This is a genomic window from Tepidamorphus sp. 3E244 (genome assembly GCF_046159835.1).
GTDB lineage: Bacteria > Pseudomonadota > Alphaproteobacteria > Rhizobiales > Tepidamorphaceae > JACKJK01.
Map to the genome: position 1 here is coordinate 1,763,873 of NZ_JBJXCY010000001.1, position 53,574 is coordinate 1,817,446.

General features: G+C 63.7%; 63 protein-coding genes and 1 tRNA gene (1 of these 64 running past the window's edge). 7 read left to right on the forward strand and 57 right to left on the reverse strand.

Translation table 11 applies throughout. From position 1 onward, the window contains the following. Window positions 1–27 precede the first annotated feature (27 nt). Window positions 28–153 carry a hypothetical protein gene (locus ACKTEK_RS08365; RefSeq protein ID WP_409164771.1) on the reverse strand — a complete coding sequence of 42 codons (126 nt, stop codon included), beginning with the start codon at window positions 151–153 and terminating at the stop codon, window positions 28–30. 159 nt (window positions 154–312) lie between these two features. Beyond that, window positions 313–1,107 (reverse strand): YdcF family protein, encoded by a 795-nt coding sequence (locus tag ACKTEK_RS08370; protein ID WP_409164772.1) that lies wholly within the window; start codon window positions 1,105–1,107, stop codon window positions 313–315. A 126-nt stretch (window positions 1,108–1,233) separates the two neighbouring features. On the opposite strand from ACKTEK_RS08370, the gene ACKTEK_RS08375 reads away from it, so the two are divergent. Beyond that, a complete protein-coding gene (locus tag ACKTEK_RS08375; protein ID WP_409164773.1) occupies window positions 1,234–2,136 on the forward strand; it encodes a DMT family transporter in 903 nt (300 codons plus the stop codon). Between the two features lie 89 nt (window positions 2,137–2,225). Here the strand turns inward: ACKTEK_RS08375 and ACKTEK_RS08380 are convergent, their stop codons facing one another. The 3 genes from ACKTEK_RS08380 to ACKTEK_RS08390 form a co-directional block, all read right to left on the reverse strand. Continuing rightward, a complete protein-coding gene (locus ACKTEK_RS08380) occupies window positions 2,226–2,402 on the reverse strand; it encodes a hypothetical protein (protein WP_409164774.1) in 177 nt (58 codons plus the stop codon). 126 nt (window positions 2,403–2,528) lie between these two features. Next, window positions 2,529–3,701, reverse strand: a complete 1,173-nt coding sequence (locus ACKTEK_RS08385; protein ID WP_409164775.1) for an isovaleryl-CoA dehydrogenase — start codon at window positions 3,699–3,701, stop codon at window positions 2,529–2,531. Window positions 3,702–3,738: 37 nt separating this feature from the next. Next, window positions 3,739–4,197: a GNAT family N-acetyltransferase gene (locus ACKTEK_RS08390; protein WP_409164776.1), complete on the reverse strand. Its 459-nt coding sequence runs from the start codon at window positions 4,195–4,197 to the stop codon at window positions 3,739–3,741. A gap of 134 nt (window positions 4,198–4,331) precedes the next feature. On the opposite strand from ACKTEK_RS08390, the gene ACKTEK_RS08395 reads away from it, so the two are divergent. Further along, window positions 4,332–5,084: a 2-keto-4-pentenoate hydratase gene (locus ACKTEK_RS08395; RefSeq protein WP_409164777.1), complete on the forward strand. Its 753-nt coding sequence runs from the start codon at window positions 4,332–4,334 to the stop codon at window positions 5,082–5,084. A 6-nt stretch (window positions 5,085–5,090) separates the two neighbouring features. Here ACKTEK_RS08395 and ACKTEK_RS08400 read toward each other — a convergent pair whose 3' ends face one another. From ACKTEK_RS08400 to ACKTEK_RS08420, 5 genes are all read right to left on the reverse strand, one after another. Further along, window positions 5,091–6,257 (reverse strand): DegT/DnrJ/EryC1/StrS family aminotransferase, encoded by a 1,167-nt coding sequence (locus ACKTEK_RS08400; protein WP_409164778.1) that lies wholly within the window; start codon window positions 6,255–6,257, stop codon window positions 5,091–5,093. After that, window positions 6,244–7,224: a Gfo/Idh/MocA family protein gene (locus tag ACKTEK_RS08405; RefSeq protein WP_409164779.1), complete on the reverse strand. Its 981-nt coding sequence runs from the start codon at window positions 7,222–7,224 to the stop codon at window positions 6,244–6,246. The genes ACKTEK_RS08400 and ACKTEK_RS08405 overlap by 14 nt, the downstream gene beginning before the upstream one ends. A 24-nt stretch (window positions 7,225–7,248) precedes the next feature. Further along, on the reverse strand, window positions 7,249–8,655 hold the full coding sequence (mgtE, locus tag ACKTEK_RS08410) for a magnesium transporter (protein WP_409164780.1): 1,407 nt from the start codon (window positions 8,653–8,655) through the stop codon (window positions 7,249–7,251). Window positions 8,656–8,771: 116 nt separating this feature from the next. Then, window positions 8,772–8,856: transfer RNA gene (locus ACKTEK_RS08415), tRNA-Leu, on the reverse strand. An 89-nt stretch (window positions 8,857–8,945) separates the two neighbouring features. Continuing rightward, the gene (locus ACKTEK_RS08420) at window positions 8,946–9,221 is read right to left on the reverse strand and encodes a FliM/FliN family flagellar motor switch protein (protein WP_409164781.1); all 276 of its coding nucleotides are present in this window, start codon (window positions 9,219–9,221) and stop codon (window positions 8,946–8,948) included. Window positions 9,222–9,279: 58 nt separating this feature from the next. On the opposite strand from ACKTEK_RS08420, the gene lipB reads away from it, so the two are divergent. Beyond that, entirely contained in the window at window positions 9,280–9,993 is a 714-nt protein-coding gene (gene lipB / locus ACKTEK_RS08425) for a lipoyl(octanoyl) transferase LipB (protein WP_409164782.1), read from the forward strand. 4 nt (window positions 9,994–9,997) lie between these two features. On the opposite strand, the gene ACKTEK_RS08430 is transcribed toward lipB, so the two are convergent. From ACKTEK_RS08430 to accC, 4 genes are all read right to left on the reverse strand, one after another. After that, window positions 9,998–10,282, reverse strand: a complete 285-nt coding sequence (locus tag ACKTEK_RS08430) for an acylphosphatase (RefSeq protein WP_409164783.1) — start codon at window positions 10,280–10,282, stop codon at window positions 9,998–10,000. Next, a complete protein-coding gene (locus tag ACKTEK_RS08435; protein ID WP_409164784.1) occupies window positions 10,279–10,758 on the reverse strand; it encodes a gamma-glutamylcyclotransferase family protein in 480 nt (159 codons plus the stop codon). The genes ACKTEK_RS08430 and ACKTEK_RS08435 overlap by 4 nt, the downstream gene beginning before the upstream one ends. A gap of 15 nt (window positions 10,759–10,773) precedes the next feature. After that, the gene (locus tag ACKTEK_RS08440; protein ID WP_409164785.1) at window positions 10,774–12,000 is read right to left on the reverse strand and encodes a class I SAM-dependent methyltransferase; all 1,227 of its coding nucleotides are present in this window, start codon (window positions 11,998–12,000) and stop codon (window positions 10,774–10,776) included. A gap of 121 nt (window positions 12,001–12,121) precedes the next feature. Beyond that, window positions 12,122–14,128, reverse strand: coding sequence for an acetyl-CoA carboxylase biotin carboxylase subunit (gene accC / locus ACKTEK_RS08445; protein ID WP_409164786.1), 2,007 nt, complete (start codon window positions 14,126–14,128; stop codon window positions 12,122–12,124). Window positions 14,129–14,396: 268 nt separating this feature from the next. On the opposite strand from accC, the gene folP reads away from it, so the two are divergent. From folP to ACKTEK_RS08465, 4 genes are read left to right on the forward strand one after another with little or no spacing between them, the layout of a single operon-like run. Then, window positions 14,397–15,221, forward strand: a complete 825-nt coding sequence (folP, locus tag ACKTEK_RS08450; RefSeq protein WP_409164787.1) for a dihydropteroate synthase — start codon at window positions 14,397–14,399, stop codon at window positions 15,219–15,221. A gap of 4 nt (window positions 15,222–15,225) precedes the next feature. Next, window positions 15,226–15,612, forward strand: a complete 387-nt coding sequence (gene folB, locus ACKTEK_RS08455) for a dihydroneopterin aldolase (protein WP_409164788.1) — start codon at window positions 15,226–15,228, stop codon at window positions 15,610–15,612. Window positions 15,613–15,614: 2 nt separating this feature from the next. Next, the gene (gene folK, locus ACKTEK_RS08460; protein WP_409164789.1) at window positions 15,615–16,103 is read left to right on the forward strand and encodes a 2-amino-4-hydroxy-6-hydroxymethyldihydropteridine diphosphokinase; all 489 of its coding nucleotides are present in this window, start codon (window positions 15,615–15,617) and stop codon (window positions 16,101–16,103) included. Then, window positions 16,096–16,866 carry a TSUP family transporter gene (locus ACKTEK_RS08465; RefSeq protein WP_409164790.1) on the forward strand — a complete coding sequence of 257 codons (771 nt, stop codon included), beginning with the start codon at window positions 16,096–16,098 and terminating at the stop codon, window positions 16,864–16,866. The genes folK and ACKTEK_RS08465 overlap by 8 nt, the downstream gene beginning before the upstream one ends. Window positions 16,867–16,907: 41 nt before the next feature. Here the strand turns inward: ACKTEK_RS08465 and ACKTEK_RS08470 are convergent, their stop codons facing one another. The 43 genes from ACKTEK_RS08470 to rpoB all read right to left on the reverse strand — a co-directional run. Beyond that, window positions 16,908–18,440 carry an acyl-CoA carboxylase subunit beta gene (locus ACKTEK_RS08470; protein ID WP_409164791.1) on the reverse strand — a complete coding sequence of 511 codons (1,533 nt, stop codon included), beginning with the start codon at window positions 18,438–18,440 and terminating at the stop codon, window positions 16,908–16,910. Window positions 18,441–18,525: 85 nt separating this feature from the next. Beyond that, window positions 18,526–19,563 (reverse strand): adenylate/guanylate cyclase domain-containing protein, encoded by a 1,038-nt coding sequence (locus ACKTEK_RS08475; RefSeq protein ID WP_409164792.1) that lies wholly within the window; start codon window positions 19,561–19,563, stop codon window positions 18,526–18,528. A 7-nt stretch (window positions 19,564–19,570) separates the two neighbouring features. Further along, the gene (locus tag ACKTEK_RS08480; protein WP_409164793.1) at window positions 19,571–20,332 is read right to left on the reverse strand and encodes an ATP12 family chaperone protein; all 762 of its coding nucleotides are present in this window, start codon (window positions 20,330–20,332) and stop codon (window positions 19,571–19,573) included. Further along, window positions 20,329–21,018, reverse strand: coding sequence for an HAD-IA family hydrolase (locus ACKTEK_RS08485; RefSeq protein WP_409164794.1), 690 nt, complete (start codon window positions 21,016–21,018; stop codon window positions 20,329–20,331). The genes ACKTEK_RS08480 and ACKTEK_RS08485 overlap by 4 nt, the downstream gene beginning before the upstream one ends. Then, window positions 21,015–21,284 (reverse strand): hypothetical protein, encoded by a 270-nt coding sequence (locus ACKTEK_RS08490; RefSeq protein ID WP_409164795.1) that lies wholly within the window; start codon window positions 21,282–21,284, stop codon window positions 21,015–21,017. The genes ACKTEK_RS08485 and ACKTEK_RS08490 overlap by 4 nt, the downstream gene beginning before the upstream one ends. Beyond that, window positions 21,281–22,273 (reverse strand): RluA family pseudouridine synthase, encoded by a 993-nt coding sequence (locus ACKTEK_RS08495; protein WP_409164796.1) that lies wholly within the window; start codon window positions 22,271–22,273, stop codon window positions 21,281–21,283. Before ACKTEK_RS08495 ends, ACKTEK_RS08490 begins: the two co-directional genes overlap by 4 nt. Then, window positions 22,270–22,656 carry a fluoride efflux transporter CrcB gene (gene crcB, locus ACKTEK_RS08500; RefSeq protein ID WP_409164797.1) on the reverse strand — a complete coding sequence of 129 codons (387 nt, stop codon included), beginning with the start codon at window positions 22,654–22,656 and terminating at the stop codon, window positions 22,270–22,272. Before crcB ends, ACKTEK_RS08495 begins: the two co-directional genes overlap by 4 nt. Further along, the gene (locus tag ACKTEK_RS08505) at window positions 22,653–23,423 is read right to left on the reverse strand and encodes a glycosyltransferase family 32 protein (RefSeq protein WP_409164798.1); all 771 of its coding nucleotides are present in this window, start codon (window positions 23,421–23,423) and stop codon (window positions 22,653–22,655) included. Before ACKTEK_RS08505 ends, crcB begins: the two co-directional genes overlap by 4 nt. A gap of 36 nt (window positions 23,424–23,459) precedes the next feature. Next, entirely contained in the window at window positions 23,460–24,755 is a 1,296-nt protein-coding gene (locus ACKTEK_RS08510; RefSeq protein WP_409164799.1) for a replication-associated recombination protein A, read from the reverse strand. 6 nt (window positions 24,756–24,761) lie between these two features. Continuing rightward, window positions 24,762–26,213 (reverse strand): DegQ family serine endoprotease, encoded by a 1,452-nt coding sequence (locus tag ACKTEK_RS08515; protein WP_409164800.1) that lies wholly within the window; start codon window positions 26,211–26,213, stop codon window positions 24,762–24,764. Between the two features lie 138 nt (window positions 26,214–26,351). After that, window positions 26,352–26,786 carry a 50S ribosomal protein L17 gene (gene rplQ, locus ACKTEK_RS08520; protein WP_409164801.1) on the reverse strand — a complete coding sequence of 145 codons (435 nt, stop codon included), beginning with the start codon at window positions 26,784–26,786 and terminating at the stop codon, window positions 26,352–26,354. Between the two features lie 39 nt (window positions 26,787–26,825). Next, window positions 26,826–27,842 (reverse strand): DNA-directed RNA polymerase subunit alpha, encoded by a 1,017-nt coding sequence (locus tag ACKTEK_RS08525; protein ID WP_409164802.1) that lies wholly within the window; start codon window positions 27,840–27,842, stop codon window positions 26,826–26,828. Between the two features lie 211 nt (window positions 27,843–28,053). Then, on the reverse strand, window positions 28,054–28,443 hold the full coding sequence (gene rpsK, locus ACKTEK_RS08530; protein WP_409164803.1) for a 30S ribosomal protein S11: 390 nt from the start codon (window positions 28,441–28,443) through the stop codon (window positions 28,054–28,056). A gap of 66 nt (window positions 28,444–28,509) precedes the next feature. After that, the gene (gene rpsM / locus ACKTEK_RS08535; RefSeq protein ID WP_409164804.1) at window positions 28,510–28,878 is read right to left on the reverse strand and encodes a 30S ribosomal protein S13; all 369 of its coding nucleotides are present in this window, start codon (window positions 28,876–28,878) and stop codon (window positions 28,510–28,512) included. A gap of 237 nt (window positions 28,879–29,115) precedes the next feature. Then, window positions 29,116–29,697 (reverse strand): adenylate kinase, encoded by a 582-nt coding sequence (locus ACKTEK_RS08540; protein WP_409164805.1) that lies wholly within the window; start codon window positions 29,695–29,697, stop codon window positions 29,116–29,118. Beyond that, window positions 29,694–31,028, reverse strand: coding sequence for a preprotein translocase subunit SecY (gene secY / locus ACKTEK_RS08545; RefSeq protein WP_409164806.1), 1,335 nt, complete (start codon window positions 31,026–31,028; stop codon window positions 29,694–29,696). The genes ACKTEK_RS08540 and secY overlap by 4 nt, the downstream gene beginning before the upstream one ends. A gap of 74 nt (window positions 31,029–31,102) precedes the next feature. Beyond that, the gene (rplO, locus tag ACKTEK_RS08550; RefSeq protein WP_409164807.1) at window positions 31,103–31,597 is read right to left on the reverse strand and encodes a 50S ribosomal protein L15; all 495 of its coding nucleotides are present in this window, start codon (window positions 31,595–31,597) and stop codon (window positions 31,103–31,105) included. A gap of 58 nt (window positions 31,598–31,655) precedes the next feature. Then, a complete protein-coding gene (gene rpmD / locus ACKTEK_RS08555) occupies window positions 31,656–31,844 on the reverse strand; it encodes a 50S ribosomal protein L30 (protein WP_409164808.1) in 189 nt (62 codons plus the stop codon). Window positions 31,845–31,871: 27 nt separating this feature from the next. Beyond that, window positions 31,872–32,417, reverse strand: coding sequence for a 30S ribosomal protein S5 (gene rpsE, locus ACKTEK_RS08560; protein ID WP_409164809.1), 546 nt, complete (start codon window positions 32,415–32,417; stop codon window positions 31,872–31,874). 45 nt (window positions 32,418–32,462) lie between these two features. Then, window positions 32,463–32,828, reverse strand: a complete 366-nt coding sequence (gene rplR / locus ACKTEK_RS08565) for a 50S ribosomal protein L18 (RefSeq protein WP_409164810.1) — start codon at window positions 32,826–32,828, stop codon at window positions 32,463–32,465. Window positions 32,829–32,835: 7 nt separating this feature from the next. Then, entirely contained in the window at window positions 32,836–33,369 is a 534-nt protein-coding gene (rplF, locus tag ACKTEK_RS08570; RefSeq protein ID WP_409164811.1) for a 50S ribosomal protein L6, read from the reverse strand. 41 nt (window positions 33,370–33,410) lie between these two features. Next, window positions 33,411–33,809 (reverse strand): 30S ribosomal protein S8, encoded by a 399-nt coding sequence (gene rpsH / locus ACKTEK_RS08575; RefSeq protein WP_409164812.1) that lies wholly within the window; start codon window positions 33,807–33,809, stop codon window positions 33,411–33,413. Between the two features lie 12 nt (window positions 33,810–33,821). After that, window positions 33,822–34,127: a 30S ribosomal protein S14 gene (gene rpsN / locus ACKTEK_RS08580; RefSeq protein WP_409164813.1), complete on the reverse strand. Its 306-nt coding sequence runs from the start codon at window positions 34,125–34,127 to the stop codon at window positions 33,822–33,824. A gap of 36 nt (window positions 34,128–34,163) precedes the next feature. Beyond that, complete coding sequence (gene rplE / locus ACKTEK_RS08585; RefSeq protein ID WP_409164814.1) at window positions 34,164–34,721, reverse strand: 50S ribosomal protein L5; 558 nt, start codon at window positions 34,719–34,721, stop codon at window positions 34,164–34,166. Further along, window positions 34,714–35,031, reverse strand: coding sequence for a 50S ribosomal protein L24 (rplX, locus tag ACKTEK_RS08590; RefSeq protein WP_409164815.1), 318 nt, complete (start codon window positions 35,029–35,031; stop codon window positions 34,714–34,716). The genes rplE and rplX overlap by 8 nt, the downstream gene beginning before the upstream one ends. Further along, on the reverse strand, window positions 35,031–35,399 hold the full coding sequence (gene rplN / locus ACKTEK_RS08595) for a 50S ribosomal protein L14 (protein ID WP_409164816.1): 369 nt from the start codon (window positions 35,397–35,399) through the stop codon (window positions 35,031–35,033). Before rplN ends, rplX begins: the two co-directional genes overlap by 1 nt. Window positions 35,400–35,456: 57 nt before the next feature. Further along, a complete protein-coding gene (gene rpsQ, locus ACKTEK_RS08600) occupies window positions 35,457–35,693 on the reverse strand; it encodes a 30S ribosomal protein S17 (protein ID WP_409164817.1) in 237 nt (78 codons plus the stop codon). A 10-nt stretch (window positions 35,694–35,703) separates the two neighbouring features. Next, window positions 35,704–35,907: a 50S ribosomal protein L29 gene (rpmC, locus tag ACKTEK_RS08605; protein ID WP_409164818.1), complete on the reverse strand. Its 204-nt coding sequence runs from the start codon at window positions 35,905–35,907 to the stop codon at window positions 35,704–35,706. A gap of 11 nt (window positions 35,908–35,918) precedes the next feature. Then, complete coding sequence (rplP, locus tag ACKTEK_RS08610; protein WP_409164819.1) at window positions 35,919–36,332, reverse strand: 50S ribosomal protein L16; 414 nt, start codon at window positions 36,330–36,332, stop codon at window positions 35,919–35,921. Window positions 36,333–36,365: 33 nt separating this feature from the next. Beyond that, on the reverse strand, window positions 36,366–37,073 hold the full coding sequence (gene rpsC, locus ACKTEK_RS08615; protein WP_409164820.1) for a 30S ribosomal protein S3: 708 nt from the start codon (window positions 37,071–37,073) through the stop codon (window positions 36,366–36,368). Next, the gene (gene rplV, locus ACKTEK_RS08620; protein ID WP_409164821.1) at window positions 37,073–37,453 is read right to left on the reverse strand and encodes a 50S ribosomal protein L22; all 381 of its coding nucleotides are present in this window, start codon (window positions 37,451–37,453) and stop codon (window positions 37,073–37,075) included. Before rplV ends, rpsC begins: the two co-directional genes overlap by 1 nt. A gap of 2 nt (window positions 37,454–37,455) precedes the next feature. Then, window positions 37,456–37,734 (reverse strand): 30S ribosomal protein S19, encoded by a 279-nt coding sequence (rpsS, locus tag ACKTEK_RS08625; RefSeq protein WP_409164822.1) that lies wholly within the window; start codon window positions 37,732–37,734, stop codon window positions 37,456–37,458. Window positions 37,735–37,739: 5 nt separating this feature from the next. Next, on the reverse strand, window positions 37,740–38,582 hold the full coding sequence (gene rplB, locus ACKTEK_RS08630) for a 50S ribosomal protein L2 (protein ID WP_409164823.1): 843 nt from the start codon (window positions 38,580–38,582) through the stop codon (window positions 37,740–37,742). A gap of 16 nt (window positions 38,583–38,598) precedes the next feature. After that, entirely contained in the window at window positions 38,599–38,895 is a 297-nt protein-coding gene (locus ACKTEK_RS08635) for a 50S ribosomal protein L23 (RefSeq protein WP_409164824.1), read from the reverse strand. After that, window positions 38,892–39,512: a 50S ribosomal protein L4 gene (gene rplD, locus ACKTEK_RS08640; RefSeq protein ID WP_409164825.1), complete on the reverse strand. Its 621-nt coding sequence runs from the start codon at window positions 39,510–39,512 to the stop codon at window positions 38,892–38,894. Before rplD ends, ACKTEK_RS08635 begins: the two co-directional genes overlap by 4 nt. Next, window positions 39,513–40,256: a 50S ribosomal protein L3 gene (gene rplC / locus ACKTEK_RS08645; protein ID WP_409164826.1), complete on the reverse strand. Its 744-nt coding sequence runs from the start codon at window positions 40,254–40,256 to the stop codon at window positions 39,513–39,515. A gap of 20 nt (window positions 40,257–40,276) precedes the next feature. Then, complete coding sequence (gene rpsJ, locus ACKTEK_RS08650) at window positions 40,277–40,585, reverse strand: 30S ribosomal protein S10 (RefSeq protein WP_409164827.1); 309 nt, start codon at window positions 40,583–40,585, stop codon at window positions 40,277–40,279. 86 nt (window positions 40,586–40,671) lie between these two features. Next, window positions 40,672–41,847, reverse strand: coding sequence for an elongation factor Tu (tuf, locus tag ACKTEK_RS08655; RefSeq protein ID WP_409164828.1), 1,176 nt, complete (start codon window positions 41,845–41,847; stop codon window positions 40,672–40,674). A gap of 53 nt (window positions 41,848–41,900) precedes the next feature. Continuing rightward, on the reverse strand, window positions 41,901–43,976 hold the full coding sequence (gene fusA, locus ACKTEK_RS08660) for an elongation factor G (protein ID WP_409164829.1): 2,076 nt from the start codon (window positions 43,974–43,976) through the stop codon (window positions 41,901–41,903). Window positions 43,977–44,000: 24 nt separating this feature from the next. Continuing rightward, window positions 44,001–44,471: a 30S ribosomal protein S7 gene (rpsG, locus tag ACKTEK_RS08665; RefSeq protein ID WP_409164830.1), complete on the reverse strand. Its 471-nt coding sequence runs from the start codon at window positions 44,469–44,471 to the stop codon at window positions 44,001–44,003. 45 nt (window positions 44,472–44,516) lie between these two features. Then, a complete protein-coding gene (gene rpsL / locus ACKTEK_RS08670; RefSeq protein WP_409164831.1) occupies window positions 44,517–44,888 on the reverse strand; it encodes a 30S ribosomal protein S12 in 372 nt (123 codons plus the stop codon). 439 nt (window positions 44,889–45,327) lie between these two features. Then, window positions 45,328–49,512, reverse strand: a complete 4,185-nt coding sequence (gene rpoC / locus ACKTEK_RS08675) for a DNA-directed RNA polymerase subunit beta' (RefSeq protein ID WP_409164832.1) — start codon at window positions 49,510–49,512, stop codon at window positions 45,328–45,330. A gap of 94 nt (window positions 49,513–49,606) precedes the next feature. Next, window positions 49,607–53,574, reverse strand: partial view of a DNA-directed RNA polymerase subunit beta gene (rpoB, locus tag ACKTEK_RS08680; protein ID WP_409164833.1) — the 3' portion only. It continues 169 nt past the right edge of the window; only the last 3,968 of its 4,137 coding nucleotides appear in the window; its start codon lies off the right edge, out of view; its stop codon occupies window positions 49,607–49,609.

Below are 53,574 nucleotides of genomic sequence, written 5' to 3' on the forward strand. Positions count from 1 at the left end.
AGAGCTTTGGAAAGTCAGGTGCGGCGCTTAGCGCGCCGCGACGGCCTGCGGCTCGAATCCGCCGAACAGCGTCACGACAAGAACGATCCCGCCGAGTACGGCCAGCGAGTACATCGCCGGCTTCAGATAGTGGCATTTGCCAGTGTCGCTCATCAAATCCTACCCCGAAATCAAAGACAGATTGGCGGCGCGAAATGCACTGCGTCTGAGAGCGCGACGGGCATACGTCTTCGCACTTGCGAAATCAATGGGGGTAATGAGGCTCACGCCACGTGACTTATACGAAAGTCGTAGACGGCGTTGATGAAAAATTCACGGATGTGGAAAAACGGAATCCGTCCGCCCGGTCATCGCGTAGACGAACAATCCAAGCCACTCGCGCGTCACGATATCAAGGCGCCGCATCCCGTCCGAGGCAGAGTAAAAGGGCCGCGTGCGGTCTTCCGGCCCGCGCGTCCTGTAGTCGGTCGGATAGGCCTGGACGTCGAACCCCGCCTTGCGGAAGCAGCCGACGGAGCGCGGCATGTGGAAAGCGCTGGTGACCAGCAGCCATGTCTCGTCAGGCTGCGGATCGGCGAGTTCCCGGCTGTTGACAGCGTTTTCGAAGGTGTCGCGTGACACCGACTCAAGTTCCAGCCGGTCGGGGTCGATTCCCAGCGACGCGAGCAGGTCTTCCGCAACGCCGGATTCATCGAGGTCACGGTAGACCAGCCCGCCGCTGCCGCCGGAAAGAATCAGCCGCGCCTGCGGGTAGCGTCGTGCGAGGGCTGCAAATGTCGTGAGCCGGTCGGCGGCCTCGTTGAGCGCGGGCACGCCGCGCGTCGTCGTGACGATGGTTTCGAGCCCGCCGCCGAGCAGCACGATGCCCGCCACCTCGCCACTCGCTGGTTCGACGCGGGCGAAGCGGTCTTCAAGCGGCTGCAAAAGCGCGTTGGCGAGCGGTGAAAACCCGGCAACAAGAAATCCGACCACTGCCAGGCCCACGAGAACCCGCCCGAAACGGCGCATTCCCGCCAGCATCAGCACAAACCCGATCACCAGCCCTATGACCAGCGCGTTCGACGGCTGGGCGACGAACCACCCGATTTTGGCGACATAGAAGAACATGGAGACGGGGTGACCGCTTCGCTGGATGCGCAGCACCGATGCGAATAATGCGTTTGGCGTTGCGTGGAATTGCCTCTAGTGAGGCTTCAAACAATAAGCCTCTCCGGGTGGAAAGACCAACAGACCATGGCCTCCGTTTCGCAGCCCGCCATCCGCGCGGCAACGCCCCTCGACCTGTCGCTGCTGGTGCTGCTGGCAGCGGTCTGGGGTTCCGCCTTCATGGCGATCAAGATCGGCGTCGTCGAATCAGGCGCTGTCTGGCTCGTCGCGCTGCGCGTGCTGATCGGGTTTCTCGTATTGCTGCCCTGGGCGCTCTATCGCGGCTGGATCTGGCCATCGACGCGGTCCGAATGGCGGCTGATCGTGGCGCTCGCCGCGCTGAACGTGCTGATCCCGTTCTTCCTGATCTCGTGGGCGCAATCGCAGATACCCTCCTCCACCACCGCGCTGCTAATGGGCGTCGGGCCGCTGCTGGCGATGGGCATCGCCCACTTTACGAGCAGCGACGACAAGTTCACGACCCGCAAGGCCGTTGCCGTGACGCTCGGGTTTGCAGGCGTGATGACGGTTCTGGGGTTTGAGGCCCTGCATGGGCTTGGTGGGGGCATCCTGCCGCCGGCAGCCGCGCTGATCGCGTCGTGCTGCTACATCTCGTCGGGTGTGCTGGTGCGGCGCATCCCGCACATTCCCCCTGTGCGGTTGTCCGCGCTCGTCCTCGGGCTGGCGTCGGCGGTGTTCCTGCCGTTTGCGCTCGTCACGCAGGGGCCGCCGCCCGCGCTCTCCGCGCAGGCATTGTCGGCCATTGTCTACCTGGGGCTGTTCCCGACCGGGCTTGCCTACATCCTGCGCTACCACCTTGTGCGCAAGATCGGGCTTTCGCTGTTTGCCCATGTGGGCAACCTGATCCCGTTGTTCGGGCTGGCGTTCGGGGTGTTGCTGCTGGGCGAGGCCCTGACCCCCTCGCTGGGTATCGCCGCCGCGCTGATCTTCGTCGCGCTGGCGGTGGCGCGCTCCGGCTCGTCGTCCTGAACACGCGGCGCCTGAGAACCCTTCGTGTCCTGAAATCGCGGCTCTGAAGCGCGTTATGGTCGCGCCGGCTGTGAGCCAGCGCGCTTGTCTTACATGCCGGCCTGGATCACCGGGGCGTCATGGGCGGTCGCCACGACGGAGGCATTCGGGGAAACAGGGCTATCGATCATCGAACGGCCCAGGCCCATCGCGACCGTTGCCATGAAGAAGGCAATCACGACCGTGGTAATGGCGGACTTCGGCTGCATCGGCTGATGCGGTTCCATCTGTTTGACTCCTGTCACGTCTTGTTCGTTCTCATGTGGGAACGCTGTGTTGTTGTGACAAGTAAACGCGCAACCGCCTGAAAGTTTCCTGAATGACGATGGTTATTTTTCGTTCAGGTTCATCACTCAACTTGTTTGCTCGAAAAGCTCGCGCCCGATCAGCCACCTGCGAATCTCGCTGGTGCCCGCGCCGATCTCGTACAATTTGGCGTCGCGGAGCAGCCGCCCGGTGCCGTAGTCGTTGATATATCCATTGCCGCCGAGGCACTGGATTGCCTCCAGCGCCATCCACGTTGCGGTCTCTGCCGCGTAGAGGATCGCACCGGCGGCATCCATCCGTGTGGTCATCCCCCGGTCGCAGGCCCGCGCAACAGCGTAGACATAGGCCCGCGCGGTGTTCATGCGGGTGTACATGTCGGCGACCTTGCCCTGCATCAACTGGAAGGTCCCGATCGGCTGGCCGAACTGCTTGCGCTCGTGCAGGTACGGCATGACGATGTCCATGCAGGCCTGCATGATGCCCACGGACCCGGCAGACAGCACGGCGCGCTCGTAGTCCAGCCCGCTCATCAGGATGTTCACCCCACTGCCGACCTGGCCCAGCACGTTCTCCTCGGGAACCTCGCAATCCTCGAAGACGAGTTCGCAGGTGTCGGAGCCGCGCATGCCGAGCTTGTCGAGCTTCTGGGCGGTGGAGAAGCCCTTCATGCCCTTCTCGATCAGGAAGGCCGTCATGCCGCGCGGCCCCGCGTCCGGGTCGGTCTTGGCGTAGACGACCAGCGTTTCGGCGACGGGACCGTTGGTGATCCACATCTTGTTGCCGTTCAACACGTAGCGGTCGCCTTTCTTGTCGGCGCGCGTGCGCATGGACACGACGTCCGATCCAGCGCCCGGCTCCGACATGGCCAGTGCGCCGACATGCTCACCCGAAATCAGCTTCGGCAGGTAGCGCGCCTTCTGGTCGGCATTGGCGTTGCGGCGGATCTGGTTGATGCAGAGGTTCGAGTGCGCCCCGTAGGACAGCCCCACCGAGGCTGAACCGCGGCTGATCTCCTCCATCGCGATGCAATGTTCGAGGTAGCCAAGCCCGGAGCCGCCATCTGCCTCCTCCACGGTGATGCCGTGCAGGCCAAGCTCGCCGAGCTTCGGCCAAAGGTGCATCGGGAACTCGTTGGTCCGGTCGATCTCTGCTGCAATCGGGGTGATGGCATCGGCGGTGAAGCCTGCCACCGTGTCGCGGATCATGTCGGCGGTGTCGCCAAGGCCGAAATCGAGGCCGGGTTGAGAATTGGGGATCATGGGTTTCCTGCCTGTCTGCCGCGCTTCACCGGCGCGGTCACGTCTTCGGGGGAGAATAACGGTACTGGACGAAGGGAGAAAGCGTCGCCACCTGGTCGTAGAGCTTGCGGGCGCGCGTGTTGAAATGCTGCGTGTTCCAGTAGACCCGGCTGGAACCGCGATCTGCCGCCGTGGCGTAGACCGCTTCGATCAGAAGCCGCCCAACGCCGCCGCCGCGCACGTTTGGGTCGACGAACAGGTCTTCAAGGTAGCAATAGCCGCTATCGCTCCATGTCGAGCGATGGAACAGGTAGTGGACAATGCCGATAAGCCGGCCGTCGCCATCGACCGCGCAGAACCCGTGCGGATCCTGGTTCTTGTCCAGCAGGCGCAGCCACGTGGTTTCCGTGATCTCGTCGGAAACGGCGGATTCGTAATAGGTCAGGTAGCCCTGCCACAGCGGGTCCCACCCGGCGCGGTCACGTGCTTCCAGTTTGCGGATCGTGATATCGGCCATTGGTTCTCCGCGCTGCGATTGTGCTTGACCGCCACTTGAGCGGCAAACGATCGCGCGTTCAACTGCCGTTCGCGTATTGGCCTCATGCCCTGCGATGGGTAACACTCGTTGAAAACGAGAAATCCGGAGGTTCCATGTCCAGTCCCGATACGCAGACCATCGCCAGCGCCGTCCTCACCGCCTTTGGCGACGTCGTGTCCATCCCCTCGTTCGACGGCCTCGACATGGATCAGGCCTACGCGGTGACCGAGGAAATCCGCAAGCGGCGGGTCGCCAATGGCGAGCAGGTCGTTGGCATGAAGATCGGCTTTACCAATCGCTCGATCTGGGACGAATACAATGTCCATGCGCCGATGTGGGGCTACATGTACGACACCACCGTCGCACCGCTGGAAGGTGACCTGGACCTCGCCACCTTCATCGAGCCGCGCATCGAGCCGGAAATCTGCTTCAGCATGGAGCGCACGCCCTCACCTGAGATGAGCGACGAGGAATTGCTGGCCTGTGCAGGCTGGGTGGCGCACGGGTTCGAGGTGGTGCAGTCGCCGTTCAGGGATTGGCGCTTCACCGCCCCCGACACGGTCGCCGCCTACGGGCTGCACGGCAAGCTGCTGCTCGGCCCGCGCCACCCCGCAAGCGACCTCGGCGATTTCGAAATTAGGCTGAAAGGCAGTGACGGCACGGTGGAACACGGCGGCACGTCACTGGTGCTCGGCGGCCCGGTGAAGGCCCTGCGCCATGCGCTGGAAATCGGCTGCCCCGTGGAGGCCGGTCACATGGTGACGACCGGCACGCTGACGCGCGCCGTGCCCATCGCACCCGGTCAAACGTGGGAGACCGAGACGCGCGGCACGAACATCGCAGGCATCGCCGCGACGTTTGCCTAGGAAGCGTCAGGCGATGGCTGCGAGAAACCGCTCGACCACGTACTCGAGTTCGTCGTCGGTCAGGTCCGCGTGGATCGGCAGGCTGAGGACATCTTCGGCCAGAGCTTCCGAAACCGGGTGACGCTCGCCCTCGCCAACCCACTGCGCGAACGCCGGGTGCCGGTGCAGCGGAATGCGGTAGAACAGGCCGGTGCCGATCCCGTCTTCCTGCAGCTTGGCGCGCACGCCGTCGCGGTTCTTCACACGCACGGTGTAGAGCGCATAGGCGCTGTCGTGGTCTTGTGGAATAAAGGGCAGCGAGGTCTTGCCGGTCAGGCGTTCGGTGTACATTGACGCGAGCCTGCGGCGCGCACCCAGTTCCTGCTCGAAGGCGGCAAGCTTAACCTGCAGCACGGCAGCCTGGATCGTGTCGAGACGGCCGGTCATGCCAAGGCGCAGCGCCTCGTCACCGTCGCCGGCGCGGCCGTGGTGACGGATCTGGCGAACGGCTTCGGCGAGATCATCGTCGGCTGCGAAGATCGCGCCGCCGTCGCCGTAACAGCCGAGCGGCTTGGTCGGGTAGAAGCTGGTCGCCGAAAGCGGTGCCATCGCGCCGACACGGGTGTTGCCCGCCTCGCCGCCATAGCTCTGGGCGGCATCGGCAATGACGCGCACGCCATAGGCTTCGGCGACCCTGTTGATCGCCTGGTAGTCAGCGGGCAGACCATAAAGGTCGACCGGCATGACGACCTTCGGCGTCAGCTTGCCTTCCTTCTTGATACGCTCCATGGCGCGGGCAAGGTCGTCCGCGTCCATGTTGAACGTGTCTTCGCGCACGTCGACGAAGACCGGCGTCGCGCCAACTGAGGCAACCGAACCGGCGGTCGCGGAGAACGTGAAGGCCGGCACGAAGACCGCATCGCCCGCGCCAACGTCCATTGCCATCAGAGCCATGATGAGCGCGTCACGGCCCGAGGAAACGCCGATCGCGTGCTTCACGCCGGCAAAGGCCGCGAGGTCTTCTTCCAGCGCCGAGACTTCCGGCCCGAGGATGAACTGCCCGTGGTCGAGCACGCGGTCGATGCGCGCCTCGATTTCCGCGCCAAGGCGCGCCTTCTGGCGCTGCAGGTCGAACAGGTTGACCTGGCGGCGGACGAGTTCCGGCTTGGCATGGGCGGAATTAGCTTGCGACACGCGACAACTCCTGAGCGGATGCGGACACGCTTTCACCCAGCGCGGCCTCGATTTGCTGGACGATGGCGAGCGCGTTTCGCCCGGTCTCGCCCGTGATGGTGGGTGTGCCGCGCTGGGCGCAGCAGGAAAGGAATTCGGCGATTTCCGCGCCAAGGTTGTCATGGCGCTCGACTTCGCCTTCCGACGCCCCGACAGCCCCCTCGCCCAGCGTTTCGGCAAGGCCGTTGACGCTGACCGCAGACAGCTTGCTGTTCTGGAGGTCGCAAAGCAGCGCGCGATCTTCTTCCATCACGCGAAGGGTGCGTTCGCCCGACGTACCGACGCGGCCCGCAGTCAGGATCGCCGCAGCGCGATTGGCAAAACCGATGCGCGCGGTCACGTGGTCGGCAGTGCGGTTGACGAGGCACAGCCCGTCCGCCGTGACGCTGACCGGCTCGGAGCCGACAAGGTCCAGCACAAGGTCGATATCGTGGATCATCAGGTCGGAGACGACGCTGACATCGTTGGCGCGCGGACGGAACGGCACCAGCCGACGCGCTTCCACCAGCATCGGCTTGGAAACCGCCTGCTTGAGCGCGCCGAACACGGTGGAGAACCGCTCGATATGACCGACCTGCAGCACCACCTTGCGCTGCCGCGCGGCGTCGATCAGCGCATTGGCCTGCTCGACGGTCTCGGCGATCGGCTTCTCGACGAAGACATCCAGTCCCGCCTCGATGCACTCGCGCGCAATGTCGTAGTGGAGAGACGTCGGCGCGGCGATGGAAACCGCGTCCACCTTGCCGAACAGGTCGCGGTGGGCAGCCATCGCCTCGCAGCCGAGTTCGCCGGCGCGCACACGGGCGCGCTCACCGTCGGCATCGACGACGGCGACAAGCTCAGCGTCTGGATTCAGGGCGTAGTGCCTTGCGTGGAAAGAACCGAAATACCCCAACCCGACGACCGCGGTACGGACACGACTCGTCATGGCTGCGGGTTTCGCACTGCGGGCCTATAGAAGCAAGGCTGCCGCCAGACCGAGAAACGCAAAAAACCCAACAACATCGGTAACAGTCGTGAGAAACACGCCCGACGCCACGGCGGGGTCCGCGCCGAACTTGTTCAGCGCCAGCGGAATGACGATCCCCGACAGCCCCGCAACGACCATGTTCAGCACCATCGAGAAGGCGATGACGCCGCCAAGTGGCGCGCTGCCAAACCACGCCCATGTCACCGCGCCGATGATGATGGCAAAGCCGGTTCCGTTGAGCAGACCCACCAGCATTTCACGCGAGACGATGCGCGCGGCGTTGTAGCCGCCCAATTCGCGGGTTGCGAGCGCGCGCACCGCCACCGTCATGGTTTGCGTGCCGGCATTGCCGCCCATGGACGCGACGATGGGCATGAGGATCGCCAGCGCCACCATCTGCTCGATGGTCGCGTCGAACAGCCCGATCACGAGCGACGCCAGCACCGCCGTCGCGAGGTTGATGAGAAGCCAGATGAAGCGGCTGCGCGCGGTGTACCAGACCGTATCGGTCATCTCTTCGTCGCCGACGCCCGAAAGGCGGCGGATATCCTCTTCCACCTCCTCGGTGATGACGTCGACGATGTCATCGACCGTGATGATGCCGACGAGGCGCTGGTCCTCGTCGATGACACCGACGGAGACAAGGTCGTAACGGTCGAACATGCGGCCGACCTCTTCCTGGTCCTCGTCGGCCTTCACGGTGATGGGGTCTGAGTCCATCAGCTCGGAAATCTGCACCGGCCGCTTGGCGCGCAGGATGTGGTTCAGCGTCACCGTGCCCTGCAGGTGGAAGGCCGGGTCGACCACGTATAGTTCGTAGAACTCTTCCGGCAGGTCGTCGGTCTCGCGCATGTAGTCGATGGTCTGGCCGACGGTCCAGAAGGGCGGCACTGCGATGAACTCCGTCGACATGCGACGGCCGGCGCTCTCTTCTGGGTATTCGAGGCTTCGCGAAAGCTGGAGCCGCTCGAACTCGGGGATCTTGTCGAGGATCTCCGCCTGGTCGGCCTCGTCGAGGTCCTCCAGGATGTAGACCGCATCGTCGCTTTCCAGCTCGCGCAGACCTTGCGCGACGAACTCGGACGGCAGGTCCTGCAGCAGGCGTTCGCGAATCGTGTCGTCGACTTCGGTAAGGACGGTGAAGTCGAACGCATCGCCGCTCAGCACCACGAAGGGGACGCGCTGGTCCGGGCTGAGCTGCTCGAGAAGGTCGGCGATATCGGCGGCGTAGAGGCTCTCAGTGCGCTGTTCCAGCGCCTCGCGGTCTCCCGCCTCGATCAGCGAGACGACTTCCTCAATGAAATCCTTGGAAAATGCGCCGGACGCGTCGAGTTCTGCCCCCGTGGAGGCGTCGCTCTCTTCAGTCGTGCTGGTTTCGGGTTCGGTCAACGCCAATTGGCCACCCACGGAACGGTTGGAATTCGACTTCAGCGGAAATAATCCGGTTTGCGTCGGATGCTAGCACGTCGGCATAAAAAAAGGCCCCTCGAAAGGGACCTTTTATCTGGTGCGGTCGAGAAGACTCGAACTTCCACGGGTTGCCCCACAGCGACCTCAACGCTGCGCGTCTACCAATTCCGCCACGACCGCTTGAACCAGACATTTCCGCCGCAAGGCGGGCCGCTTCCTAACAAATATGGATTCCGCCTTCAAGCGGTGTTTCGCGCCTTTTGCGAGCCTCACGGCCCCTTCAGCAGCATTTCGATGATCTGGAGCTTGATCCGGTCGCCGTCCACAATCACCTCGCCCTTCGCCACGGGCTTGTCATTGGCATAGAGCGTAAAGACTTCCGCCTCCTGGCTCGCCATCTCGATCACCGCACCACGGCCCATGCGCAGCAACTGGTGGACGGGCATGGTGGCCGACCCCAAATGCACGGCTAGATCGATCTGGACACTTCCGATGAGGCTCATGGTGTGACAATTCTGGTCGGCAGCCGGGCGCGGACGCGCCATCGGCCGCTCTGGCGGCGGAGAATCCTCTGCCCCAATCTGTGCGGGATTTGGTTATCAGATGGTTAACACGCCGCGTTCCGAATTGGCCCGGACCCGGGAAAATGTCGTCCCGGCTGGCGACGCGCAGCCCGTCGACTGGCGGATTCTCGCAGGCCTGAGCGACTACGAGCCGACGCTTGGCGACATGGAAGCGCGCGTTGCCGAAATTGCTTCGGGCGATGCCGCGGAGGCTGTGTGGCTGCTCGAACACCCCCCGCTCTACACCGCCGGCACCAGCGCCGCCGACGGCGACTTGCTGACACCGGGGCGATTCCCTGTCTTCCGGACCGGGCGCGGCGGCGAATACACCTATCACGGCCCCGGACAGCGCATTGCCTACGTGATGCTGAACCTCGCCGCGCGCGGCAACGACGTGCGCCGCTATGTGGCCGACCTCGAAGACTGGATCATCGCCACGCTGGCCGCCTTCAACGTCACCGGCGAACGGCGCGAGGACCGCGTCGGGGTGTGGGTGCGCCGACCCGACCGGGGCACCGAGGACAAGATCGCTGCCATCGGCATCCGCGTGCGGCGCGGCGTCGCCTTTCACGGCATTGCCATCAACGTGGACCCCGACCTCGACCACTTCTCCGGCATCGTGCCCTGCGGAATTCGCGGCCACGGCGTCACCAGCCTTGTCGATCTCGGCATCCCGGTCACGCTGCCGGAAGTCGACAGCATAATGCGGCGCACCTTTGAAGAGGTCTTCGGGCGTTCGACGCAAGGCGCCTGAGCCTTCAGGCCGTATCGCGAACCTCGAACCCTTTTGGCGCAGCTCCGCCTTCGGAAATGATCTCGATTGTGTCGACGCTCGCATCCGGCGGGCCAGCCTTCATGCGGCCCAGCATCTCGTCCACGTCTTCCGGCGTGCCGTCCAGAACTGCTTCCACGCTGCCATCGCGCCGGTTGCGAACCCAGCCGTCCAGCCCGATCTCGTCAGCCTGCTGCTTCGTCCACGCGCGGTAGTAGACACCCTGCACACGGCCTCGCACGACGAGTTGGAGACAACGATTGAAGATCATGGCTTCCAGCTTCTTCCCGGTGCGCGCGGCCGCGCCGGGCCAATGGGACGCGAGCGGAACCAGCCTGTAAGCTCACTCACATAGGGCTCCGGCAGGTCCCAGGCACGGGCTGCGGGGATGACGACGCCTTCGAGATAGGCCCGCACGGGCTTCCCCTCGCTCGTCTGCGTCCCGGCATAGGCAAAGGCCCGCAAGCGCCCCTGCCCGGTCTCCAGCGTCACGTCGCGCACCAGGTAGCGGCGCAGGCGCACGCCCTCGTAGTGGTCGAGCACGCCGCGATGCTGCGGCTGGATGCGCCACACCACGCCCCACACGGCATTGCCCAGCGACGGGCGAATGGAGGCCGTGCCGCGCTGGTTGATGAAGAACGCCCAGCCGTCGAGCCGGGCCGGCCCCAGCGGGCGCGCTCCGGGGCAGCGCGCCGCCATCTGCGCGCGCGACATGTTGGACCCGTAGGCAAAGTAGAGACGCGCCAAGTGAGAAAGCCCGGTTCAGTGGTTGGCCGCGCGCAGCGAGGATTCACGCTCGGTGATGTAGTCGCGGGTGAAGGCGACCGCATCCGCAGCATGGGACACGAGGATCTGAAACACCATGTGCCCGCCGGTATAGAAGGTCTGCTCCACCGCGTTGAGATAAACCTCCCACATGCGCGTGAAGCGCTCCCCCATCATTTCCACGACCTCGTCGCGCCGCGCCTCGAAGCGCTCGCGCCAGTGCCGGATCGTCCAGCCGTAGTGGTGGCGCAGCAACTCGCAGTCGGCGACCCACAGCCCTTCGCGCTGCGTCGCCTCGAAGACCTCCGACATGGATGGAATATAGCCGCCGGGAAAGATGTACTTGGTGATGAAGGAGGACGACGGCTCCGGCGAACCGGAATAGCCGATGGCGTGCACCAGCGCGTAGCCGTCCGGCGTCAGCCGTTCGCCGATGGTGCGGAAATACTCCCGGAAATAGGGCTGGCCGACATGCTCCATCATGCCGACGGAGACGATGCGGTCGAACTGGCCTTCCAGCTCGCGGTAGTCGGTCTGGACGAAGGTGACCCGGTCGCTGAGGCCGTGGTCGGCGGCACGCTGGCGCGCCCGCTCGATCTGGTGCGGCACGGGTGAGATACCGGTGACCTGCGCACCCGTTGCTTCCGCCAGATAAACAGCAAGCCCGCCCCACCCCGAGCCGATTTCCAGCACTTTCATGCCCGGCTCGATGTCCAGCTTGGCCGCGATATGGCGCATCTTGGCCAGTTGCGCGCCTTCCAGCGACATGTTGCGCTTGGGAAAATAGGCGCAGGAATAGTTCATCTCCCGGTCCAGCCACATGGCGTAGAATTCCGGCGGATGATCGTAGTGTTCCTTGGCATTCCTCGCCGCGCGGTGCACCGAGTTGGCCTGCGACAGGGACCGCGTCAGCCAGTTGAAGCCGTTCACCAGCGCCATCGGCGTTGAATGGTCGAAGGCATTGCGGTTGACGGAGTGCAGGCGGATCAGGTCGTGGATGGTCGAACCCGGCTCCAGCGTCAGCCGGCCGTCCATGTAGGCTTCCGCCGCACCGCTTTCGGGATTGAGGAGGATGGTGCGCGCGACGCTGCGGTCCTGAAAGCGAATGGCGACCCTCGGCCCGCCTTCGCCGTTACCGAAGACGTGGCACGACCCATCGTGGTCGAAGATCGTCAATTCACCGCGCACGAAGACGCGTCGAAGCACCGACGCGAGTATCCGCATGGCGTACACCCTCGCTACCAGATGCGGCAAACCGGCCCGGCAAAGGGGCGGAAATGCCCGCCATGAAAGTCAGGTTAGCGAGTTTTTGACCGAAGGTGAAGTTTCACGAGAGGATTCGCGATTATTCGAATTCCATCATCACCGCATCGACGGCGAGGCTGTCGCCCGGCTCCACGTGGATCGCGCTGACGGTGCCGTCGCGCTCGGCGCGCAGCACGTTCTCCATCTTCATGGCCTCGACCACGGCGAGCGTTTCACCCGCCTTGACCTCCTGCCCCTCTTCCACCGCGATGGAGACGACGAGACCCGGCATCGGGCACAGCAGCATCTTGGAGGTGTCGGGCGCGACCTTTTCCGGCATCAGCGCGGCAAGCTGCGCCTCGGTCTCGGTGTAGACGCGTGCCTGCACCTGTACGCCGCGATAGTCGAGCCGCCAGCCGTTGAGGATCGGGCGCATCTGCACGCTGAATGGCTCGCCGTCCACGGTGCCGTGGAACACCGACAGGCCCGGCACCCACTCGCTGGTGACGATCATCGCCTCGCCGCGCTCTTCCAGCGTGACGGTGTAGCTCGGCCGGCTACCGGCGATGGACACCGCAACCGACTGCTCGCCAAGCACCACCACGCGGTAGGCGGCAAAGTCGAATCGGTTGTGCTCCATCTGCTGGGTGATGGTGCGCCGGCGCGCGTTGTTGATGCCGTCGGCAATCGCGGCGACGGCGGCAAGCACCCCGACAGCGCCCTCGTCCGGCTCGTTGGGGAAGAACCCGTCCGGATATTCCTCGGCGATGAAGCCGGTCGACAGCTGGCCGGACACCCAGCGCGGGTGCTCCATGATGGCCGAGAGGAACGGGATGTTGTGCTGGATGCCCTCGATATAGAAGGCATCGAGCGCACGCCCCATGTGGCTGATGGCCTCCTCGCGTGTCTGCGCGTGGGTGCACAGCTTGGCGATCATCGGGTCGTAGAACATCGAGATCTCGCCACCTTCCACGACGCCGGTATCGACGCGCACGGTGCGGCCCGCGTCGTCGGTCGATTCCTGCGGCGGGTGGTAGTGTGTCAGACGCCCGATGGACGGCAGGAAATTGCGATACGGGTCCTCGGCATAGATGCGCGCCTCGATGGCCCAGCCATCCAGCGTCACGTCGTCCTGCGTGAAGGACAGCTTCTCGCCCGCCGCGACGCGGATCATCTGCTCGACGAGATCGACACCGGTGATGAGCTCCGTCACCGGGTGCTCCACCTGCAGGCGGGTGTTCATTTCGAGGAAATAGAAGTTCTTGTCCTGGTCGGCGACGAACTCGACCGTGCCGGCGCTGTGGTAGTTGACCGCATTCGCCAGCGCGACGGCCTGCTCGCCCATCGTCTTGCGGGTCTCTTCGTCCAGCAGCGGCGACGGCGCTTCTTCCAGCACCTTCTGGTTGCGGCGCTGGATGGAGCATTCGCGCTCGCCGAGATAGATCGCGTTGCCATGCTTGTCGGCGATGAGCTGGATCTCGATGTGGCGCGGATTGACGATGAACTTCTCGATGAAGACGCGGTCGTCGCCGAACGAGGATTTCGCCTCGGATTTCGCGCGCGAATAGCCTTCCGCCACCTCATCGGCCGAGTGCGCGATGCGCATGCCCTTGCCGCCGCCGCCCGCCGATGCCTTGATCATCACGGGATAGCCGATCTCGTCGGCGATCTTCACGGCTTCGTCCGGGTCCTCGATCACACCGAGATGGCCGGGGACGGTATTGACCTTGGCCTCGTTGGCGAAGCGCTTGGACTCGATCTTGTCGCCCATCGCCTCGATGGCGTTCACCGGCGGTCCGATGAAGGCGATGCCTTCCTTCTCGAGCGCCTGCGGGAAGGCTGCGTTCTCCGAAAGGAATCCGTAGCCCGGATGCACCGCTTCCGCGCCGCTCTGCTTGCAGGCGGCAACGATCTTGTCGATCACAAGGTAGGAGTCTGCCGCCGCCGGCGGCCCGATGTGAATCGCCTCGTCGGCCATGCGCACATGCAGCCCGTCACGGTCCGCATCCGAGTAGACCGCGACCGTGGCAATCCCCATGCGGCGGGCGGTCTTGATGACGCGGCAGGCAATCTCGCCGCGGTTGGCAATCAGGATTTTCTTGAACATGCGCGAGGCCGGCTGACTGGTTCTTGTTGTCGTTTCAGGGTCTGTGAACCTACCCTCGCCGCGCCGATACCGCAACGCGGCAGGTGCGCCGGGTTCCCCGACATTTGTCGCACACGCTTAAGGCCCCAAAGGCGTTAAAATACCTGTTCCGGGCGGCAATTTCACATGGCGTTCGCGCGCGCGGTGGTCTAACACCACGCGAATGTCAGACGATCGACCCACAACGGCAGAATTCCGCGCCCCTGCGCCGCGGCGAAAAGTCGGCGGCATGGCCCCGGCGCGCAGCGACCGTGCGCTGCTGATGGCGGCGCTGAACGTCACGCCCGATTCCTTTTCCGACGGTGGTCACTTCTTCGATCCCGACAAGGCGATCGCACGCGCCGCCGAGATGGTCGCGCAAGGCGCCGACATTCTCGATATCGGCGGGGAATCCACCCGCCCCGGTTCCGCCGAAGTCAGCGCCGAGGAAGAACTTGCCCGGCTCATCCCGGTGTTCGACGCGGTGCTGCCCAGCATCACCGTTCCCGTCTCCATCGATACCTACAAGGCCGACACCGCCGACGCCGCGCTGAAGGCCGGCGCAACCATCGTCAACGACGTTTGGGGCTTCACGCGCGATCCCGAGATTGCCGCCGTCACCGCCCATCACGATGCCGCCGCCATTATCGGCCACTGGGAGCCGGACCTGTCGCGCCAGCCGCGCGAGGAGGTCATTCCCCGCATGGTCGCGTTCCTGGAGCGCCAGGTCGAGGCTGCGCTCAAGGCCGGCGTGAAGGGCGAGCGCATCACGCTCGATCCCGGCATCGGCTTCGGCAAGACGCCGGCCCAGAACCTCATCGTCCTCGACCGGATCGCCGATCTCTGCGCGCTCGGATTCCCTGTCCTCGTCGGCGCGTCACGCAAGCGCTTCATCGGCGAAATCACAGGTCGTGACCCGCTGGATCGCACCGCCGGCTCGCTCGCCGCGCACTTGCAGGCTGTCGCCAACGGCGCGGCCGCAATCCGCGCCCATGACATTGCCGAACACCATGATGCGATGCGCGTGATGCACGCGATCGCCACGCGCGCCATGCCGCGCAAAGACCAAGGATAATCCCATGACGACCCCCATTTCGCGCCGCGACAAGATCTTCATTCGCGACATGGCCTTCCATGCCAATCACGGCGCGTTCGAGCACGAGAAGGACTATCCGCAACCCTTCCTGGTGGATTTCGAAGGCGAGATGTTTCTCGCCCCGTCTGCCGAATCCGATGATGCCGGCGACACCGTGCGCTACGACCTCGTGGCCGGCACCATCCGCGAGGTGGTCGAGGGCGAACGCTACAACCTGATCGAGACGCTGGCCGAGGAAATCGCCGAGCGTGTGCTGGAGACCTATGCCGGTATCGAGACGGTGCACGTCCGCGTGCGCAAGCCGCATGCCTCGGTACCAGCCCTCGTTGGCGAGGTCGGCGTCGAAATCTTCCGGCGCCGCGAGAAATGAACGTGACCGCCAAAATCACCAGCGGCAACACCGTGCCGAATGCCCCCGTCCGCGCCCATATCGGGCTTGGCGGCAACATGGGCGAGCGCCAGGCAAACCTCGAAACGGCCATCGCGAAGCTCGACGCGACGGACGGCATCGCCGTCGTGAAGACCTCGACCTTCATCGGCACCGAGCCGTGGGGCAAGACCGATCAGGACTGGTTCCTCAACGCGGCCATCGCGCTCGACACGACGCTCAGCGCCCGGCAGCTGCTGGAAACCTGCCTTGCCATCGAAACCTCCATGGGCCGGGTGCGCACCGAGAAATGGGGCCCGCGCATCATCGACCTCGACATCCTCACCTATGGTGATGCCGTGATCGACGAGGACGGGCTGCAGGTCCCCCACCCCTACATTCCCGAACGGCCCTTCGTGCTGGAGCCGCTGGCGGAAATCGCGCCGGACCTCAAGGTCGACGGGCGCAAGATCAGCGATCTCCTAAATGGATAGCGGGCCGCTGCTCGATTTCGACTTTCCCGCGACGACGCTCGCCCTCGTCGCCATCACCTTCTTGGTGGCCGGTTTCGTGAAAGGCGTCGTCGGCGTCGGCTTCCCGACGATTGCCGTCGGGGTGATGACCGCAGTCATTGGCCTCCAGCCAGCCTTGACGCTGGCGGTCATTCCAGCGGTCACGTCCAACGTCTTCCAGGCGCTCTCCGGCGATCACCTGCGTGAACTGTTCGCGCGGTTCTGGAAGTTCTTCCTGGCAGCCGTCATCTTCACGTGGGTCGGCGTGCTCATCGTCGTGAAGACGAGCCACCCGCTGCTGCCGCTCGTGCTGGCGGCCAGCCTCATCGTCCAGAGCGCATTCAGCCTTGCCAACTACCGCCCGGTCATCCCCGCCCGGCGCGAGACGCTGCTGTCGCCGCTGCTGGGCGCGGCGACCGGCGTCATCATGGGGCTGACGGGTTCGGGGAGCATTCCATCGGTCTACTATTTCGATGCGCTCGGCCTCGACCGAAACCGCCTCGTGCAGACGATGGGGATGTTGTTCCTGACGCTGACGCTGGCACTTGGCATCTCGCTGTTCGAACGCGCTGCCTATGACGGGCACATGTTCGCCATTTCGCTGGCGGGCATCGTGCCGACCGTCATCGGCCTGTTCGCGGGCCAGCGCCTGCGCCACAAGATGCCGGAAACGATGTTCCGCAAGGCGCTCTACCTGGCACTCATGGGGCTGGGCTTCGTGATCGTCTTCCGCACGCTGGCCTGAGGCACTTCACGCAGACAATCGACGGTCAGAGCCGGCCCGCCCTAGAGCGGGATGTTGTCGTGCTTGCGCCAGGGACGATCGACCTTCTTGGTGCGCAGCATGTCGAGCGCACGCGCCACGCGGCGGCGCGTCGAATGCGGCATGATCACCTCGTCGATATAGCCGCGTTCCGCCGCGATGAACGGGTTCGCGAACCGCGTCTCGTATTCCTTGATCCGCTTGGCGATCTTGTCGGGGTCCGAAAGCTCCGAGCGGTAGAGAATCTCGGCAGCGCCCTTCGGCCCCATGACCGCGATTTCCGCGCTCGGCCAGGCATAGTTGATGTCGCCGCCGATATGCTTCGACGCCATCACGTCATACGCGCCGCCATAGGCCTTGCGGGTGATGACCGTGACCAGCGGAACGGTCGCCTCGGAATAGGCAAACAGCAACTTCGCCCCGTGCTTGATGAGACCGCCATATTCCTGCGCCGTGCCCGGCAGGAAGCCCGGCACATCCACGAAGGTGACGATGGGAATGTTGAAGCAGTCGCAGAAGCGCACGAAGCGCGCCGACTTGCGGCTGGCATCTGAATCCAGCACGCCCGCCAGCACCATCGGCTGGTTGGCGACGATGCCGACCGTGTGGCCGTCGATGCGCCCGAAGCCGGTGATGATGTTCTTGGCGAAGTCCGGCTGCACCTCGAAGAAGTCCTGCTCGTCCACCGCCTTCAGGACGAGTTCCTTCATGTCGTAGGGCTTGTTCGGATTGTCGGGGATCAACGTGTCGAGGCTCTCGTCGATGCCCTGCGAACCCTCAAAAGACTTCATGTGCGGGACGCCGGTCGTGTTGTTCAGCGGCAGGAAATCCATCAGGCGGCGCACCTGCAGCAGGCACTCGACATCGTTGTCGAAGGCGCAGTCGGCGATGGAGGACTTGGTGGTGTGGATCGACGCACCGCCAAGCTGCTCCGCCGTCACCGTCTCGTTGGTGACGGTCTTCACAACGTCCGGCCCAGTCACGAACATGTAGCTCGTGTCGCGCACCATGAAGATGAAGTCGGTCATGGCGGGCGAGTAGACGTCGCCGCCCGCGCACGGTCCCAAGATGACGGAAATCTGCGGGATGACGCCGGACGCCATCACGTTGCGCTTGAACACCTCGCCATAGCCGCCGAGCGCCGCAACACCTTCCTGGATGCGCGCGCCGCCGGCATCGAACAGGCCGATCACAGGCGCGCGGTTCTTCAGCGCCATGTCCTGGACCTTGCAGATCTTCTGCGCATGGGTTTCCGAAAGCGAGCCGCCGAACACGGTGAAGTCCTTGGCAAACACGAAGACGCAGCGACCGTTGATCGTGCCCCACCCGGTGATGACGCCATCGCCGGGGACCTTGCTCTCCTGCATGCCGAAATCGGTGCAGCGGTGCTCGACGAACATGTCGAACTCCTCGAACGAGCCTTCGTCGAGCATCAGCGTCAGGCGCTCGCGCGCGGTGAGCTTGCCGCGGCCGTGCTGCGCCTCGATGCGCTTTTCGCCGCCGCCAAGCTTCGCGACGTCCCGGCGCTCGGCCAGCTGATCCAGAATCTCGTGCATGAACTCCCCCACCGAAGACAAAAGGCGCGTCTAGTTATCAGGCCGCGCAGAGCCGACAAAGCCGACTTTCGCTCTAACACGCAGCCTAGCTGGCGCGTGAAAGTTCGCAAATGGCGATCTTCTCGCGCACGCCCTTGAGATCATACGCGCCGTGTTCGTGCGCCGCCACTGCCTGCGGCAAGTCGGTTCGCCCAAGCAGCGTGCCGGAAATCGTCAACTTAGAGCCGTTGGTCTTGGCGACGGCCTCGATGCGCGAGGCAACGTTCAGCACGTCACCGAGGTAGACGATCTGCCGGCGGCTGTCGCCCATTTCACCGGCGACCACCGCCCCGCCATGCAGGATGACGCGAATCTGAGGTTCTAGCCCGAAACGCTGCCGGTAGGCGTCGCCGCGTGCCCGCAGCACATCGCACACCGCGAAGGCCGCCTCGATCACGCGCCGGTTTTGTGCAGGCGGCCCCATCGGCCAGTCCGCGATCAGCGCATCGCCAACGAAGCTCATCACTTCGCCTCCCCGGTCGACAACGGGCGCATCGATGTCGAAGAAGACCTGCGAGACAAAGGCGTGGAAGTACTCGTCCCCGATCTGCTCGGCGATGGCCGTGGAACCGACGATGTCGAAGATCGCAAAGATGCGCTCTTCCCGGCGCGGCTTGTGATAGCGCCCGCTCATCAGCAGCGAAAAGTTTCGCGGTCCCACCAGCTGCCGCATCTGCATCACGAACAGGATCGCCGCCATAGCAACGAGTGAGAACAGCGTGTCGCGCACGAGATCGGAAAACAGGTATTCGCCGCTGAGATCGACGGCGCTGAGCGAAACCAGCCGCACGTTCACCTGCAGAATGACCGCGATCAGCGCGGTATGGATCAGCGTGCGGAAGATGAGGCTGGCGCCGAGCGGAAACGACTTGATCCAGCGTCCGAACCGGCTGCGCATGACGAATATTTCAAAGCCGCTGGTCGCGCAGGCGATCATCAGCCCGGCGCGCATGCCGCGCAGCGGCGGCGCGGATTGGGGTCCCTCCAGCGGGTAGGACAGCGCCGTGTAGACATATCCGATGAGCCCGCCGACCAGCGAGACTGTCAGCCACAGCGCCAGTCGCGCCTGTTGGCTGCGGCTCATCGTGGGGTCAGCCCGCGTTGCCGGGCTGCAGCGCCGCCATGACATTCGCGGCCGCGTCGAACTCGCGTTTGCGGGCTGCCCGCCGGGCCATCGCCTCGGCATCCTCGCCCCACTGGCGCATTTGCCAGTCTTCGTCCACGTGGGCAGCTTCCCAGGCGCTGTCGGGGCTGGTGCGCCCCTCGCGAACAGCGAGCGCCAGCACGGCGGACCCGGACAAGGTGGTTAGCGTGTGAAGCGCAGCCAGCTCGATCGCCGAAAGTGTCTCCAGCTGCTGCGCGATGCCGTCCGCCGCCTCGACATCCTGCGAGATCGGCATGACGCCCTCGGCCAGCACGAGTTGCATCCCGAAACGCTCGTTGAACCAGTTGATGAGCCCGTCCCACGCCTCGCGTTGCGCGGCAATCAGGCTATCCGGGCTTTCGGCGCGGTAGCAGACAAGGTCCGAGCAGGCATAGGCGGCCACATCGCGCGCAACCTCGGCCTTCACCGTGCGCACACCGTCAATTGCCGTGTTGGCAAGCCGTGTCACCGGCATGGTCGCCGGGTTCACAACCTCGAGCTGCGCGTCCCATTCATCGGCAATCAGCCTAGCGAGCATGTCGGTTGGAACCGACAGCGGGTTGCGCGCCGGCGTCTTCAGCGGGCGGTTGTCGAGCAGCACGTCATGCCCGCCTTCGGTCGCTCGCACCGTCACGTCTTTGTAGAAACGCTTCGGCAGTTCCATGCGTGAAAGCTCCTGCGCGCGCAGCAGCGGATTGTCGTCGCTCACGTAGCCGTCTCCCTGTGCTCGCCGCTCAGCGATGCGATGGCCTCGTCCAGCGCGGAAAAATCGTCGATGACGAGGGACGCGCCCGCCGGGCGCAGGTGTTCCGTGTCGTGGTAGCCCCATGACACGCCGATGCCGCGCGCGCCAGCCGAACGCGCCATCTCCATGTCGAACACCGTATCGCCGATGACAAACGTGCGCTCCGCCGGGATGCCGCATTCGCTCATGGCTGTTGTCACCATGGAGGGGTGCGGTTTGGAGGGGTGATCGTCAGCCGTTTGGATCGAGACGAAGTGTGCGTGCCAGTCGTAGCGTTGCAGGACGTGGTCCACGCCGCGGCGCGACTTGCCGGTTGCGATGCCGAGGATGAGATCGTCGCGCGCGGCAAACCGCGAAATCGTCTCCGGCGCGCCGGGAAACAGCGGCTCGCGCGAATCCTCCTGCCGCCGCAGCGTCTGGAACGCCTCCCGGTAGGCCCCGGCGAGACGTTCGTGCTGTGCATGGTCCGACGCCACCAGCCGCGCCATTGCTTCCACCAGCGACAGGCCAACGACCGACAGCATGGTCTTACGGTCCGGCAGGTCGAGCGACTCCGACTCGAACGCCGCCGTCAGCGCGGCCACGATCATGTGCTGGCTGTCGACCAGCGTACCGTCCATGTCGAAGAGTACGAGCGTCGGTTCGCTCATGTGTCGTTGCCGTCCCTGTGGTCGCCGTCCTTGTTGCCGCCGTCGCGCGCTTCGATGCGTTCAATACGGGATTCGTGATTTGCGACCAGCTTCTCGATCGCCGCGTTGGTCCGCTTCATCTCGGCCAGAAGTTCGGTCATCGCAGCGTCGTTGGGCGTCGCCGGCTTCCCGCCCAGCATGATGCGCGCCTGGCGGCGGCTGTAATACACGATGCCGGCGACGATGACGGCGAACAGGAAGATGACGAGATATTCGAGCCAGCTCATGCCTCGTCATCCCCGTCCACGGCCCCGCTCGCGGGCACCTCGAAACCGAAGAACGCAAACGTGTCCACCATGTGCTTGGGCAGCGGCGCAGTCACGTCGACGATCTTGCCGGTTCGCGGATGCTTGAAGCTCAGGCGCCTTGCGTGCAGGTGCAGCCGGTTCTCAAGTACCGGCGGCGTCAGCGCATCGCCTTCGTACTTGTCATCGCCGAGGATCGGCGTGCCGATGGCCGCCATGTGCGCGCGCAGCTGGTGCTGGCGGCCGGTCAGCGGCTTGAGGCTGACCCAGGCTGCCGTGGTTGCGACCTTGTCCACGACGGAATATTTCGTGACGGCGCGCTGCGCATCCGCCTCGCCCTTGTGCGCGGCGCGGACGCGGTCGCCCTTCGGCCCCTTCGCCTTGATGAGGTCGATGTCGATCTCGCCCTGCACCGGGTCCGGCACGCCGCCGGTCACCGCCCAGTATATCTTGCGCACCGAACGCGTCTGGAACGCCTTGCCGAGGCTCGCCGCGATGGTGCGGCGCTTGGCAATCGCCAGCACGCCGGAGGTCTCGCGGTCGAGCCGGTGGACGAGGCGCGGGCGCTTCTCGCCCTGCCCCATGCCGGCGAGAATGCCGTCGATATGGCGCGACATCTTCGATCCGCCCTGTACCGCAAGCCCCGGTGTCTTGTTGAGGATCAGCAGGTCCTCATCCTCGTAGATCGCGAGATCCGCGATCAGCTTGCGGTCGGCGGCGCTGGCGCTGGGCGGCGGTGGCTTCGGCTTGTCGTCGGTCGCATGGACCGCCATCGGCGGCACGCGCACCTCCTGCCCCTGCGCGATACGCTGGTTGGCCTTGGCGCGCGATCCGTCGACGCGCACCTGCCCCGTGCGCAACAACTTCTGCAGTGCACCATGGCCGAGTGCGGGATAGCGCTCGCGAAACCAGCGGTCGAGGCGCATGCCGTCCTCGTCCGCGTTGATGCTGACCGTCTCGGACCCGCTCACAGCGCGCTCCGCATGGCAACCAGTCCCGCCCAGCAGGCGGCAATCGACAGCAGCACCGAACCGCCCACGTAGAGAAGCACGAGTCCTGTCTCGCCGCGCTCGGCGAGCGCCATCGTGTCCAGCGAGAATGCGGAGAAGGTCGTGAACCCCCCGAGGAAGCCGGTCACCAGCAGCAATCGCATGGCGGAACTGCCTTCGCCCCGCGCGACGATGTACTCCACGAAACAGGCGATGAGGAACGAGCCGACGACGTTCACGATGATCGTGCCCCACGGAAACCGCGTCCCGAGCGCAGACGCCGCCCACAGCCCGACAAGGAAGCGCGACGCCGCGCCTGCCCCGCCGCCGCACGCGACCAGCAAGGCCTGCTGAACGAGGCTCATCGCGGCTTTCCGTTCGCTAGCGGTTGCTTACCTGCGCCTTTGCCAAGCAGGCGAGCACCCTTCAAGCGCAGATAGTCCAGCGTGAAGCGCTCTTTCCAACTGCCGCTTCCAAGATGATAGCCGTAGGTCATGCCGTTGTTCAGGAGCTCCGTGGCTTCCGTGCGCCGGCGCGTGCGCCGCGGATTGAAGGCGATGCGTCGTTCGACGCGCACGCCTTGGTACCGGTCCGCGCCTGCCTGGTAAATCCTGTTGAGGAAACCCGGCCCCGTCGAAGACGTGACTTCGGCATATGTTTTCGGACTGGGCGGGTTTTCGCGCAGACTGTCGATGCAGTCGCGCCACAAGGGATGGCCGGGCTCGGACGCAAAGACGAAATTGCAGACAGCGTCCCGCCAGTCTCCGTAGTCAATGTTGCGTTCGCTGGCGAGCATCACCTGACAACCGGCATAGTCGTAGGGGCGCAGGAAGATGTAGTCGAGGTCGCAATACAGCCCGCCGAAATCCAGCATCATCAGGTAGCGGAAGGAATCCGCCCGCATGATCGGCATGGTGAAACCGGAATAGACCGGGAAGAAATCCGGATGGTTTTCGCGGACATAGGTGTCCATTGCCGCGTCGGTCCACAGTCGATAGTCCCAGTCCTTGTGATAGGTGCGAACCGACTGGACGGCATGGTGCAAGCGCGCCGGGATGCGCTCGTCCTTCCAGGTCTGGTGGATGATCTTCGGTATGCCCATGCGTTGTGCCCGCGGCCAGCGATCGCCCATCGTTAGGCGGCCCGCGACGCTCCGGTCAAGGTGGGTTCACTGCCGGCGCTTGGCGAACCAGTCGAGACGCTTTCGGATTTCGCGCTCGAAACCGCGGTCCGGCGGGTCGTAGAAGGTCTGGCGTCCCAACTCGTCGGGGAAGTAGTCCTGCCCGGAAAAGCCCTCCGGCGTGTCGTGATCGTAGGCATAGCCCTTCCCGTAGCCCTCGTCCTTCATCAGGTTCGTCGGGGCATTGAGGATGTGCTTGGGCGGCATCAGCGAGCCGTGTTGCTTCGCGGTGCGGCTGGCGGCCTTGAAGGCGACATAGGCACCGTTCGATTTCGGTGCGACGGCCAGATAGATCACTGCCTGCGCGATGGCGAGTTCGCCTTCGGGCGAACCGAGAAACTGGAAGGCATCGCGCGCGGCGATGGTGATGCCGAGCGCCTGTGGGTCCGCCAGCCCGATATCCTCCACCGCCATGCGCACCACACGGCGCGCTATGTAGAGCGGATCCTCGCCGGCATCGAACATGCGTGCGAGATAATACAGCGCGGCATCGGCATCAGACCCGCGCACCGCCTTGTGCAGCGCGGAGATCAGGTTGTAGTGCCCGTCCTGCCCCTTGTCGTAGATCGGCGCGCGACGTTGCACGACCTCCTGTAACGCCTCTGCCGAAAAGTTCTCGCCGGAGCGCGACGCCCGCCAAACATCCTCGGCCAGCGTCAGGACCGCGCGTCCGTCACCGTCCGCCATTCGGATCAGGCTGGCGCGCGCATCATCGTCCAGCGGCAGCGGCTTGCCTGTTTCCACTTCCGCGCGCCCCAGCAGCTTGTCGAGGGCTTGTTGATCGAGCGAGCGGAAAGTCAGGACGTGCGCGCGAGACAGAAGCGCCGCGTTCAGTTCAAACGACGGGTTCTCGGTCGTTGCACCGACCAGCGTGATCGTGCCGTCTTCCATGACGGGCAGGAAGGAATCGAGCTGGGCGCGGTTGAAGCGGTGGATCTCGTCGACGAAGAGCAATGTGCCCTCCCCCGTCTGGCGGCGCTGCCGGGCGGCGGCGAACACCGCTTTCAGGTCCGCCACGCCGGAAAAGATCGCAGAGATCTGTTCGAAGTGCAGATCGGTTTCCTTCGCCAGCAGGCGCGCCAGCGTTGTCTTGCCCGTCCCCGGCGGCCCCCAGAAGATGAGCGAGCCGAGCGAGCCGGATTCCAGCATCCGCGTGACGATGCCGTCCAGACCGACGAGATGGTCCTGCCCCGCAATGTCGGCAAGCGATGCCGGGCGCAGCCTGTCCGCCAGCGGACGCGGCGCGTCAGCATCCATGCCGGCGGCTTCGAACAGGTTCGCCATCTTGGCCTACCCGCCGAACACGAGCTGCGACACGCGCCCGCCACGCTCGACGCGGATGCGCCACAGGCGCGTACTGGAACCAGCCAGCTTCTCCAGTTCGGCCGTCGTGTCGATCTCTTCCTCGTTGATGCTCAGCAGGATGTCACCGGGGCGGAATCCGGCACGGCCCGCTGGTGCGTTTCGGGCAACGTCCACCACCACGACACCCTTGTCGCGGTCATCGAGGCCGATTTCCTCCGACAGCGCAGGCGAGAGGTTCGCGACCTTCAGGCCCAGCAACGGGGACGACCCGCGGATGATCCGCACATCACGCGGCGGGTCCTCCGGCGCGATGGCAAGCTCGATGGGCAAGGTGCCGGCCTTGCCGTTGCGAATGATGGTGAGCTGCGACGTCTGGCCGATGCCCTTCGTGGCGAGGCGGTAGCTGAAACTTGCCGGGTCCGCGATCTCGCGCCCGTCGACTTCGGTGATGACGTCACCGACCGCCAGCCCGGCGCGCGCCGCAGGGCCCTTGTCGCTCAGCCGCGAGACCAGCACGCCCACAGGGCGCTGCAAGCCGATGGTCGAGGCGATTTCAGCCGTCACCGCCTGCACCCGCCCGCCAAACCACGGACGGCGCACCGTCTTGCCAGTGGCGGCAGAGGCGACAACCAGTTGCACCATCTCTGACGGGATCGCAAAGCCGATGCCGATGGACCCGCCGCCATTGCGCGAATAGATCGCGGTGTTGATACCGACGAGCCGCCCGTCCATGTCGACCAGCGCGCCGCCGGAGTTGCCGGGATTGATGGCGGCATCCGTCTGGATGAAGAAGCCCATGTCGTTGATGCCGGCCTGGGTGCGAGCGACCGCAGAGACGATCCCGCTCGTCACCGTCTGGCCGACGCCGAAGGGGTTGCCGATGGCAAGCACAAGGTCACCGACCTCCAGCGCGTCCGAAGACGTGAACTCGATGGCCGGAAGGTCCGACGGCGGGTTGTCGATCTTCAGGATGGCAAGGTCGGTCCGGTCATCCTTCAGCACGATCTCGGCTGCGAACTCACGCCGGTCCGCCAGCACCACGCGAACCTCGTCCGCACCATTGATGACGTGGTGGTTGGTGACGATCAGGCCGGACGAATCGACAACGACGCCGGACCCGAGCGCGTTCTGAACCCGCTCGCGTGGCGCGCCAAGATTGGGCGCATCGAAGAAGCGCCGGAACAGCGGGTCATTGAAGATCGACGGCACACGCTGGCGCTGCTGCACGGTGCGCGTGGCATAGACGTTCACCACCGCCGGCGCGGCCGTCTTAACCACGGGGGCAAATGACAGCCGCATCTCGCCGGAACTCTGCGGGACACGGGTGTCCTGAGCGCTCAACGGCGCGGCGAACAGGAACGCCGTAACGGCGGCGAAAACGGCAAGAGATGCCGCGATGACAGTACGGGTGCGGTTCAGTCGGGAAGAAAAATGCATGGGCCACCTCCGCGTGGAATATCGGGTCCCCGGTATCGGATTGACAGGCGTGCCACCAAAATTTGGCGACAAGACGCAAAAAGGGCGCGCCAGCCGAGCCGACGCGCCCTTTTTGAATGATTTGGCTACAAGCGAGGCTTAGGCTTCGGCGCCTTCGTCCATCTCGGCCATCACCGCCTCGTGGCGCGCACGGTCGGCGGCACCCTTGGCGGATTCGTCACGGTCGACAAGCTCGATCACCGCGACCGGCGCGTTGTCACCGTGCCGGAAACCAGCCCTCATGACCCGCGTGTAGCCGCCGTTGCGGTCCTTGTAGCGGCCCGCCAGCGTATCGAACAGCTTCTTGACCGCATCCTCGTCGCCGATCTGCGAGATCGCCTGGCGGCGGGCGTGAAGGTCGCCACGCTTGCCCAGCGTGATCAGCTTGTCGACGATCGGCTTCAGGTCTTTGGCCTTCGGCAGAGTCGTGACGATCTGCTCGTGCGTCAGCAGCGAAGCGGCCATGTTCGCGAACATCGCCTTGCGGTGGCTGGCGGTCCGGTTCAGCTTGCGGCCGGATTTTCCATGGTTCATCGGACTATTCTCCTACGGCGCGGCAGAGCGCGCGGCGCCTCAATAATGCTCTTCGTAACGCTTGGCCAGGTCTTCGATGTTCTCCGGCGGCCAGCCCGTCACTTCCATGCCCAGATGCAGACCCATCTGCGCAAGGACTTCCTTGATCTCATTCAGCGACTTGCGGCCGAAGTTCGGGGTGCGGAGCATCTCCGACTCGGTCTTCAGAATCAGGTCGCCGATATAGACGATGTTGTCGTTCTTCAGGCAGTTGGCCGAGCGAACCGAAAGCTCCAGCTCGTCCACCTTCTTCAGCAGCGCCGGGTTGAAGGCCAGCTCCGGCACTTCGGTGGTCGGCGTTTCCGGCTTCGGCTCATCGAAGTTGACGAAGATCGAAAGCTGGTCCTGCAGGATGCGGGCGGCATAGGCGATCGCGTCTTCCGGCGTAACCGAACCGTCCGTCTCGATTTCCATCATCAGCTTGTCGTAGTCGAGGATCTGGCCCTCACGGGTCGGCTCGACCTTGTAGGACACGCGCTTGACCGGCGAATACATGCTGTCGACCGGGATCAGGCCGATCGGCGCGTCATCCGGGCGGTTGCGATCAGCCGCGACGTAGCCCTTGCCGGTGTTGACGGTGAACTCGATGCGGATTTCCGCGCCGTCGTCCAGCGTGCAAAGCGGCAGGTTCGGGTTCAGGATCTCGACGTCGCCAACGGTCTGAATGTCACCGGCAACAACCTGGCCGGGGCCTTCCTTGCGCAGGGTCATGCGCTTGGGGCCGTCGCCTTCCATCTTGATGGCGATGTCCTTGATGTTCAGGACGATGTCGGTCACGTCCTCGCGAACGCCCGGGATCGACGAGAACTCGTGCAGCACGCCGTCAATCTGAGCGGACGTAACGGCGGCACCCTGCAGTGAAGACAGCAGGATGCGGCGCAGCGAGTTGCCCAGCGTCTGGCCGTAGCCGCGCTCGAGCGGCTCGGCGACGAGGGTCGCCTGGCGCTTGGGGTCGTGACCGGGTTGCACTTCCAGCTTGTTCGGCCGGATCAGCTCTTGCCAATTCTTCTCGATCACCTTCGACACCTCTTGCAGATGGACCGGCGCCTTCGCCCTGGGACAAACCCTGCCCCAGCAGGCGGGTCCGGAACCGGTTCGGGATTGTCCCTCCGGTTCGATCAGGCTCTGGCCCGGTCAGCCAAAATCTTAAATGGCGCACTTGCCCCCTGGCGTGCGCCCCAATAACGAGCGCCCCGCAGCATGTGCCGCGAGGCGATATTTCGAAGTCTCAGACGCGGCGCTTCTTGCGCGGGCGGCAGCCATTGTGCGGGATCGGGGTCACGTCGCGGATCGACGTCACGTTGAAACCCGCCGCCTGGATGGCGCGCAGTGCCGACTCGCGGCCCGAACCGGGACCGCGCACTTCGACTTCCAGCGTGCGCATGCCGTGCTCGGCAGCCTTCTTGGCCGCGTCTTCAGCGGCAAGCTGCGCCGCATACGGGGTCGACTTGCGCGAACCCTTGAAGCCCATGGCGCCGGCCGAGGCCCAGGAAATCGTGTTCCCCTGCGCATCGGTGATGGTGATCATGGTGTTGTTGAAGCTGGCGTTCACGTGCGCGACGCCGGACGCGATGTTCTTGCGTTCCCTGCGCGATACGCGCTTTGAGTCCTTGGCCATGGCTTTTGTCTGGTCCTCGTGGTTCCGGTCGCCACGCCTTCGCGGCACCGGCCTTGTCCTTTGAAATTACTTCTTCTTGCCGGCGATCGCCTTCGCCGGACCCTTGCGGGTGCGCGCGTTGGTGTGCGTACGCTGACCGCGCACCGGCAGACCACGGCGGTGGCGCAGGCCACGGTAGCAGCCAAGGTCCATCAGGCGCTTGATATTCATCGCGACGTCGCGGCGAAGGTCGCCCTCGACCATGTAGTCGCGGTCGATGACTTCACGGATCTTGAGAACCTCGGCATCGCTCAACTCGTTGACCCGGCGGGTCAGGTCGATGCTCACCTTCTCACAGATTTCCTTGGCCTTCTGCAGGCCGATCCCATGGATGTACTGCAGCGCGATGGGAACGCGCTTTGCGGTCGGAATGTTGACGCCTGCGATGCGGGCCATTTTCTTCTCTCCAACACGGCCTCACCGGGCCTGGTTCGTGGTCTCACGGCAGCCCCGGCTGCCAGTTCGTCAAGGCGGGACCACGTCAGGTATGACTGCAAATCGAACAACACCGCTCCCGGACGGTGCGCGGCACCTCCGAAGACGGCGTGATCAACTCGCTAAAAAGAGAGCCGTAGATATCGGATCATCGGCCCGCAAGTCAACCTTTCACTTGGTCTGCGACTGTTACTCTGCTTACCCTTCCAACGCGGTCACGACCGATGCCGTGACTTCGTCGATATCCTGCATCCCGTCGACGCTCTTCAACTGCCCCTTCACGCCGTAGTAGTCGGACAGTGGCGCCGTCTGCTCGCGATAGGCGACGAGGCGCTTGCGGAACGATTCGGGATTGTCGTCGGAACGTGCCTGCCCGCCGGCGGCGATCGTCTCGGCGACGCGATTCTCCATGCGCTTGACGAGTTCGTCCTCGTCGACGGTGAACTCGATCACCGCATCGAGGCTCAGCCCCTTCTCGTCCAGCATCCTGCCCAGCGCCTCGGCCTGGCCGACCGTGCGCGGGAAACCGTCGAGAATGAAACCGTTCTGCGCGTCCGGCGACTCGAGACGCTCGGCGATGATGGCGACCACGATCTCGTCGGGAACAAGCCCGCCCGATTCCATGATCGGCTGTGCCTGCTGGCCAACCGGCGTCTGCGCAGCAACGGCGGCGCGCAGCATGTCCCCGGTCGAAAGCTGAACAGCGTTGTACTTCTGCTCGATACGCTTGGCCTGCGTGCCTTTGCCAGCACCCGGCGGCCCCAACAGAATCAGCCTCATCGCCTGCGGCTCCCCCTCAGTTTCGACTTCTTGATCAGCCCTTCATACTGGTGCGCAAGCAGATGCCCCTGGACCTGCGACACCGTATCCATCGTCACCGATACCACGATCAGCAGCGAAGTGCCGCCGAGGTAGAACGGGATCGAGTAGTAACCGATCAAAAATTCCGGCAGCAGGCAAACCAGCGCCAGGTAGAGCGCGCCGACCACGGTGATGCGAGTCAGCACATAGTCGATGTATTCGGCCGTCTTCTCGCCCGGGCGAATGCCGGGAATGAAGCCGCCGTGCTTCTTCAGGTTGTCGGCGGTGTCCTTCGGATTGAAGACGATCGCCGTGTAGAAGAACGCGAAGAAGATGATCATCGACGCGTAGAACGCGAGGTAGAGCGGCTGGCCGTGGCCAAGAAGAGCCGTGACCGTGCCGAGCCATCCGCCCGCATCGCCTGCCGAGAAGTTTGCAACCGTCACCGGCAGCAGCAGCAGCGAAGAGGCGAAGATCGGCGGGATGACGCCGGCCGTGTTGAGCTTCAGAGGCAGGTGCGAGGATTCGCCCTGAAACATCCGGTTGCCCATTTGGCGCTTGGGATACTGGATCAGCAACCGGCGCTGGGCCCGCTCGACGTAGACGATCACGACAATGACGCCGACGAGCAGGATGATGAGACCGAGGATGAGCGGGGTCGACAGCGCCCCCTGGCGGCCAAGCTCCAGCATTCCCGCAATCGCGTTGGGGAACGAGGCAACGATGCCCGCGAAGATGATGAGCGAGATGCCGTTGCCGACGCCGCGCTGCGTGATCTGTTCACCCAGCCACATCAGGAAGACGGTACCACCGACCAGCGTGATGACGGTGGACACCCGGAAGAACAGGCCCGGATCCAGCACCACGTTGCCCGAACCTTCCAGGCCAACGGCAATACCATATGCCTGTACGGTGGCAAGAAGCACCGTACCGTAGCGGGTGTACTGGTTGATCTGCTTGCGGCCCTGCTCGCCTTCCTTCTTGAGCTGCTCAAGATGGGGCGAAACGGTCGTCATCAACTGAACGATGATCGACGCCGAGATGTAGGGCATGATGTTCAGCGCAAAAATCGCCATGCGCTCCACGGCGCCACCGGCGAACGTATTGAACAGGCCGAGGATACCGCTGGAATTGCGGTTGAACATGTCGGCCACCGCGCCGGGATCGATACCCGGCAGCGGGATGTAGGTACCCAGCCGATAAACGAGCAGCGCACCCAGCGTGAACCAGATGCGCTTCTTGAGTTCATCGGCCTTGGCAAGGGCACCGAAATTGAGATTGGCAGCAAGTTGCTCGGCAGCTGACGCCATGAATATCTCCGCTTCTCGCGTCCCTGCCCCTGCCCTGGCGGCAAAGCCGGAACGCGGTCCGGCGCTGCGCCTGATCAGGCGTCAGCGCTGCTTTCGTCCGCCTTCTTGACCGGTGCCAGCAATTCGATGCTGCCGCCCGCCTTCTCGATGGCTTCCTTCGCCGCTGCCGAAACGCCGGCAACCTTGAAGGCGACCTTCGAGGTCAGTTCGCCGCGCGACAGGATACGAACCCCGTCCTTCTCGCGGCGGATGATGCCGGCTGCAACCAGTGCCGCGGCATCCACCGTGTTCTTCGCATCCAGCTTGCCCGCGTCGATCGCGGTCTGGATACGGTCGAGATTGACCGCGTTGAGCTGCTTGGCGTTGGGCTTGTTGAACCCGCGCTTCGGCAGCCGGCGGTGAATCGGCATCTGGCCGCCTTCAAAGCCTTTGACAGCCACGCCCGAACGCGACTTCTGGCCCTTGTGGCCACGACCGGAGGTCTTGCCCAGGCCCGAACCGATGCCACGGCCGACGCGCTTGCGCGACTGGGTGGCACCCGGCTTGTCACTGATCTCGTTGAGCTTCATATCGGTTTCTCCGTCCGCGCATTCAAGCGCGAGCTTTCAACTTGATGTGGGTGCGTGCTCAGTTCTCGTCGACGACGCGAACGAGGTGCGCAACCTTGGCGATCATGCCGCGCACGGCCGGGGTATCTTCCAGCGTGCGGCGACGGTGCATCTTGTTCAGGCCGAGCCCGATCAGCGTCTTGCGCTGGACATCGGGGCGGCGCAGCGGCGAGCCGGTCTGCTCAACCGTGACGGTCTTCTTGGACATCGTTCAGCCCTTCCTTGAAACCTGCACTCAGCCTTCGGCCATTTCAGCGCTTTCGCGCCGGCGGGACTGCAGCGTGGAAACCTTGAGACCGCGGCGCGCAGCAACCGAGCGCGGGCTGTCTTCAGCCTTGAGCGCCTCGAAAGTCGCGCGGATCATGTTGTACGGGTTCGACGTGCCAAGCGACTTGGCGACGACGTCATGCACGCCGAGCGTCTCGAAGACGGCGCGCATCGGGCCACCCGCGATGATGCCGGTGCCGGGAGGCGCTGCACGCAGCACAACCTTGCCGGCGCCGTGGCGCCCGGCGACATCGTGATGCAGCGTGCGGCCTTCGCGCAGCGGAACGCGGATCATCTGGCGCTTGGCCGATTCCGTCGCCTTGCGGATCGCTTCCGGCACTTCACGCGCCTTGCCGTGACCGAAGCCGACGCGGCCCTTCTGGTCGCCGACAACCACGAGGGCTGCGAAGCCGAACCGCCGGCCGCCCTTGACCACCTTGGCCACGCGGTTGATGTGCACGAGGCGATCTACGAATTCGCTGTCGCGCTCTTCTCGCATATTGGGATTTGCCATCGTCGTTTCGTTCCGTTGCTGGCGCGCTAACGCCGGTGAATTCGATTAGAAGTTCAGGCCACCCTCGCGGGCGCCGTCAGCGAGGGCCTTGACCCGGCCGTGATAGATGTACGGGCCGCGGTCGAACACGACCTCGGTCACGCCCTTCTCCTTGGCGCGCTCGGCGACGAGCTTGCCAACCTCGGAGGCGGCGCTTGTGTCGGCACCGGTCTTCAGCTTGCCCTGCATGTCCTTCTCGAGGCTCGAGGCGGACACGACGGTGGCGCCGGTCAGGTCGTCGATGACCTGCGCGTAGATGTGCTTGGAGGACCGGAAAACCGACAGGCGCGGACGCCCGTTGTTGACCTTCTGAAGTTCGCGGCGGACGCGCGCTGCGCGGCGCTGCGGCGTGGTCATCGAGTTGTTTTTCATGGCAGGCCTACTTCTTCTTGCCTTCCTTGCGGACGATGTACTCGCCGGCATACTTGATGCCCTTGCCCTTGTAGGGCTCAGGCTCGCGCCATTTGCGGATATTCGCCGCAACCTGGCCGACGCGCTGCTTGGAGATGCCGGTGACGACGATTTCCGTCGGTTTCGGGCAAACGATCTGCACGTCCTCGGGGATCTCGAAGTTCACGTCGTGGCTGTAGCCGAGCGCAAGCTGCAGGACCTTGCCCTGCACCGCGGCACGGTAGCCGACGCCGTTGATCTCGAGCTTGCGCTCGAAACCCTTCTCCACACCCTCGACGATGTTGGACACCAGCGTGCGGGACATGCCCCAGGCCGAGCGGGCCTTCTTGGACTTGTCACGCGGCTCGACCAGGACGCCGTCATCGTCCATCTTGGCGAGAACGTCGTCCACGAGCGTGACTTCAAGCTGACCCTTCGGGCCCTTTGCCGCGATGGTCTGGCCATCGATCGACACGGTCACGCCGCTGGGCACCGAGACCGGTTTTTTGCCAATGCGGGACATGGTTTTGCTTCCCGTTTCCGTTTTTGTCCGCTCAGCGCGTCTTAGAAGACGCGGCAGAGCACCTCACCGCCGACGTTCTCTTCGCGCGCCTGCCAGTCGGGCATCACGCCCTTCGGGGTCGACACGATTGAAACGCCGAGACCGTTGTTCACCTGCGGCAGCGTCTTCACCGAGCTGTACACCCGGCGGCCCGGCCTGGAGATCCGCTCGATCGTGCGGATGACAGGCTCGCCGTCGAAGTACTTGAGCTCGATATCGAACTCCGCCTGGCCGTTTCCGAATTCGGTGCGAGAGTAGCCACGGATGTAGCCTTCCGTCTCAAGCACCGTCAGAACGCCTTCGCGAAGGCGGGACGCCGGGGTCTTCACCACCGACTTGCCACGCATCTGCGCGTTGCGGATCCGCGTGAGCATATCTCCCAAAGGATCGCTGACAGCCATCTTCGGGTCTCCTTACCAGCTCGACTTGACCAAGCCCGGGATCAGGCCGCGAGAGCCCAGTTCCCGGAGCGCGATACGTGACATTCTCAGCTTGCGGTAATACGCCCGCGGCCGGCCTGTCACTTCGCAACGATTGCGGATGCGCACCTTTGAGCTGTTGCGCGGAAGATCCGCCAGCTTCAGCTGCGCCTTGAAGCGCTCTTCCATGGAGAGCGACTGGTCGGTCGCAACAGCCTTCAGCGCGGCGCGCTTGTCGGCATATTGCTTGACCAAGCGCCGGCGGCGCTTGTTCTTCTCGACCGAACTCTTCTTCGCCATAGTTTCTACCTCCGAATTCCGGGTCCCGACGCCTGGCTAGGCCCGGAAGGGAAAGTTGAAGTTCTTCAGAAGCGAACGTGCCTCGTCGTCCGTCTTCGCGGTCGTGCACACGATGATGTCCATACCCATCATGTGGTCGACCTTGTCGTAATCGATCTCGGGGAACACGATGTGTTCCTTGATGCCCATCGCGTAGTTGCCACGCCCGTCGAAGCTCTTCGGGTTCAGGCCGCGAAAGTCACGGACGCGCGGCAGCGCGATCGTCACCAGGCGATCGAGAAATTCGTACATCCGCGCCTTGCGCAGCGTGACCTTGGCACCGATCGGCATCTCTTCGCGCAGCTTGAAGCCGGCAATCGAGGTACGCGCCTTGGTGACAACCGGCTGCTGACCGGCAATGCGGCCAAGCTCTTCGGCAGCCGACTTCACGCGCTTGGAATCGCCGACGGCTTCGCCGACGCCCATGTTCAGCACGATCTTGTCGAGCGCAGGCACTTCCAACACATTCTTGTAGCCGAACTCCTCAAGGAGCTTCGGGCGCACAACGTCCGCGTAATGCTTTTTCAAGCGCGGTTCGTAACCGTTCTCAGCCATCGATCGTCTCTCCCGAGCGCCGGGCAATGCGCACCTTGCGCCCATCATTCAGGGTCTGGAAGCCGACGCGAGTCGGCTTGTTGTCCTTCGGGTCCGCCAGGGCCAGGTTGGAAATGTGGATCGCGGCCTCTTTCGAGATGATCCCGCCTTCCTGGTTCGGCGTCTGGCGCTGGTGGCGGCGGATCATGTTGATCCCGCGAACGAGCGCGCGGTTTTCCTGCGGACGAACTTCGATCACTTCGCCCGTGCGACCCTTGTCTTTGCCGGTCAGCACGACGACCTTGTCGCCCTTCTTGATCTTCGCAGCCATCACAGAACCTCCGGAGCCAGCGAAACGATCTTCATGTGGTTCTTGCCGCGCAGTTCGCGCGGAACCGGTCCGAAGATACGGGTGCCGATCGGCTCCTTGTTGTTGTTGACCAGAACGGCCGCATTGCGGTCGAAACGGATCACGGTGCCGTCATTGCGACGGATAGCCTTTGCCGTGCGGACGACGATGGCCTTCAGGACCTCGCCCTTCTTCACGCGACCGCGCGGAATGGCTTCCTTCACAGAAACCACGATGATGTCGCCGACGCGCGCGTACTTGCGCTTCGAACCGCCCAGCACCTTGATGCACATGACACGGCGCGCACCGGAATTGTCGGCGACGTCGAGGTTTGTTTGCATCTGGATCATGGCTGACCTCTTGTTTCCTGTCTAAGCCGCCAGGCTCAAAGCCCGGCTGCCCTGCCCTCAGGCGCTTGTTTCAACCACCGTCCAGCGCTTGGAGCGCGAGATCGGAGCACATTCCTGGATACGCACGATGTCACCCACCTTGTGCGCGTTCTCCGCATCATGCGCCTGGTAGCGCTTGGAACGGCGAACGGTCTTCTTGAACAGAGGGTGCGTGAAGCGGCGCTCGACCAGGACGACAACGGTCTTGTCCATCTTGTCGCTCACCACGGTGCCCTGCAGAATTCGTTTCGGCATCGTCGTCCCCTTAAGCCTGCGCCTGCTGGCGCGCCTTGTCGTTGATGATCGTCTTGACCAGCGCGATCTGGCGGCGGACCTGGCGGACGCGTGCGGTATTCTCGAGCTGCCCGGTGGCCTGCTGGAAACGCAGGTTGAACTGCTCTTTCTTCAGCTTCACGAGCTCTTCGCTCAACTGGTCGGGCGTCATGCCCTTGGCGTCTTCGGCTTTCATCACTTCAATCCTTACTCGCCGACCCGGCTGACAACCTTGGTGCGGACCGGCAGCTTCGCAGCTCCAAGGCGCAGGGCCTCGTGTGCGACCTCCGGCGTGACACCGTCGATTTCGAACATGATGCGACCAGGCTTGACCCGCGCCGCCCAGTATTCCGGCGAACCCTTGCCCTTACCCATGCGCACTTCGGTCGGCTTCTTCGAAACCGGCACATCGGGGAAAATGCGGATCCACACACGGCCCGCACGCTTCATGTGGCGGGTGATCGCGCGGCGCGCAGCTTCGATCTGGCGCGCGGTGACGCGCTCCGGCTCCAGCGACTTCAGGCCGTAGGAACCGAATGCGAGCGTAACGCCCCGCGTAGCCAGGCCGTGGATGCGGCCCTTGTGCTGCTTGCGGAATTTTGTGCGCTTTGGCTGCAGCATCTTCTCTGTCTCCTAATCCCTAAGCTGACCGTGTCAGCCCTTGGCCTGTTCGCGGCGGCGTCCGGACGTCTCGCCACCATCAAGCGAGCGGCGCTCCGAAGCCATCGGATCGTGTTCCAGGATCTCGCCCTTGAAGATCCAGACCTTCACACCGTTGGTGCCATATGCCGTGATCGCCGTCGTCTCGCCGTAATCGACGTCGGCGCGCAGCGTGTGCAACGGCACGCGGCCCTCGCGGTACCATTCCGTGCGCGCGATCTCCGCGCCGCCGAGACGGCCACCACAGGTGATCTTGATGCCGCCCGCACCCAGACGGATGGCGGACTGCACGGCCCGCTTCATGGCGCGGCGGAAAGACACGCGGCGCTCAAGCTGCTGGGCAATGGACTCTGCGACGAGCTGGGCATCGAGCTCCGGCTTGCGCACTTCCATGATGTTGAGGTGCACTTCGGAGTCGGTCATCGACGCGATCTTGCGGCGCAGCTTCTCGATGTCCGCGCCCTTCTTGCCGATGACAATACCGGGACGTGCGGAATGGATCGTGACGCGGCACTTCTTGTGCGGACGCTCGATGACGATACGCGCAACCGCAGCCTGCTTCAGCTGCTCCTTGAGGTAGTTGCGGATCTTCATGTCCTCATGCAGCAGCGCACCATATTCCTGGTCGTCCGCGAACCAGCGGGAATCCCAGGTCTTGTTGATGCCGAGCCGAAGACCGACCGGATTTACTTTATTTCCCATCAGACGGCCTCCTCGACCTGTCGAACGACGATCGTCAGATTTGCGAACGGCTTCATGATCCGCCCGACGCGGCCGCGCGCACGCGGCTGGAAACGCTTCATCACCAGCGACTTGCCTACAAAGGCTTCCGCGACGATGAGGTCGTCGACGTCCAGCGAATGGTTGTTCTCCGCATTCGCAATCGCCGATTCCAGCGTCTTCTTCACGTCCTTCGCGATCCGCTTCTCGGAGAAGGTCAGGTCGGCCAGAGCCTTGTCGACCTTCTTGCCGCGAATGAGCTGCGCAACGAGGTTCAGCTTCTGCGGGCTGACGCGCAGATTGCGCGCAATCGCCTTGGCCTCGTTGTCGGCCAGCGCACGTGGTGTCGCCTGCTTGCCCATCGTTACTTCCTCTTCGCCTTCTTGTCGGCGGCGTGGCCGTAGTAGGTCCGCGACGGCGAGAATTCGCCGAACTTGTGACCGATCATGTCCTCGGTGACGAGCACCGGCACATGCTTCTGGCCGTTGTAGACGCCGAACGTCAGACCGACGAACTGCGGCAGGATCGTGGAGCGGCGGCTCCACATCTTGATGACTTCCTTGCGGCCCGATTCACGAACGGCATCTGCCTTCTTCAGCAGGTAACCATCGACGAAAGGACCCTTCCAGACGGAACGCGCCATAACGCTTAACCCCGTTTCTTCTTGGCCAGGTGGCGGCTGCGGACGATGAACTTGTCGGTCGCTTTGTTAGAGCGGGTCCGCTTGCCCTTCGTCGGCTTGCCCCACGGCGTAACCGGATGGCGGCCACCAGAGGTACGGCCTTCACCGCCACCATGCGGGTGATCCACCGGGTTCATGACCACGCCGCGAACGGACGGACGCTTGCCCGCCCAGCGATTGCGGCCGGCCTTGCCCATGTTCGTGTTCATGTGATCAGGGTTCGAAACCGCCCCGATCGTGGCCATGCAGGTCGCGATGACGCGGCGCTGCTCGCCCGAGCTCAGACGCAGGATCGCGTAGCCCTGGTCGCGGCCGACGAGCTGCACATAGGCACCCGCGGAGCGCGCGATCTGGCCACCCTTGCCCGGCTTCATCTCCACGTTGTGGACGATGGTACCGATCGGGATCGAGGCCAGCGGCATCGCGTTGCCCGGTTTCACGTCGACCTGCTGCCCGGCGACGACCTTGTCGCCAACCGTCAGGCGCTGCGGAGCCAGGATGTAACCCTTCTCACCGTCCTCATAAACAATGAGCGCGATGAACGCGGTGCGGTTCGGGTCGTATTCCAGACGCTCCACCGTGCCGGTGACGTCGTACTTGCGACGCTTGAAGTCGACCACGCGATACAGACGCTTGTGACCGCCGCCACGCCGGCGCGCAGTGATGCGTCCGGTGTTGTTGCGGCCGCCCGACTTCGTCAGGCCTTCCGTCAGCGTCTTCTCCGGGTCGCCCTTCCACAGCTGCGAGCGATCCACGATCACAAGCTGGCGAAGGCCCGGCGTCTTCGGATTGTATTTCTTCAGTGCCATAACGCTTCCCGCCGTCTCAGAGGCCCGTGGTGACGTCGATGCTGTGGCCCTCTTCGAGGGTCACAACGGCTTTCTTCAGGTCATTCTGCTTGCCGATCCGGCCGCGGAACCGCTTCACCTTGCCCTTGCGGACCAGCGTGTTCACGGCCTTGACCTTCACGCCGAACAGGGCCTCGACCGCCGACTTGATGGCGGGCTTGGTCGCGTCCGGAGAAACCTTGAAAACAACCTGGTTGTTTTCCGATGCCATCGTCGCCTTTTCGGTGATCACCGGCGAAACGATCACGTCGTAGTGTCGCGTATCGGTGCTCATTTGAAGCGCTCCTTCAGGGCATCGACTGCAGCGCGCGTCAGCACGAGCTTTTCGCGCCGCAGGATGTCGTACACATTGATGCCCTGCACCGGCAGGACGTCGAGATGCTTCAGGTTGCGGGCAGCCATCTGGAAGTTGCCGTTCACATCCGCGCCGTCGATGACGAGCGCCGAGGAAAAGCCCAGGTTGCCGAGCGTACCCAACAGAGCCTTGGTCTTGGCGTCCTTCATCTCGGTGTTCTCGAGAATGATCAGGTCGGATGCCTTGGCCTTGGTCGACAGGGCATGCTTCAACGCGAGCGCACGAACCTTCTTGGGAAGGTCATGGGCATGGCTGCGCACGACCGGACCGAACGCCCGGCCACCGCCACGAAACACGCCGACGCGCGCCGAACCGTGACGGGCACGACCGGTACCCTTCTGACGGAACATCTTGGCGCCGGTGCGGCTGATCTCGGCACGGGTCTTGGTCTTGTGCGTACCGGCCTGGCGCTTGGCCAGCTGGTAGCGAACCATGCGCTGCAGAATGTCGGCGCGCGGGTCGAGACCGAAGATCTCGTCGTCGAGATCGATGGAACCGCCCTTCTTGCCGTCGAGAGAAATCACGTCGAGTTTCATTTACGCGTCCTCCGACCCTGCTGCTTCCGGCGTATTCGCCTCGGCAGTCTGCGCTTCACCGGCATCGCCCTTGCCACGGAACGCGCCGGGGAACGGCACGTCATCGGGCAGCTTGCGCTTGACCGCATCGCTGAGCAGCACGAAGCCGCCCTTGGTGCCGGGAACCGCGCCCTTGACCATGATCAGGCCACGATCGACGTCGGTGCGGACAACCTGCAGGTTCTGCGTGGTCACGCGGGTCGCACCCATGTGGCCGGCCATCTTCTTGCCCTTGAACACCTTGCCGGGATCCTGGGAGTTACCCGTGGAACCATGGCTACGGTGCGAAACCGACACGCCGTGCGAGGCGCGAAGACCGCCGAAGTTGTGCCGCTTCATGGCGCCGGCAAAGCCCTTGCCCGTCGAGGTGCCGATGGCATCGACGAACTGGCCCGCGACGAAATGGTCGGCAGTGAACTCCGAACCCACGTCGACCATGTTCTCGGGGGTCACCCGGAACTCGGCCATCTTGCGCTTCGGCTCAACGCTGGCCACGGCGAAGTGGCCGCGCTCTGCGCGGGGCGTGTTCTTGGCCTTCTTGCGGCCCACACCCAGCTGAAGCGCGGTGTAGCCGTTCTTTTCTTCGGTTCGCTGCGCGACAACCTGGCACTGTTCGACCTTCAGAACCGTGACGGGGATGTGTTCCCCCTCCTCGGTGAAGACCCGGGTCATGCCGAGCTTCTGCGCGATCAATCCTGAGCGCATGGCTAACGTCTCTCTCCGGCTTACAACTTGATTTCGACGTCAACGCCGGCGGCGAGGTCGAGCTTCATCAGCGCGTCCACGGTCTGCGGCGTCGGATCGACGATATCGAGCAGCCGCTTGTGGGTGCGCATTTCAAACTGCTCGCGGCTCTTCTTGTCGACATGCGGCGAGCGGTTCACCGTGAAGCGCTCGATCCGGGTCGGCAGCGGAATGGGCCCACGAACCTGTGCGCCGGTACGGCGTGCCGTGTTGACGATCTCGCGGGTCGAATTATCGAGCACGCGATGATCGAAGGCCTTAAGCCGGATTCGGATATTTTGACCGTTCATCGGTTTACGTCCCAAACGGGTTGATCGAAACAGGCGGCGCCAGCTTTTGCGGCTGGCACCGCCCGGTTAATTCTTGGCGTAGACGACTACTCGATGATCTTCGAGACGACGCCGGCGCCGACGGTGCGGCCGCCTTCACGGATGGCGAAGCGCAGCTTCTCTTCCATCGCGATCGGAACGATCAGCTCCACATCCATGGCGATGTTGTCGCCCGGCATCACCATCTCGGTGCCTTCCGGTAGCGTCACCACGCCCGTCACGTCCGTCGTGCGGAAGTAGAACTGCGGACGGTAGTTGGTGAAGAACGGCGTGTGACGGCCACCCTCTTCCTTCGTCAGGATGTAGGCTTCCGCCTTGAACTTCGTGTGCGGATTGACCGAACCCGGCTTGCACAGCACCTGGCCGCGCTCCACGTTCTCGCGTTCCACACCACGCAGCAGCGCGCCGATGTTGTCGCCGGCCTGGCCCTGGTCGAGCAGCTTGCGGAACATCTCGACACCCGTGCAGGTCGTCTTCACCGTGTCCTTGATGCCGACGATCTCGATTTCCTCACCGACCTTCACGACACCGCGCTCCACGCGGCCCGTGACGACCGTGCCACGGCCCGAGATCGAGAACACGTCTTCGATCGGCATCAAGAACGGCTGGTCGATCGGACGCTCCGGCGTCGGGATGTAGTCGTCGACGGCGGCCATCAGCTCGCGGATCGCGTCTTCGCCGATCTTCTTGTCGCCCTCGTCCAGCGCAACCAGCGCCGAACCCTTGACGATCGGAATGTCGTCGCCGGGGAACTCGTAGGACGACAGCAGCTCGCGGATCTCCAGCTCGACGAGCTCGAGAAGCTCCTCGTCATCGACCTGGTCGACCTTGTTCATGAACACCACGATCGCCGGCACGCCGACCTGGCGGGCAAGCAGGATGTGCTCGCGCGTCTGCGGCATCGGGCCATCGGCGGAAGACACAACCAGGATCGCACCGTCCATCTGGGCGGCACCGGTGATCATGTTCTTCACGTAGTCGGCGTGGCCGGGGCAGTCGACGTGGGCGTAGTGGCGCGCATCCGTCTCGTATTCCACGTGCGCCGTGGAGATCGTGATGCCGCGTGCCTTCTCTTCCGGCGCAGCGTCAATCTGATCATACGCCTTGAAGTCGCCGAAGTACTTCGTGATCGCAGCCGTCAGCGTCGTCTTGCCATGGTCAACGTGGCCAATCGTGCCAACGTTCACGTGCGGCTTGTTCCGCTCGAATTTCGCCTTACCCATGGGTTGTCTCCGTCTCTACGAAAATTTCGTTGTTGAACCTTGTCTCAAGCTGTTCAGGCGTATTTCGCCTGAACCTCCTGAGCGACCGCCTGCGGCACCTGCTCGTAGTGGTCGAACTGCATCGTGTACTGGGCACGTCCCTGGCTCATCGAGCGCAGCGTGTTGACGTAACCGAACATGTTGGCCAGCGGCACCATCGCGTTGACGACGGTCGCGATACCGCGCGCCTCGGTGCCCTGAATCTGGCCGCGGCGGGAGTTCAGGTCGCCGATCACATCGCCGACATAATCTTCCGGTGTCACGACCTCGACCTTCATGATCGGCTCGAGAAGCTTCGGCGCGGCCTTGTTGATGCCTTCGCGGAAGCCCGCACGGCCGGCGATTTCGAACGCCATGACCGAGGAGTCAACGTCGTGGTAGGCACCATCGACCAGTTGAACCTTCACGTCGACCATCGGGAAGCCAGCCAGAACGCCGGAGGTCAACACGCTTTCGATGCCCTTCTGAACGCCCGGGATGTATTCCTTCGGCACGTTGCCGCCGACGATCTTGCTCTCGAACTCGAAACCGGCCCCGGTCTCGTTCGGCATCAGGACCATCTTGACGCGGGCGAACTGGCCCGAACCACCCGACTGCTTCTTGTGGGTGTAGTCCACGTCAGCCTGCTGCGTGATCGTCTCGCGGTAGGCAACCTGCGGCGCGCCGATATTGGCTTCGACCTTGAACTCGCGCTTCATGCGGTCGACGAGAATGTCGAGGTGAAGCTCGCCCATGCCCGCCAGAATCGTCTGGCCGGACTCTTCGTCCGACTTCACGCGGAAGGACGGGTCCTCGGCAGCCAGGCGGTTGAGCGCGATGCCCATCTTTTCCTGGTCGCCCTTGGTCTTCGGCTCGATCGCGATCTCGATGACCGGATCGGGGAATTCCATACGCTCCAGGATGACCGGCTTGGTCGCGTCACAAAGCGTGTCGCCCGTCGTCGTGTCCTTCAGGCCCGCGATGGCGACGATGTCACCGGCGTAGGCTTCCTTGATGTCCTCACGGTGATTGGAGTGCATCTGCAGCATGCGGCCGATGCGCTCGCGCTTTTCCTTCACCGTGTTGAGCAGGGAAACACCGGTTTCCAGCTTGCCCGAATAGATGCGGCAGAACGTGAGCGAGCCAACGAACGGGTCGTTCATGATCTTGAAGGCCAGCAGCGAGAGCGACTCTTCGTCGGAGGACTTGCGCGAAATGGTCTCTTCGGTCTTCGGGTCGATGCCCTTGATCGGCGGAACTTCAACCGGGCTCGGCAGGTAGTCCACGACACCGTCGAGGAGCGGCTGCACGCCCTTGTTCTTGAACGCCGAGCCGCAGAAGACCGGCACGAACTCGTTGTGGCAGGTGCCCTTGCGAACCAGCTTCTTCAGCGTCTCTTCGTCAGGTTCGTTGCCTTCGAGATAGGCTTCAAGCGCGGCTTCGTCCTGCTCGACGGCCGTCTCGATGAGCTGCTCGCGGTACTTCGCAGCATCGTCGGCGAGATTGGCCGGAATGTCTTCGTAATTGAACTTCGCGCCGAGGCTCTCGTCTTCCCAGACAATCGCCTTCATCCGGATAAGGTCGATGCAACCGGCGAACTCGTTCTCTGCACCGATCGGAAGCTGCATGACGAGCGGGCGCGCACCGAGGCGCTCCTTGATCATGGTGATGCAGCGGTAGAAGTCGGCACCGATCTTGTCCATCTTGTTGACGAAGATCATCCGCGGAACTTTGTACTTGTCGGCCTGGCGCCAGACCGTCTCGGTCTGCGGCTCGACGCCGGCATTGGCGTCCAGCAGGGCAACCGCGCCATCGAGCACACGCAGCGAACGCTCGACTTCAATGGTGAAGTCAACGTGCCCGGGGGTGTCGATGATGTTCAGGCGCTTGTCGTTCCAATAGGCAGTGGTCGCAGCGGACGTGATCGTGATTCCGCGCTCCTGCTCCTGCTCCATCCAGTCCATCGTGGCGGCGCCGTCATGGACTTCGCCGATCTTGTGGCTGCGGCCGGTGTAGAAGAGAATCCGCTCAGTCGTCGTCGTCTTGCCGGCATCAATGTGGGCCATGATGCCGAAGTTGCGGTAGTCTTCGATCGGATGCGTGCGGGACATGGGGGTCTCTCCGGAAAAGTCCGATTACCAGCGGTAGTGCGAAAAGGCGCGGTTGGCTTCCGCCATCCGGTGCGTGTCTTCACGCTTCTTCACGGCCGAACCGCGGCTGTTGAATGCGTCGAGAAGCTCACCCGACAGGCGCTCCGTCATGGTGCGTTCGTTGCGGGCACGAGCTGCAGAGATCAGCCAGCGGATCGCCAGCGCCTGCTTGCGCTCGTTGCGGACTTCGACGGGGACCTGGTAGGTCGCACCGCCGACGCGGCGGGAGCGGACCTCAACGGCCGGCATCACGTTTTCCAGCGCCGTGTGGAAGACGTTGAGCGGATCGGCCTTGGCCTTATCCTCGATCGCCTGGAAGGCGTTGTAGACGATGCTTTCGGCTACGGACTTCTTGCCGTCGCGCATCACCGAGTTCATGAACTTGGTGACCACGATGTCCTTGAACTTCGGATCCGGCAGGATTTCCCGTTTTTCAGCCTGACGACGACGCGACATGTATTGTGACCTTCTCGCCTGTAATTCTCGTGCGTTGAACGCGACTTACTTCGGACGCTTCGCGCCATACTTCGAACGGCGCTGCTTGCGGTCCTTGACGCCCTGGGTATCCAGAACGCCGCGAATGATGTGGTAGCGAACGCCGGGCAGATCCTTCACGCGGCCGCCGCGGATCATGACCACCGAGTGTTCCTGCAGGTTGTGACCCTCGCCCGGGATGTAGCCGATCACTTCGTAACCGTTGGTCAGGCGGATCTTGGCCACCTTGCGGAGCGCGGAGTTCGGCTTCTTCGGCGTGGTCGTGTAGACACGGGTGCAAACGCCACGCTTCTGCGGGCATGCTTCCATCGCCGGAACCTTGTTGCGCTTCGGCTTGTCCTTACGCGGTTTGCGGATCAGCTGCTGGATCGTCGGCATCGGCCTGCTGTCTCTCTTCTCCGGACCTTCGCGACGGTCCGTTCGGTTTCAGTTTATTCAGCGCGCCAACAAACGAAAAAAGCCCGAGCGGGGCCAAGCCCCGGGGGCAGTATCGAAACGCAGAGGACCCAGCTTGCGCCGGGTCATGACCTCGATCTGGTATCGCTTGCGCGGCGACAGCGTTTAAGTCGTTGAATTCGCGTCCGTGTCGAACTGCGAATGTTGATGACTTACCACCAGTCGCTGAAAGTTGGCGGAACATACTCACCACGCTCCACCCCGTCAACCGGCGCTGACGGCAATTTTTCAACGTTTTCGCCGCGGTAGGCGACACAAACGACCGAACTTGAACCAAGTGCGCGCGGATCAACGAAAAAGGGCCGCCCTCAGGCGGCCCTCTTGTCTCTTGTGATTCCCGATTCCGCGAAGAAAAGCCCGATTACTCGGCAGCTTCCCCGGCTTTGGCCGCGGCAATCGACGCCTGACGGCGCTTTTCCTCGACAATAAGCGAATCGCGTTCCTGGGCAATCGCACGCATCCGGTTCATGACCGAACCGGTGCCCGCCGGAATAAGGCGGCCGACGATCACGTTTTCCTTCAGGCCTTCGAGCGTATCGACCTTGCCGTGGACCGAGGCTTCGGTCAGCACGCGGGTCGTCTCCTGGAACGAGGCGGCCGAGACGAAGCTGCGGGTCTGCAGGCTTGCCTTGGTGATGCCGAGCAGGACCGGCATGCCCTGCGCCGGCGTCTTGCCCTTTTCCACGAGCTTCTCGTTGACTTCCTTGAAGTCGATACGGTCGACCTGCTCGTCCTTGAGGAAGCTGGACTCGCCGGGATCGGTGACCTCGATCTTCTGCAGCATCTGGCGAACGATCACCTCGATGTGCTTGTCGTTGATCATCACGCCCTGGAGCCGGTAGACCTCCTGGATTTCGTTGACGAGGTAGGCAGCAAGCTCCTCCACGCCCTTGATGGCCAGGATGTCGTGCGGCGCCGGGTTGCCGTCGATGATGTAGTCCCCGCGCTCGATGAAGTCGCCTTCCTGCACATGCAGGTGACGCCCCTTCGGGATCAGGTATTCCACCGGCTCGGCATCGTCCCCTTCCGGCACGATCATGATGCGGCGCTTGTTCTTGTAGTCGCGCCCGAACTGCACCGTACCGGACATCTCGGCGATGACCGCGGCATCCTTCGGCTTGCGGGCCTCGAACAGCTCGGCAACACGCGGCAGACCACCGGTGATGTCGCGCGTCTTGGCGCCTTCCGTCGGGATACGCGCAAGGACGTCACCGGCCTTCACATCGTCACCCGGCGAAACCGAGAGAATGGCATCCACAGGAAGGATGTAGCGGGCCTCACCGCCACGCTGCAGCTTCTTGATGTCGCCCTTGGAGTCCGCGATCGTGATCGCGGGACGAAGATCGGCGCCACGCGGCGTTGCCCGCCAGTCCATCACCGAACGCTTGGTGATACCGGTGGACTCGTCGGTGGATTCCGCCATCGACACGTTGTCGACGAGGTCCTCGAACCCGATCTGGCCATCGGCCTCGGTCAGGATCGGACGGGTATAGGGATCCCATTCGGCGATACGCTGGCCGCGCTTGATCTCTTCGCCCTCGTCCACCCGCAGGCGTGCACCGTACTGGATGCGGTGAACCGCACGTTCGGTGCCGTCGGCATCGATGATGGCGACCTGCACGTTGCGGGCCGTGGCCATCAGGTGACCGTCGGAGTTCTTGGAGATGTTGCGGTTGCGGATCTCGACCTTGCCGTCGAAGTTGGATTCAACGAACGACTGGTCGACCACCTGCGCCGTGCCGCCGATGTGGAACGTGCGCATGGTGAGCTGGGTGCCCGGCTCGCCGATGGACTGGGCCGCGATGACACCGACGGCCTCGCCCATGTTGACCGGCGTACCGCGGGCAAGATCGCGCCCGTAGCACGCACCGCATACGCCGTTATTGGAATCGCAGGTCAGAACCGAGCGAATGCGAACCGTCGGCGGCTGCGCCTTCTCGATGAGGTCGGCGTGCGACTCCTCGATCAGCGTGCCCTTCGCAACGACCACTTCGCCGGTCGCCGGATCCTTCACGTCGTCGGCAACGGTACGTCCCAGCACGCGCTGGCCGAGCGACACGATGACTTCACCGGCATCCACCACCGCGGCGATCGTGATGCCGCGTTCCGTGCCGCAATCGGGCTCGGTGATGATGGAATCCTGCGCAACGTCCACGAGGCGGCGTGTCAGGTAACCGGAGTTGGCGGTCTTCAACGCGGTGTCCGCGAGGCCCTTACGGGCGCCGTGGGTCGAGTTGAAGTACTCCAGAACCGACAGGCCTTCCTTGAAGTTCGAGATGATCGGGCTCTCGATGATCTCGCCGGACGGCTTGGCCATGAGGCCACGCATGCCCGCCAGCTGCTTCATCTGCGCCGGTGAACCACGCGCACCGGAGTGCGACATCATGTAGATCGAGTTGATCGGCTTCTCGCGCTTCGTCTCCTCGTCCACCTGGACGGCCTGAATGTGCGCCATCATCTCGTCGGCGACGCGATCCGTGCACTTGGCCCAGGCGTCGACGACCTTGTTGTACTTCTCGCCCTGGGTGATGAAGCCCTCGTTGTACTGGGTCTCATACTCGGTGACGAGTTGGCGCGTCTCTTCCACGAACTTCCACTTGGTGTCCGGCACGACCATGTCGTCCTTGCCGAACGAGATGCCCGCGTAGCAGGCGTGGCGGAAGCCGAGCGCCATGACGCGGTCGCAGAAGATAACCGTGTCCTTCTGACCGCAGTGGCGGTAGACGGTGTCGATCATCTTGGAGATGGCCTTCTTGGTCATCAGCTGGTTGATGATCGAGTACGGCACATCGAACTGGCGCGGCAGGAACTGGCCGATCAGCATGCGGCCTGGCGTCGTCTCGTGCAGCTCGTTGACCGTGTTGCCTTCCTCGTCGACCGTGATGTAGCGGCCCATGACCTTGGCGTGCAGGGTCACCTGCTTGGCTGCAAGAGCGTGCTCGACCTCGTTGATCGAACCGAACGCCATGCCCTCGCCCGGCTCGTTGTCGCGCATCTGCGAGACGTAATAGAGCCCTAGGACGATGTCCTGCGAGGGAACGATGATCGGCTGGCCGTTGGCCGGGTGCAGGATGTTGTTGGTCGACATCATCAACACGCGGGCTTCAAGCTGCGCCTCAAGCGACAGTGGCACGTGAACGGCCATCTGGTCGCCGTCAAAGTCGGCGTTGAAGGCCGCGCAGACGAGCGGATGCAGCTGAATCGCCTTGCCCTCGATCAGCACCGGCTCGAAGGCCTGGATACCGAGGCGGTGAAGCGTGGGCGCGCGGTTCAGCATGATCGGATGCTCGCGGATGACCTCGTCGAGGATATCCCAGACTTCCGGCTTTTCCTTCTCGACCAGCTTCTTGGCCTGCTTGACCGTGGACGAATAGCCCTTCGCGTCGAGGCGCGAATAGATGAACGGCTTGAACAGCTCCAGCGCCATCTTCTTGGGCAGGCCGCACTGGTGCAGCTTCAGCTCCGGGCCGACCACGATGACCGAACGGCCGGAATAGTCGACGCGCTTGCCGAGCAGGTTCTGACGGAACCGGCCCTGCTTGCCCTTCAGCATGTCGGCGAGCGACTTCAGCGGGCGCTTGTTGGCACCGGTGATGACGCGGCCGCGACGGCCGTTGTCGAACAGTGCATCGACCGCTTCCTGAAGCATTCGCTTCTCGTTGCGGATGATTATGTCCGGCGCGCGAAGCTCGATCAGGCGCTTCAGGCGGTTGTTACGGTTGATGACGCGGCGATACAGGTCGTTGAGGTCCGACGTCGCGAAGCGGCCGCCATCGAGCGGCACAAGCGGACGAAGATCCGGCGGAATGACCGGGATCACCGACATGATCATCCATTCCGGGCGGTTGCCGGAATCCAGGAACGCCTCGACAAGCTTCAGGCGCTTGGCAAGCTTCTTGGGCTTCAGTTCGGTGGTGGCTTCCGCGATCTCGACGCGCAACTGGTCGCGCAGGCGCTCCAGGTCGAGGTTGCGCAGAATCTCACGCACCGCCTCGGCACCGATCATCGCCGTGAAGCTGTCCTCGCCGAACTCGTCCTGCGCGTCGATGTATTCATCTTCCGATAGCAGCTGGAATTCCTTGAGCGGCGTGAGACCCGGCTCGATGACGATGTAGTGCTCGAAATAGAGCACTCGCTCCAGGTCCTTCAGCGTCATGTCCAGCAGCATGCCGATGCGGCTGGGGAGCGACTTCAGGAACCAGATATGCGCAACCGGCGCAGCCAGCTGGATGTGACCCATCCGCTCGCGGCGAACCCGGCTGAGGGTGACTTCGACGCCGCACTTTTCGCAGATGATGCCCTTGTACTTCATCCGCTTGTACTTGCCGCAAAGGCACTCGTAGTCCTTCACGGGGCCGAAGATGCGCGCACAGAACAGCCCGTCGCGCTCGGGCTTGAACGTACGGTAGTTGATGGTTTCCGGCTTCTTGATCTCGCCGAAGGACCAGCTGAGGATTTTCTCCGGGCTGGAAATCGAGATGCGGATGCGGTCGAAGGACTGCGCCTGCACCTGCGGCCCGAAGACGTTCATGACCTCTTGATTCATCCTGGTCTCCTTGTGCCGCGCGGGTCATGCCGGCGAAATGCCGGCACCCCGTCGCGTATAATCGATTGCTCGCTTAACTCGTCGACTTGAAGGCTTACTCTGCCGCACCCGCAGGCGGCAGCGCCGGAACGTCCGGCGCCGCGTTTTGCGGCTTTTCGTCAACCAGCTCGACGTTGAGGCCGAGCGAACGCATTTCCTTCACAAGCACGTTGAACGATTCCGGAATGCCGGACTCGAACGTGTCGTCGCCGCGCACGATGGCCTCATAGACCTTGGTACGGCCGGCCACGTCGTCCGACTTCACCGTCAGCATTTCCTGCAACGTGTAGGCTGCGCCGTATGCTTCCAGGGCCCAGACCTCCATTTCGCCGAAACGCTGACCGCCGAACTGCGCCTTGCCGCCCAGCGGCTGCTGGGTGACGAGCGAATACGGGCCGATCGAACGTGCGTGGATCTTGTCGTCTACGAGGTGGTGGAGCTTGAGCATGTAGATATAGCCCACGGTCACCGCCCGGTCGAACTGCTCGCCCGTGCGCCCGTCGAACAGGATCGACTGGCCGGACGGGTTGAGACCCGCCTGCTCGAGGATCCGCTCGATGTCGGCTTCCTTGGCACCGTCGAAGACCGGGGTCGCGAACGGAATGCCCTTGCGCTGGTTTTCGGCCAGTTCAACGAGCTGGTTCTCGTCCATGCCCTCGAGGTCTTCCTCGCCACCATAGACCTGGATCAGCTCGGTCTTGAGCTGGTCGATCCGGCCTTCGCGGTAATAGGCATCCACGGCTTCGGCAACCTGCCGGCCAAGGCCTGCGCAGGCCCAGCCAAGGTGCGTTTCAAGGATCTGGCCGACGTTCATGCGGCTCGGCACGCCGAGCGGGTTCAGCACGATGTCGACGTTCGTGCCGTCCTCGAGGAACGGCATGTCTTCAACCGGCATGATGCGGCTGACGACGCCCTTGTTGCCGTGACGGCCGGCCATCTTGTCGCCCGGCTGGATCTTGCGCTTCACCGCGACGAAGACCTTGACCATCTTCATCACGCCTGGAAGCAGTTCATCGCCACGCTGAAGCTTCTCGACCTTGTCCATGAAGCGCTGCTCAAGGAGCTTCTTGGATTCGTCGTACTGGCGCTTCAGGGCTTCGATTTCGCCCATGGCCTTGTCGTCGTCGAGGCCGAACTGCCACCACGTGCCGCGCGGCAGACCTTCCAGCAGCTCGCCAGAGATCGTCTCGCCCTTCTTGACACCCTTCGGGCCGGACGCGGCGGCCTTGCCGTCGAGCATTTCCGACAGACGCCCGAAGACGTTGCGGTCGAGGATCGCCTGCTCGTCGTCGCGGTCCTTTGCAAGACGTTCGATTTCCTCGCGCTCGATCGCCTGGGCACGCTCGTCCTTGTCGATGCCGTGACGATTGAACACGCGCACTTCCACGACCGTGCCGGTAACACCGGGCGGCACGCGCAGCGAGGTGTCGCGAACGTCGGAGGCCTTCTCGCCGAAGATGGCGCGCAGGAGCTTTTCTTCCGGCGTCATCGGGCTTTCGCCCTTCGGCGTGATCTTGCCGACGAGAATGTCGCCGGCCTCGACCTCGGCACCGATGTAGACGATGCCCGCCTCGTCCATGTTCTTCAGCGCTTCTTCCGAAACGTTCGGGATGTCGCGGGTGATCTCTTCCGGTCCAAGCTTGGTATCGCGGGCCATGACCTCGAATTCCTCGATGTGGATCGAGGTGAATACGTCATCGGACACGACACGTTCGGACAGGAGGATGGAGTCCTCGAAGTTGTAGCCCATCCACGGCATGAAGGCGACGAGCACGTTGCGGCCCAGCGCCAGTTCGCCGAGATCGGTCGACGGGCCGTCGGCGATGATGTCGCCGGCATTCACCCGGTCGCCAACGCGCACCAGCGGACGCTGCGTGATGCAGGTGTTCTGGTTGGAGCGTTGGAACTTCAGCAGGCGGTAGATGTCGACGCCGGGCTTCGCCGGGTCGCGCTCTTCCGTCGCGCGGATGACGATACGGGTCGCATCCACTTGGTCGACGACGCCGGTACGGCGTGCGGCAATGGCAGCGCCGGAGTCACGGGCGACCACGCCTTCCATGCCGGTACCGACGAGCGGTGCCTGCGCCTTGACGAGCGGCACGGCCTGCCGCTGCATGTTCGAGCCCATGAGCGCGCGGTTGGCGTCATCGTTTTCGAGGAACGGAATGAGCGCCGCGGCGACCGAAACGAGCTGCTTCGGGGACACGTCCATGCAGTCGATGCGCTCGCGCGGGACGAGAATGACTTCGCCCGAGTGACGCGCAACGACCAGGTCTTCGACGAACTGCCCCTCGTCGTTGAGGTTGGCGTTGGCCTGCGCGATGTGGTGCTTGCTCTCTTCCATGGCCGACAGATAGACGACCTCGTCGGTCACCTGCCCGTCCTTCACCTTGCGGTAGGGCGTCTCGATGAAGCCGTACTTGTTGACGCGCGCAAACGTCGCCAGCGAGTTGATCAGGCCGATATTCGGACCTTCCGGCGTTTCAATCGGGCAGATGCGGCCATAGTGGGTCGGGTGCACGTCGCGCACTTCGAAGCCGGCACGCTCGCGGGTCAGACCGCCCGGTCCAAGCGCCGAAAGGCGACGCTTGTGAGTGATCTCCGACAGCGGGTTGGTCTGGTCCATGAACTGCGACAGCTGCGAGGAACCGAAGAACTCGCGAACGGCGGCGGCCGCCGGCTTGGCGTTGATCAGGTCCTGCGGCATGGCTGCATCGATATCGACCGAGCTCATGCGTTCCTTGATGGCGCGCTCCATGCGCACCAGGCCGACGCGGTACTGGTTTTCCATCAGCTCGCCGACCGAGCGCACGCGGCGGTTGCCGAGGTGATCGATGTCGTCGATCTCGCCCTTGCCGTCGCGCAGGTCGACCAGAGTCTTGACGACCGCGAGGATGTCCTCGTTGCGCAGCACGCGCATGGTGTCCGGCGCATCGAGGTCGAGACGCATGTTCATCTTCACGCGGCCAACGGCCGACAGGTCGTAGCGCTCCGGATCGAAGAACAGCGACTTGAAGATCGCCTCGGCGGCATCCATCGTCGGCGGCTCGCCGGGACGCATGACGCGGTAGATGTCGAACATCGCGTCCTGGCGGCTCTCGGACTTGTCGAGCGCCAGGGTGTTGCGGATGAACGGCCCCTTCGTGACGTGGTCGATGTCGAGAACCGGAAGCTCGGCGAAGCCCGCCTCGATCAGCGTCTCGATCAGCGTCTCTTCCAGCTCGGCACCGGCTTCGGCGTAGATCTCGCCGGTTTCGACGTTGACCATGTCCTCGGCGAGGTACTGGCCGGCCAGTTCCTCGTTGCTCATCTTCAGGGCGGACAGCCCGCTCTCGTTGAGGTCGCGCGCCTTGCGCGCGGTCAGCTTGCGGCCGGCCTCGAGGATGACTTCGCCGGTGTCGGCGTTGATCAGGTCAGTGACGGCCTTCACGCCGCGCATGCGGTCGGCGTTGAACGGGCGGCGCCAGCCGTCCTTGTCACGGGTGATGGTGATGGTGTCGTAGAAGGTCGACAGGATGCCTTCGGCGTCCAGGCCCAGCGCATAGAGCAGCGTCGTCACCGGAAGCTTGCGGCGACGGTCGATACGCACATAGACGATATCCTTGGCATCGAACTCGATGTCGAGCCAGGAACCGCGGTACGGGATGATGCGCGCGGCGAACAGCAGCTTGCCGGAGGCGTGCGTCTTGCCCTTGTCATGGTCGAAGAAGACGCCCGGCGAACGGTGCATCTGGGACACGATCACGCGCTCGGTGCCGTTGACGACAAAGGTGCCGTTCGACGTCATCAGCGGCATGTCGCCCATGTAGACGTCCTGCTCCTTGATGTCCTTGACCGACTTGGCGCCGGTGTCCTCGTCGATATCGAACACGATCAGGCGCAGCGTCACCTTCAGCTGGGCGGCAAAGGTCATGCCGCGCTGGCGGCACTCGTCGACGTCGTATTTCGGCGCTTCGAACTCGTAGTCGACGAATTCGAGCATGGCTGCGCCGGAGAAGTCCGTGATCGGGAACACCGACGCAA

What these genes read in the sequence shown, in the direction of transcription:
- crcB (WP_409164797.1), bottom strand. Translation starts at nt 22,656, where the DNA reads ATGAGCCTCGTTCAGCAGGCCTTGCTGGTCGCGTGCGGCGGCGGGGCA.
- rplX (WP_409164815.1), bottom strand. Translation starts at nt 35,031, where the DNA reads ATGGCTGCGAAGATCAAGAAGGGCGACAAGGTCGTCGTGCTGACCGGC.
- ACKTEK_RS08405 (WP_409164779.1), bottom strand. Translation starts at nt 7,224, where the DNA reads ATGACGAGTCGTGTCCGTACCGCGGTCGTCGGGTTGGGGTATTTCGGT.
- rplV (WP_409164821.1), bottom strand. Translation starts at nt 37,453, where the DNA reads ATGGGCAAGCAGGCGACACCACGTGCGCTGGCCGACAACGAGGCCAAG.
- rplQ (WP_409164801.1), bottom strand. Translation starts at nt 26,786, where the DNA reads ATGAACCATGGAAAATCCGGCCGCAAGCTGAACCGGACCGCCAGCCAC.
- ACKTEK_RS08380 (WP_409164774.1), bottom strand. Translation starts at nt 2,402, where the DNA reads ATGGAACCGCATCAGCCGATGCAGCCGAAGTCCGCCATTACCACGGTC.
- rpsC (WP_409164820.1), bottom strand. Translation starts at nt 37,073, where the DNA reads ATGGGAAATAAAGTAAATCCGGTCGGTCTTCGGCTCGGCATCAACAAG.
- ACKTEK_RS08515 (WP_409164800.1), bottom strand. Translation starts at nt 26,213, where the DNA reads ATGCATTTTTCTTCCCGACTGAACCGCACCCGTACTGTCATCGCGGCA.
- rplF (WP_409164811.1), bottom strand. Translation starts at nt 33,369, where the DNA reads ATGTCCCGCATTGGCAAAAAACCGGTCTCGGTGCCCAGCGGCGTGACC.
- ACKTEK_RS08385 (WP_409164775.1), bottom strand. Translation starts at nt 3,701, where the DNA reads ATGATCCCCAATTCTCAACCCGGCCTCGATTTCGGCCTTGGCGACACC.
- ACKTEK_RS08485 (WP_409164794.1), bottom strand. Translation starts at nt 21,018, where the DNA reads ATGAGCGAACCGACGCTCGTACTCTTCGACATGGACGGTACGCTGGTC.
- rpsQ (WP_409164817.1), bottom strand. Translation starts at nt 35,693, where the DNA reads ATGCCGAAACGAATTCTGCAGGGCACCGTGGTGAGCGACAAGATGGAC.
- lipB (WP_409164782.1), top strand. Translation starts at nt 9,280, where the DNA reads ATGGTTAACACGCCGCGTTCCGAATTGGCCCGGACCCGGGAAAATGTC.
- rpmD (WP_409164808.1), bottom strand. Translation starts at nt 31,844, where the DNA reads ATGTCCAAGAAGACCGTCACGGTTGAGCAGACCGGCTCGCCGCTGCGC.
- ACKTEK_RS08505 (WP_409164798.1), bottom strand. Translation starts at nt 23,423, where the DNA reads ATGGGCGATCGCTGGCCGCGGGCACAACGCATGGGCATACCGAAGATC.
- rpsG (WP_409164830.1), bottom strand. Translation starts at nt 44,471, where the DNA reads ATGTCGCGTCGTCGTCAGGCTGAAAAACGGGAAATCCTGCCGGATCCG.
- rpsJ (WP_409164827.1), bottom strand. Translation starts at nt 40,585, where the DNA reads ATGAACGGTCAAAATATCCGAATCCGGCTTAAGGCCTTCGATCATCGC.
- ACKTEK_RS08465 (WP_409164790.1), top strand. Translation starts at nt 16,096, where the DNA reads ATGGATAGCGGGCCGCTGCTCGATTTCGACTTTCCCGCGACGACGCTC.
- ACKTEK_RS08470 (WP_409164791.1), bottom strand. Translation starts at nt 18,440, where the DNA reads ATGCACGAGATTCTGGATCAGCTGGCCGAGCGCCGGGACGTCGCGAAG.
- rpsS (WP_409164822.1), bottom strand. Translation starts at nt 37,734, where the DNA reads ATGGCGCGTTCCGTCTGGAAGGGTCCTTTCGTCGATGGTTACCTGCTG.
- rplP (WP_409164819.1), bottom strand. Translation starts at nt 36,332, where the DNA reads ATGCTGCAGCCAAAGCGCACAAAATTCCGCAAGCAGCACAAGGGCCGC.
- rpmC (WP_409164818.1), bottom strand. Translation starts at nt 35,907, where the DNA reads ATGAAAGCCGAAGACGCCAAGGGCATGACGCCCGACCAGTTGAGCGAA.
- rpsN (WP_409164813.1), bottom strand. Translation starts at nt 34,127, where the DNA reads ATGGCGAAGAAGAGTTCGGTCGAGAAGAACAAGCGCCGCCGGCGCTTG.
- rpoC (WP_409164832.1), bottom strand. Translation starts at nt 49,512, where the DNA reads ATGAATCAAGAGGTCATGAACGTCTTCGGGCCGCAGGTGCAGGCGCAG.
- ACKTEK_RS08430 (WP_409164783.1), bottom strand. Translation starts at nt 10,282, where the DNA reads ATGATCTTCAATCGTTGTCTCCAACTCGTCGTGCGAGGCCGTGTGCAG.
- fusA (WP_409164829.1), bottom strand. Translation starts at nt 43,976, where the DNA reads ATGTCCCGCACGCATCCGATCGAAGACTACCGCAACTTCGGCATCATG.
- ACKTEK_RS08365 (WP_409164771.1), bottom strand. Translation starts at nt 153, where the DNA reads ATGAGCGACACTGGCAAATGCCACTATCTGAAGCCGGCGATGTACTCG.
- ACKTEK_RS08540 (WP_409164805.1), bottom strand. Translation starts at nt 29,697, where the DNA reads ATGAGGCTGATTCTGTTGGGGCCGCCGGGTGCTGGCAAAGGCACGCAG.
- rpsM (WP_409164804.1), bottom strand. Translation starts at nt 28,878, where the DNA reads ATGGCCCGCATCGCAGGCGTCAACATTCCGACCGCAAAGCGCGTTCCC.
- ACKTEK_RS08370 (WP_409164772.1), bottom strand. Translation starts at nt 1,107, where the DNA reads ATGTTCTTCTATGTCGCCAAAATCGGGTGGTTCGTCGCCCAGCCGTCG.
- rplR (WP_409164810.1), bottom strand. Translation starts at nt 32,828, where the DNA reads ATGAAAAACAACTCGATGACCACGCCGCAGCGCCGCGCAGCGCGCGTC.
- ACKTEK_RS08510 (WP_409164799.1), bottom strand. Translation starts at nt 24,755, where the DNA reads ATGGCGAACCTGTTCGAAGCCGCCGGCATGGATGCTGACGCGCCGCGT.
- ACKTEK_RS08420 (WP_409164781.1), bottom strand. Translation starts at nt 9,221, where the DNA reads ATGGCGCGTCCGCGCCCGGCTGCCGACCAGAATTGTCACACCATGAGC.
- rplB (WP_409164823.1), bottom strand. Translation starts at nt 38,582, where the DNA reads ATGGCACTGAAGAAATACAATCCGAAGACGCCGGGCCTTCGCCAGCTT.
- ACKTEK_RS08635 (WP_409164824.1), bottom strand. Translation starts at nt 38,895, where the DNA reads ATGAGCACCGATACGCGACACTACGACGTGATCGTTTCGCCGGTGATC.
- secY (WP_409164806.1), bottom strand. Translation starts at nt 31,028, where the DNA reads ATGGCGTCAGCTGCCGAGCAACTTGCTGCCAATCTCAATTTCGGTGCC.
- folP (WP_409164787.1), top strand. Translation starts at nt 14,397, where the DNA reads ATGGCCCCGGCGCGCAGCGACCGTGCGCTGCTGATGGCGGCGCTGAAC.
- tuf (WP_409164828.1), bottom strand. Translation starts at nt 41,847, where the DNA reads ATGGGTAAGGCGAAATTCGAGCGGAACAAGCCGCACGTGAACGTTGGC.
- accC (WP_409164786.1), bottom strand. Translation starts at nt 14,128, where the DNA reads ATGTTCAAGAAAATCCTGATTGCCAACCGCGGCGAGATTGCCTGCCGC.
- rplN (WP_409164816.1), bottom strand. Translation starts at nt 35,399, where the DNA reads ATGATCCAGATGCAAACAAACCTCGACGTCGCCGACAATTCCGGTGCG.
- rplD (WP_409164825.1), bottom strand. Translation starts at nt 39,512, where the DNA reads ATGAAACTCGACGTGATTTCTCTCGACGGCAAGAAGGGCGGTTCCATC.
- ACKTEK_RS08375 (WP_409164773.1), top strand. Translation starts at nt 1,234, where the DNA reads ATGGCCTCCGTTTCGCAGCCCGCCATCCGCGCGGCAACGCCCCTCGAC.
- ACKTEK_RS08440 (WP_409164785.1), bottom strand. Translation starts at nt 12,000, where the DNA reads ATGCGGATACTCGCGTCGGTGCTTCGACGCGTCTTCGTGCGCGGTGAA.
- rplC (WP_409164826.1), bottom strand. Translation starts at nt 40,256, where the DNA reads ATGCGCTCAGGATTGATCGCGCAGAAGCTCGGCATGACCCGGGTCTTC.
- ACKTEK_RS08475 (WP_409164792.1), bottom strand. Translation starts at nt 19,563, where the DNA reads ATGAGCCGCAGCCAACAGGCGCGACTGGCGCTGTGGCTGACAGTCTCG.
- folB (WP_409164788.1), top strand. Translation starts at nt 15,226, where the DNA reads ATGACGACCCCCATTTCGCGCCGCGACAAGATCTTCATTCGCGACATG.
- rplE (WP_409164814.1), bottom strand. Translation starts at nt 34,721, where the DNA reads ATGGCTGAGAACGGTTACGAACCGCGCTTGAAAAAGCATTACGCGGAC.
- rpsH (WP_409164812.1), bottom strand. Translation starts at nt 33,809, where the DNA reads ATGGCTGTCAGCGATCCTTTGGGAGATATGCTCACGCGGATCCGCAAC.
- ACKTEK_RS08395 (WP_409164777.1), top strand. Translation starts at nt 4,332, where the DNA reads ATGTCCAGTCCCGATACGCAGACCATCGCCAGCGCCGTCCTCACCGCC.
- rpsE (WP_409164809.1), bottom strand. Translation starts at nt 32,417, where the DNA reads ATGGCAAATCCCAATATGCGAGAAGAGCGCGACAGCGAATTCGTAGAT.
- rpsK (WP_409164803.1), bottom strand. Translation starts at nt 28,443, where the DNA reads ATGGCCAAGGACTCAAAGCGCGTATCGCGCAGGGAACGCAAGAACATC.
- rpsL (WP_409164831.1), bottom strand. Translation starts at nt 44,888, where the DNA reads ATGCCGACGATCCAGCAGCTGATCCGCAAACCGCGTAAGGACAAGCCG.
- rplO (WP_409164807.1), bottom strand. Translation starts at nt 31,597, where the DNA reads ATGAAGCTCAACGAGATCAGTGACAAGCCGGGTGCCACCCAGTCGCGC.
- ACKTEK_RS08490 (WP_409164795.1), bottom strand. Translation starts at nt 21,284, where the DNA reads ATGAGCTGGCTCGAATATCTCGTCATCTTCCTGTTCGCCGTCATCGTC.
- ACKTEK_RS08390 (WP_409164776.1), bottom strand. Translation starts at nt 4,197, where the DNA reads ATGGCCGATATCACGATCCGCAAACTGGAAGCACGTGACCGCGCCGGG.